Below are 49,995 nucleotides of genomic sequence, written 5' to 3'. Positions count from 1 at the left end.
CGTTGGGTCATTTTCACACCTTTGTTGTTGGACTAATTATCCTTCACAAAAGTGTGCGGTGCCATTAAATCAGATCAGTTGAAGGTGGCAGAACCATGAAGGGATTAGATTGCTGGGGTTTAACTCGCCTAGTTCTTCATCATATATATAACCTACCGCTTTTTACTTCTTTTGGTCATGTTCGCTCTGAACATAAAGCAGAGTTTACAGGTGCATATTCACTCTTAGTTGAAAAGTTCGAGGTATGTGCTGTAAAACCAGGTGCGGTGATATGCGGTTTTACAGGTACAAACCTCGTGCATATGGGTGTGTGTGTTGACGTAGATGGCGAAAATCATGTGCTACATACATGTAAAAAACATGGTGCATCGTTTGTTAGAGTGAGTGTTTTTAAAAGGCTTTTTAGTGAGGTTGAAGTGTATGAATACGCAGGTTGATATAAATGTATATCCTAACAAATTAGACCTTACTCTATTTGAGCCTTGTAAAGGTAATGAAGGTGAAACATTACATCAATGGCTTGTTTCAAACGTGCCTGATTATGTTGAGTCAGATACACCACTCTTTAGTGCTTTTATAAATAGTAGAGAAGTTCATCCTAGTGAATTTAAAACAACCACTTTAAATAGAGGTGATGATGTAAAGCTAATTGTTGAAGCTAAAGGTGCTGCAGCTATCGCTTATGCAATAATAGCTGTTGTAGCTGTGGGTGTAGCAATTTACGCGACTAACCAAATTCCTGATAATTACAACAGTACTACGCCTGATGGCAGTTCTATTTATGACGTCAATACTCAAGGAAACAAACCAAAGCTTATGGGAGTTATTCCTGAAAACGCTGGCCATCATAAGGTGTTTCCTGATTACTTAACTATGCCCCGCAAAGAATACATTAATAATGAACAATGGCTTTATTTAATGTTGTGCGTAGGTAAAGGCAGTTATGAGTTATTAGATGAGAATATCTTAATAGCAAATACTCCAGTTAGCCGTTATGTAGGCGATATCGACTATCAAGTTTTTGGTCCAGGAGAAGATGTTAGTGGTCATGAAGCACATAGAAATGTTTTTACATCAAGTGAAGTAGGTTCTACATCAGGTAGTGCTGGTATCGAGCTGAAAGGTAAAACAACAAATACAGGTGGTGAAAACGGTAGATATATTTACTCGTTTAAAGACGATAAGATTATTGTTCATTATGAAGAATTCGATGCTGAATTAAATAGGCCAATAAGGTTTAAGGTTACACCTCCTTTTGATGTTGACACGGTTCTTACAATATCGGACACATTTGAAGAGCAAAATGATGGTTATTTTCAATTACTCTCAAAAGACTCGTCTGGCAGTGTTGTTAATAAAGTCACAAACGGTTTTCCTGTTGATATACCAGAATGGACTTCTTTTGTAGAAGAAACTAACTCAACTGCAATTGTGAGCGTTGAGTATTTAGGTGGTGAAGGTGAGTTTAGCGGCCCATTTTTCGCGTGTCCCGCTGGTGAGAAAACAAATAAAATTTGGCTGGATTTTAAACTGCCTCAAGGCTTAGGCGAGTTAGATGACGATGGTAATATTTTAAACAAAGTTGTTGAGGTTTGGATCGAATATAGGAATGAAAATACCAGTGTCTGGACATCGATGATCCACATATTTTCTAACAGTACAAATGATGAGCTTGGCGAAACTATACCGATCAATTTACCTTCTAAGATGAGGCCTGAAGTTAGAGTTAAGCGTTTCACGGCAGCTACTGATGATACTCGTATTTTTGATGATGTTTTCTGGACAGGATTAAAGGCCGAGTTAGCTAGCGCTACCAGTTACCCTGGAGCTACTACAATTGCAGTTAAAATTCGTGGTACTAATGCATTGGCAGGTTCAGCTGAGAATAAATTTAATGTGATACCAACACGAATTTTGCCTGTCTATGAAAATGGTGTGTGGAGTGAGCCAAGGCCAACGACTGATATTGCTCCTTTCTTCGCACACGTGATTCAAAGCGCTGGACATAGCCAAGATAAAATAGGGTTAGATGAATTAGAGGCATTACATACGATTTGGAATAATCGCGGTGATGAGTTTAATGCCGTGTTCGATACAGGCAGTACATTATTTGCAGTTTTAAAAAGAGTTTTAGCACCTGGTTTTGCAAAACCGGTTTTAGATTTTGGAAAGATATTACCTGTACGTGACCAGCCTCGCACTATACATAAACATATGTATCAGCCTGATAATTACATTGGACTATTAGAAAGAGATATAAAACTAATAGATGATGATGAGCATGATGGTATTGAAGTTGAATACTTTAGCCCTATTACTTGGAAGTCTGAAACAGTGCTTTGTTTGTTACCAGGTGACTTGGGTATCAATCCAGATAAGATCCGCGCGTTTGGGATTACAAACAGAGATAAAGCATATCAATATGGTATGCGTGAGCGTCGTACTCGCCGATACCGTCGAACTACTTTTAACTTCACAACTGAAATGGATGCACTTAATTCGAGTTATCTTGATTACTGTGCACTAGCTGATGATATACCTGGTTACGAGCAGTCAGGAGTTGTTGAGTACATCATTGGAAACTCAGTATATGTAAATGTAGAACTAAAATGGCAAAGCGGTCAATCTCACGTATTGGCGCTCAGAAAGCCAGACGGTACATTATCTGGACCTTATACAGCATCAATAGGCTCAGTAAGCAATGAAGTTGTTATAAATGAAGCGTTAGACTTTGATCCTGTCTTTGATGGTTCAATAGAGCCTCCTTTATTTATGTTTGGCATTGCTAGCCGCTGGTGTAACAATGTATTAATAACAGATATTAAACCTTCATCAACTGATAGGGTAAAAGTGACAGCAGAGCGCTATGATGAAAGGGTTTATCTAGACGATAATAGTTTAGCGCCGACTTAACATAATAAGTTATACATTATATAGAGCAGCTTTTATTAGCTGCTTTTTTCTTTGGAATACTGAAAGAGTGTTCAAAATAGTGAAATGCTGAGTTTTCGCATTTTTCGCGATTTTCTACCGCGAGTTTTCGCGGCTTGCATCATGAACTGCGGGGTTGTTTAGTACAGAGACTCCCTCAGCACTCCCTGTTCATTCTCTAGGTAGGTTGGGTAGAGCACAGCGAAACCCAACACGAGTTAGCGAGTTGCAAGTTAGCAAGGGTAAAGTTGAACTGCGGGGTTGTTTAGTACAGAGCCTCCCTCAGCAACAACCCCCGTAGGAGGCACTTCAGTGTCGAATCTAGACCATAACAAAAACATTCATGGCTAAAGCCATTCCTACAAGTACACTTTGCCTAGAACCTTCGTTAGAGGAAGACGCAGCAACAAACACCCACACCGCGCGGCTGATCGCTGACTGCTGAAAGCTGATAGCTCGGTGTCACTCACACTGCTGTATTTCTCTCACATCGCCGCGGCCATCGCTTAGATAGCATTGTTCTAGTAACGAGCAATAGCAGATCTCGGTTTTGATATTAAAGCGTTGGTCATTTACCTTGTCCCACTGAGTTGCATTGAAGCCTGTTTTCTTAAAACCAAAAAGATTAAGTTCAGCGCCTGAGGCTAATAATCGGTTATTACTAACGCCGGTATACAACCAACCAAATTTTTCAAAGAAATTGATCTCTGGTGACTCATTTTGCAACTTATTTAATTGCTCTTGGTAAGCATAGATATCAAAGCAGCAGTCCTTTATTACTTCAAATATCTCTGTATACGACTTTTCATCGTGGAAGAATTTAACGTATTTAATAATGGCTGGGCCTGATCCTGAGTTTTTAATGTTGATAGTGATTTCTTCATAATTTTTTTCTTCATTGAAATTCCCCGTCATCACTTCGAGCCATGGCCAGGTTGCGGCTTTTTACTTGTCGTTCTGCGGCGCTGGCTTGCAAGTATGTGGCATAAAAGGAAGCAGCGGAGATAATAATGGCACAGAGTGCGAGAAATAGGTTTAGCCGCTCGTTGGTAAACCATGCCTTGCGCTGGTTGCTGGCTGGTTGAGTGTTTTGCTGGGTGGTCTTTGTTTGCTCTTCAACGTTAGTGTCTTGTTCTGATTTAACGGTTGAACAGCTTGCGTCCTGTTGCTGATTATCCATAATTTTTAATTGTTGTTTTTATAGACTAATAAAGATACAACTTTAATTGGATAGATAAAAGAGACAGGGAGTAAAACTCCCTGATTTGATATTAACTATTTGAGATAAACACGGTGAGCTTTTCACCCACTCTTAAATTATCTCTTGAAAGATTATTCCATTGTTTGAGTTTAGTAATACTGACTTTGTATTGCTTTGCTATCTTCCAAAGGCTATCGCCAGATTTCACCTTATACTCAATTTGTTGATCAGCCAATTGTGGCAATATCAGTTTTTGACCAATACGAATGGTGTTTGTTTTTAGGTTATTGAAGGTTTTTAGTTGGCTAACTGTTACTTTATAGTTCTTTGCAATCACACTTAAGCTATCACCGCGTTTAACGGAGTAATGTTGCCACTGGCTATAATCATTGCTCTTTTGATTAGCTAATAGAGCTTGATAACTTGCTTGCTGATTTTTGGGAACCACAATATGTGGCGCATCAATCACCGCTGGGTATCGGATAACACCATGGTTTAGCTCTTCAAGCTCTTGCCATTTCGCTTTATCTGCCAAGATCACAGCACCTGTCACTGGTAAGGTCGCAATTGCCTGCTCATTCTTAATTGCAGGGAATATCATTTTTTGGTGCTTTAATAATTGTGCTGCGGCCAGTAACTTAGGCACGTATTGTTTGGTTTGCGATGGTAGTTTTAAACTAAAGAAGTCCGTCGACTTACCTTGTTTTTTATTACGATCAATTGCCTGTAATACTCGCCCTTCACCAATATTGTAGGCAGCAATAGCGTGATACCAATCGCCATCAAAGCGTTTATAAAGGTATTCCATAAAATCCAAAGCTGCGCGGGTGCTGTCGATCACATCTTGGCGACCATCATACCAAGGGGTAATTTTTACTTTGAAGTATTTGGCGATTGAGGGGGTGAGTTGCCATAAACCCGATGCATGTTTGTGCGAATAGGCACTGGCATCAAAATCGCTCTCTATAAGCGGCATTAGAGCGAGTTCTATTGGTAAGTCACGGTTTTCTACTTCTGTAACGATATGATACAAATACGGCGCTGCACGGCGGCTTATTTCTTCCATGTAATTTGGATGAGTAAGGTACCAAGCAATGCGCTTTTGCACATCTGGATGACTTGAATCGCTAAACTGTAATTGAATGCGAATACGCTGCCATACGTCATCAAGTTCACTTGGTTTTAGCGGTGTCACCGCGTCTACTTGTTTTGTTTTAGCTTCTGCAACCACAGTGCCTGGATTTGCCTTAATTATTGGCTTCTTTTCAGGGAGAGACTCAGGGGCAGTCTGACAGCCTGTTACAATAAGAGAAACAACAACAAGGCCTAAAAATCGATTTAAAAACACGTATTAAAATACTCCGTTAACTTAGGTGCGGGTAAACTAAAGCGCCTAAGCTTAACATAGGGTGAGCTAAAAATGACCATTAGATTAACAGCTCGCTAACTCACTCACCCAATTGAAATTAAAACGAAATACTAACTTGTAACCCAGCGTAACCATGGTTTTGTGCTTCCCAATAGCGGCTGTCTATTTCTCGGGCTCTGGCATAGATCTCTATTCTGAATGGCTTTGAGTCTACGCCCATACCCACACCAACATAGCCATCAATATTATTGTGGTCGTCATCATAGCGGTCGCTATAATCATGATCTTTTCGGTCGTCGTAGAAAGCAAGCTCAATTAAATCTAAGCCCACTTCGCCATAGACAAAAAAGTCACTGAAATAGCCAAATTTGATGCCGCTATCTAAGGTAAGAAATGTCTCCCGATCACCTTTTTTAGTAAATACTTCTGCTGAGCCTAGTGCCGTTGTAAATGCTGCGCCAAAATTACTGTAGTTATTTTTAGCCATAAATTCGATGCCGGCTGAGGTGATTGAATCAGTACTATTATGCTCTGATTTAAAAAACAGGTTCATATCTGGGCTGTCATAAATACCAGCAAAGCTTTTTGTAGGAATAAAGGCAAGTGAAGAAAGCACTGCTAAGGCGAGATACTTCATATTGGTTAGTCCATTAAACTATAATGGGTACATAATACCAAACAGCGCCTTAGCAAATTGTAAGTAATTGTTCTAACTGTGTAAGCTAACCGAACACGCAGCGAAAGCAGGCTCCTTGTTGGCGTTTGATATATACCAGATCGCCGCCATGATTGAGCATGATCTGCCGCGATAAACTTAAGCCTATTCCTGAGCCTTGTTGCTTGGTAGTAAAAAATGGCACAAAAATCATCTCAATTACATGGTCGCTGATACCTGTACCATTGTCGCTGACCTCTAAATACAGTTGCTGATTAGCATTTTGTGCAATGCTTACTTCAATGCACTTTGCTGACTCTGGATTATTTAACTGCTTAAGGACATCAAGGGCATTTGTAAGCAGGTTTATTATTACTTGTTCAACTTGTCCTCTATCTATCATCACTAGCTGTTGGCTTTGCACCGATAAATTCAACGTAATATTAAGTTGCTTAGCTTGCTGTGAGTGCAGAGCGACAACTTGCTTAGCAAGATCTGCCAGAACATGTGGCTTTAGGTGTGGGGCGGGTAAGCTACTAACCTTTTTAAATTGTGCTATAAACTCGCCTAAATGCTCGGTTCGCGATGCGAGTGTTGATAAGGCGAGTTGCAAGTCTTGTTTATCTTCCTGATCATCAAAACTAAGCTCAGTTGGCAGCAGTGCCGTACAAGTTTGTGCTAAAGAAGAAAGTGGCGTAATCGAATTAGCAATTTCATGGGTTAGTACTTTGGTAAGGCGCTTATAAGCTTGTTGCTCTTTTAATTGCAGCTGATCATGAATAGATTGCAAACTGATCACTTTACGAACTTTACCTTGAATTTCGGCAATACTGATTTGCACAGAAAGCGTATCGTGCTGCTCGCCATTTTGCCATGGCACGGTATTACGGCTATTTTGTTTTGCGTCTTGGACTAGGTTGGCTATTACACCTAAATCATCGATGTGCTTTACAGCCTGCCCAAGCAAACGACTAACCGCCGGATTGCTTTCAATAATAGTGCCTTGTTCATCACATACTAATACCGCTAAATCGATATGAATTAATAGCGCTTGTAAGAACTGGGCTTGTTGCTCTGCATTAAAACGCGCAGCCTGAATTTGTTGTTTAACCTGCTCAAATTGCTGCTGCATAGGGTGTTGGTCGCCAAAGCCTAATGTGCTGTCTCCATTCGCTAAAGCGCGAAACACCATATCTGCACGCCTTGTTTGGCGTTTAAATAAATTAAAAATTTGCGCGGCACATACCAAGTTTAAAATAACTAAAAGTGCCGAAATTGCAGAAAACCCGCTTTGCTCTACTTGCCAAAACAAAGCAATTGATAAACCTATTAATGCGGCTAATAGGCTTGCTAAGCTAATAAAGTTTCGCATCGATTACAGTCCGTATTTTTCTAAACGACGATACATGGCTCCGCGTGTTAGGCCGAGCGCTTTTGCTGCATGACTCACGTTCCCTTGAAAATGCTTTAAAGCTGCACGAACGGTTCTTTGCTCGATGATTTCGAGATCAAAAGTGTCGTAGTCATTGGCGCTTGAAGAGAGCTCATTTGTACTAATAGCTGCACTTGGTGAGCTTATCACTGAGCTTATATCGAGCTCTGAGCCTTCCGACAGGATGACTGCTCGCTCAATTGCATGCGCAAGTTCACGGACATTGCCTGGCCAATGATACTGGCTTAAGCGTGTCATATCAGATGCTGCAATCGAGAGCTCACGTTTGTATTTATGTGCAAAGTGCTGCAAGTAGTAGTTACACAGTAATGGAATGTCTTCACTGCGCTCACGCAGGGCTGGTAAACGGATCTCTACGGTATTAACACGGTACAGTAAGTCTTGCCTAAATTTACCTTCAGTAACTGCTTGTTCGAGGTTTTCATTGGTTGCACAGATCAAACGAATATCAATATCGATGACTTTAGAACCACCAACCGGTGTTATTTGCCTATTTTGTAGTGCCGCAAGTAGCTTAACTTGTTGGTTAAGCGGTAAATTACCTAGCTCGTCTAAAAATAAACTGCCACCATGGGCAAGCTCAAATCGGCCAATGCGATCTTCTTTCGCGCCAGTAAACGCCCCTTTTTTATGGCCAAATAGTTCGCTTTCAAACAGGCTTTCGGCCAGTGAACCCATATCTAGACTAATGAAAGGCTGGTTTTGGCGCTGGCTTGCATTGTGGATTGCATGTGCAGTGAGCTCTTTACCTGTGCCACTTTCGCCACTGATCAATATGTTGGCATCGGTGTTGGCTGCTTTGTCGATCACCGAAAAAACCTGCTGCATGGCATCACTTTGACCTAAAAACTCAAATGGTTGATTGCCGATTGACTGCTGCAAGGCCTGCTTTTGTTTTGTGAGTTTACCAACTTGCTGTTTGTCTTTAGCGTGTGAAAATGCCGCCGCTACAGCACCGAGTAATTGCTCATTTTGCCAAGGCTTGGCAATAAAGTCAGAGGCACCAGCTTTAATTGCTTCGACCGCTAGCTGAATATCGCTGTAGGCCGTCATAAGCAGTACCGCAATGTTAGCGTCTTGGCTCATGATTTTTTTTAGCCAGTAGAATCCTTCTTTGCCACTAATTGAGTCTTGCGTGAAGTTCATATCGAGTAACACAACATCTATAGCCTGATCTGCTTCATGCTGTGCGTTAATGATAGCTTCGATATCAAAGGGGTTATCTGTGGTTTTTACAACCTGATAATGCTGCTTTAAAAGTAATCGTGCGGCGATAAGTACGTCGGGGTTATCATCGACAATAAGAATTGATCCTACTTGTTTCATAGCTATTTATTATTATTCCTTTATGGGAACACTAAGACTAATTGAAAATAGTAACAGTGTCCATTTATGGACGATATATGGATTTTGAAGTGTTCTATAAGCGGACACTTGATTATATGCACTCTTATTGTTTTTAATGTAAGTTACTGTAATTTAATAAAAATAAAAGTTGGCACAAGAGTTGTTTTATCTATAGGTAATTAGCACCTAGATAACTTAAAGGCGTCAACATGGATAAGAAAATTACACGCTCAACTAACAAAGCATTTTTTAAGAAATCACTCATTGCAGCGGCATGTTTAGCTGTTGCGGCAGCAGCTTATGGTTTCACGCAAACTGAGCAAACAGGTCGTAGTCAGCAAGTAAGCGCTACAAGCTTAACGATTAGCACAGTACAACAAGGTGAATTTGTTGATGCTTTAAGTCTTCGTGGTCAGGTTATGCCTCGCACTACTATTTACCTCGACACCATTGCCGGAGGCCAAGTTGAAGAGCGACTTGTTGAGCAAGGTGAGTTTGTTAAAAAAGGCCAACCACTTGTGCGTTTAAGCAATACCAATTTGCAGCTTGATGTAATGAGCCGTGAAGCACAGGTGACTGAGCAGCTTAACTTTTTACGCAACACGCAAATGAATATGGAAACCAGCCGTTTAAACTTACGCCGTGATTTGCTTGAAATCGATCTTAAAATCACACATTTATCGCGTCGCTTAAAACAAACTCAGCCGCTAGTGAAAACGGGTGTGTTAGCACAAGAACAATTATCTGAAATTCAAGAAGACTTAGCGTATTACAAAGCGCGTAAAGAACTAACCCTTGAGCGTCAAAAGCAAGAAAACAGCATTCGTGAAGTTCAGGTAGCTCAGTTAAAAGACAGTGCCGATATGCTAGAGAAAAACCTACAGTTTGCGCGTAAGAACCTTGAAAACCTACTCGTAACAGCACCTGCCGATGGCTATTTAAGTGAGCTTGATGTTGAAATTGGTGAATCAAAAGGCCGTGGTGCTCGCCTAGGGCAGATTGATATTCCTAATGAATACAAGCTAGTTGTGCGACTAGATGAGTTTTACCTGAGCCAAGTTCAAACAGGTATGCAAGTGCTTATTGAACACGAGCAAGGCGAAATTGCGGCCACGGTTAGCAAAATTGATAGCCGTGTTCAGCAATCACAGTTTCAGGTTGAAGTCGATTTACCAAACGGCACTAGCAACATAAAACGTGGGCAAAGCCTTGATGTACAGCTGATGCTAGGTGATAGCAAAGGCACTGCTTTATTACTTGAACGCGGCGCATTTTTTACTAGCTCAGGGGGTAACTGGGTTTATGTCATGGAAAAAGATGGCAATCGTGCAGTACGAAAAGACATTCGTCTTGGCAAAAAGAATCAAAACTATTATGAAGTGTTAAGTGGCCTAAGCGCCGGAGATCGCGTGATCACCTCTAGCTACAGCAACTTTGATAAAGCACAACAACTACAATTTTAAGGATAAAAACAATGATTAAATTAACTAACTTATCACGCGTATTCCGTACTCAAGATGTTGAAACAACAGCGCTTAATAGCATTAACTTACATGTAAACGAAGGCGAGTTTCTTGCCATTATGGGGCCATCTGGCTGTGGTAAATCAACATTACTCTCTATTTTAGGTATGTTGGATTCGCCATCAGCAGGCAGTTTTGAATTTTTAGGCCAAGACATCGCAGGGTTTGGTGAAAAGCAATTAGCGACACTTAGAAAAGCGTCGATTGGTTTTGTTTTCCAAAGCTTTAACTTAATTGATGAATTAACAGTATTTGAAAACGTTGAGCTGCCATTACAGTATCAAAATATCTCAAAAAGTGAACGTAAACAGCGAGTAGACGCAATCTTAAAACGTGTTGCAATCGACCATAGAGCAGATCACTTACCGCAGCAGCTATCGGGCGGTCAGCAGCAACGTGTAGCAGTAGCCCGAGCTCTTGTGATTAATCCAAAACTCATCTTAGCGGATGAGCCTACGGGTAACCTTGATTCAAAAAATGGTGATGAAGTCATGGCGATGCTGCGTGAGCTAAATCGTGAAGGTACCACGGTAATTGTGGTTACCCACTCAGAAAAAGAAGGCAATTATGCTGACCGTTTAGTTCGCTTACTTGATGGCCAAGTGATGGTAGATAAAGCTAACCGTGTTCAACAAACAGCAGAGGTGGCATAACATGATTTTAAGTTATTTGATCACCGCGCTGCGTGCGTTTAAAAACCAAAAACAGCACTTTATTTTAAATGTTCTGGGTTTAAGTGTGGGCTTAGCTGCGGCAATTCTAGTTGCTTTGTTTGCAAAAAATGAGCTTTCGTACGATAGCCAACAGCCTTATGCTGAGCGGGTTTATCGCGTTGGCCAAGACTTCTCAAAACTTGGTTTATCTGTGGTGCCTATTTTTAATTATGTGCAGTCAAAGCAGGCCGAAGATTACAGCCAAGTTGAAGAAGTGTTCGGATTAACTATGGTCGAGTTGACCCGTGAAGCCATGGTGGATGTGAGTTACCGCAACCAAGGCTATAAGTTAAATGCCTTATATGGTGCTACTGCAAATATTGAAAATTTCATTGCTATGGAGACGATTGCGGGTGACTTAACAACAGCAATGAGTACACCAGACAGCCTAGCTTTAAGTGAGTCAGAAGCACTGCGCATTTTTGGTCGCACCGATGTGATTGGTGAAACACTTACACATGAACAAGGACAGTACACAGTGCGTGCCGTGTTTGCTGACTTAGCAGATAACACTCACTTTGCCTTTAAAAATCTTGTTTATGTTAAGCATGATCCAAGCGAAATAGATATCAACAGTAGTTATGTTTATATGCGTGTCGCAGAGGGCACCGATACAGATGCATTAGCTAAAACCTTAACAGAGCGATTTTTTAGCGGTTCGATGCTGGAGCAAGTTAGTTTAGAGCTGCATCCATTACTTGATTTGCACCTAACGGCTAAATCACCGTTTGAGATGAAAGCGGGGGGTGCTAAACAAGTGGTGATGATCTGTGTTGGTTTAAGTGTGTTACTGATTCTTATTGCAGGTTTTAACTTCATCAATATGACCGTCGCTCAATCGACTAAACGTGCAAAAGAAGTGGGAGTGCGTAAAGCGCTTGGCGCAAGTAAAGGCCAATTAGTAACGCAGTTTTTATCTGAATCTGTGTTGGTATCAATGCTATCAATGGTGATTGCATGTGCTTTAGTGGAGCTATTTTTACCAAGCTTTAACCAATTAGTAGACCGCGAATTGGTCGTGAATTATGCCTCTGAATTTGGCATTGCCATTATTGTGGTCGCAATTGCTGTGGGCATATTAGCTGGGCTTTATCCTGCATTCTTTATTTCGTCATTCAGTGCAAAACGCGTTTTAAGTGGAGACTTACAACGTGGTAATACTGCAATATGGGTTCGTAAGAGCTTACTAACCTTACAGGCTTCACTAGCAATAGGTTTAATCATTGCCTCTATTACCTTGTTAAAGCAATTAACTTACTTACAAAGCTTACCTTTAGGCTATGAAACAACACAAAGATTGGTTATTTCAGAGCTACCTGTAGGCGAAGTATTCACAAAAGAAAAAAATGCTTTAGTTAACCGTATCAGTGCAATTCAAGGCGTACAGCAAACAACAGTGATTGATACCCGTTTAACTGTTTCAATCAATAATACACTTATGCCAACGTGGCCAAATGGTGAAGCGTCTGGCAGCCTAACGCCTGTTGTTGGCGCAAGCTACGATGTTGTAAAAACGCTAGGATTAAAACTGGTTGCTGGCCGTGACTTTAGTCGTGAATTTGCTGGTGATTGGGCAAGCCGCGAAAATGGAGTAACAAGTACGGGTACCATTGTGACTGAATCTGTCGCAAGGCAAGCGGGTTACACTAACATGAGTGACATTATTGGTAAGGTAATTAAAGACTCAGGTCGCGGCGTAGATATGCGTGTTGTGGGTGTGGTTGAAGATGTAAAAGTAGGTAATGCTAAAGATGCTAACTCAAATATTATGTTCTTATGTGGCTTTAACTTTTTATCACCTGTATCAGAATTAATTTTAACGATTGATCAGCAAAACTTGCCTTATATTAAAGCTCAGATCGCAGAAGTATTAGCAAGCACAGCCAATATCTAAGAGCCAAAAATTAACTTACTCGCAGACAACTACAAAACTCTGTTAAAAGGTGATGAGCGAATTTCGAATGTAGTTTTGATCTTTACCGGTCTTGCTGTGTTCTTAACTTGTTTAGGTACCTTTGGTTTGGCTTCGTTTGCAACAGTGCGTCGTCAAAAAGAAGTGGCCGTTCGAAAAGTGCTAGGTGCATCTCGCATCAGTATCGTAAATATCATCGCTAAAGAGTTCTTAGTGCTGGTGGCGCTCAGTATTGCTATTGCGTACCCAGTGACTTACTTGTTGGTAGGTGATTGGTTAGCAAACTTTAATGACCGCATTGAACAAGCTGTATGGGTGTATTTAGTTGCCGCCGCCGCGGTGGCCGCGATTACCTGGGTTACCGTTGCAAGCTTAGCTTTTAAGGCCGCAAGCACCAGACCATCACTTATCTTACGATATGAATAACAGTTAACTAACTCTCAACTATAAGCCCAGCAATACAGCTGGGCTTTTTTACTTTTAAATACGACGCCATAAATGACAAACTACGTAGGACGTGCTTTAGCGCGTTAATATGTATTCTTTGTCGCCATAAATGACGACCTACGGTAGGGCGTGCTTTAGTGCGTTAATCTACTATATTTAATGTTCTACAATTTTATGAAAAAGGATTTTTCATAAGCTGGAGCCATTTAAAGAAAGGACGAGTTTCAATTCAATCAGGTGAATATTTCATAACGTTCAACTGCCATAACAGAAAAGCACTGTTCAGTGATCATAACTTAGCAAAAGTATTTTGTAGGTGTATTGAAATAAATGAATTAATACATCAATGTTGCTGGTTAACTTGGGTTCTTATGCCTGATCATTTTCATGGTTTATTAAGGCTTAGCGATAGTAGCTTGGGTAAAACAGTTGGTCATCTAAAAGGTCTTTCTGCTAGAGAGATAAATAAGAGACGTAGTTTTTCGCAAACGTTGTGGCAACCTGCTTACTATGACCATGCACTACGTGAAGAAGAAAGTAGAATAGCTGTAGCCAGATATATCGCAGCAAACCCTTTGCGAAAAAAGCTAGTTGATAATTTAGGTAGTTATCCATATTGGAATTCTGTTTTCTTGTGATTGGTTGTCGCCATAAATGACGACCTACGTAGGACGTGCTTTAGCGCGTTATTATGTATTCTTTGTCGCCATAAATGGCGACCTACGTAGGACGTGCTTTAGCGCGTTAATATGTATTCTTTGTCGCCATAAATGGCGACCTACGTAGGACGTGCTTTAGCGCGTTATTATGTATTCTTTGCCACCATAAATGGCGACCTACGTAGGACGTGCTTTAGCGCGTAAATATGTATTCTTTGCCACCATAAATGACGACCTACGTAGGACGTGCTTTAGCGCGTTATTATGTATTCTTTGCCACCATAAATGATGACCTACGTAGGACGTGCTTTAGCGCGTAAATATGTATTCTTTGCCACCATAAATGACGACCTACGTAGGACGTGCTTTAGCGCGTTATTATGTATTCTTTGCCACCATAAATGATGACCTGCGTAGGACGTGCTTTAGCGTAAATATAGGGTTAAAGTTCTTTGACCTTCACCGCGGGGTTACCTGCTACTAGAGTATTTGCCGCGACATCTTTGGTAACTATTGCCCCTGCGCCAATCACTGAATTATCAGCAACTTTAATACCTGCAAGTATAATAGCGCCTGCACCAACCCATACATTGTTGCCAATGCTAATCGGCGCTGCAAAATTAGCTTTTGCTAAACGCTCGGTTGGGTTTACTGCATGCGATACCGCGAGTATTTGCACATTTGGGCCTATTAAGCAGTCATCGCCTATCGTAATTTGCGCATCAGATAGCGGCGCATCGAGCACAGTACAGTTAATATTTATGAAGGTTCGATCACCTATTTTAATACCACCGCCATAATCACAATGAAAACCCGCTTCTATAACAACCTGCTCGCCACAGTGAGCAAACATGCCTTTTAGTCGTTTTAAATTGCCTTTACTTGGGCTTTTGGCAAATAAACGGCAAATTTCATGGGCATTTTTTCGTTGTTCTAGTAAGGACTTATCGAGGCTATTAAACTCTTTCATGGGGCATGTTCATGGTTATATTTGCCAATAGCTTAGCGTGTTGGTGATGAAGATCAAAATTAAAGCTGTGTAGGTTAACGATCATTCACTTGCCATTTATATTGTTTCGTTTAAAATCTCAAAACTTTCGAAACGAAACTTATGTGGTTCACTTTATGACAAAACGAAACACTCAACAACGTCGCCATACTATCTTAAGCCAAGTGAATGAACTTGGTGAAGTTGCTGTTGAAGCGTTAGCTGAGCAGTTTCAAACTTCTGAAGTGACGATACGTAAAGATCTGACAGCCCTTGAAAAAAGTGGCTTGTTGCTACGCCGTTACGGTGGCGCTATTGCACTGCCGCAAGAAATCGTTGCAAATAGCAACGAGAAAAGCGACTCGCTTCGCAAAATGGCAATCGCACAGGCGGCTGCAAAGCTTATTAAAGATCATAACCGCATCATCATTGATAGCGGCCGCACTACAGCAGCGATGATCCCCGAGCTTGCGAGTAAGCGCGGTTTAGTGGTGATGACAAATGCTATAAATGTCGCTAACCGGCTGCTTTCATTAGAAAATGAGCCAACATTATTGATGACCGGGGGAACCTGGGATCCGCATTCAGAATCGTTTCAGGGTCAAGTTGCGGAGAATGTTCTTCGCTCTTACGACTTTGACCAACTCTTTATTGGTGCCGATGGCATTGATGTTGATAGAGGTACTACAACCTTCAATGAATTAGTTGGGCTTAGCCAAGTGATGGCTGAAGCTGCTCGTGAGGTTGTGGTGCTGGTAGAGTCAGAAAAAATTGGCCGAAGAATTCCTAATTTAGAACTGCCTTGGCAGCGTGTGACCACAGTTATCACAGACAACAACCTAAGCGAAGATAAACGCGAGGCGATAAAAGCGTGTGGTGTACAGCTGATCTGTGCAGAAATTGAATAACCCGTAATAAGACCGACAACACCTTATTACATTAAATTTATGACAACACATACCGCCCAAAGTAAAACGCTTTGGCATGTGCAAAAGGAGAGATTATGTGTGGAATCGTTGGGGCTGTTGCAGAACGCCCAGTAAATAAAATTCTTGTTGAAGGCCTAAAACGCCTTGAATACCGCGGCTATGACTCGGCAGGCGTGGCTTTACTTAAAGGTAATGAGCTTAACACGGTTAAAGCTGTGGGTAAGGTTGCAAATCTTGAAGCGGCACTTAACGATGCAGCTGTTAATGGCACTACCGGTATTGCACATACGCGTTGGGCAACTCATGGTGGTGTAACCGAAGCCAATGCTCACCCACATATTTCGAACAGCGAAATTGCTCTTGTTCATAACGGTATTATCGAAAACCATGCCAGCCTTCGTGATGCATTAAAAGGCGACGGTTATGAGTTTTTATCAGAAACAGATACAGAAGTAATGGTGCACCTTATTCACCAACTTCGCCAACAGCACGATACGCTATTAGCATCAGTACAAGCAGCTGTTAAGCAGTTTGAAGGCGCATTTGGCACCGTTGTTTTTGATAAAGCGAACGACAACGAAATCATCGTAGCGCGCTCCGGTAGCCCACTGGTGATTGGTTTAGGTCTTGGCGAAAACTTTATTGCCTCTGACCAGCTTGCTTTATTACCTGTTACTCGCAGTTTTATTTACCTTGAAGAAGGTGATGTTGCTCGTATTACCCGTGACAGTGTTGAAATCTTTGATGCAAACGGTGATGCAGTCGAGCGCGAAGTGATTGAATCAAACATTACGCAAGATGCATCAGGTAAAGGCGAATATCGTCACTACATGCTGAAAGAAATCTACGAGCAGCCACTTGCTGTACGTAACACCCTTGATGGCCGCCTAGTTAATGACACTGTCGCGATTGATGCCTTTGGCGAAAGCGCTCAGCAAATCTTTAAAGACGTAAAACACGTGCAAATTATTGCCTGTGGTACTTCATACCACTCAGGTATGGTTGCGCGTTATTGGCTTGAACAATTTGCTGGTGTGAGCTGTAACGTAGAGATTGCCTCTGAGTTCCGTTACCGCGAATCATTTGTACATGACAACAGCTTACTTGTGACAATTTCACAGTCTGGTGAAACAGCCGATACGCTTGCTGCACTTCGTCTTGCAAAACAGCAAGGTTACATGGCTTCAATGACCATTTGTAACGTACCTGGTTCATCATTAGTACGTGAATCTGATTTAGCCTTTATGACTAAAGCGGGTGCTGAAATTGGTGTTGCATCAACGAAAGCCTTCACCACACAACTTGTTGGCTTACTAATGCTAACGGCTTCGATTGCGCAAGAAAAAGGCTTAGATCAAAGTGCGATTGTAAATGCAATCAAAACACTTCCTAACAAGTTAGAAGAAGCATTATTGCTTGCTGAGGGTATTGAAGATTTAGCTGAAGAATTCGCTGACAAGCACCACTCACTATTCTTAGGTCGTGGTTCACAATACCCAATCGCGATGGAAGGTGCACTTAAGCTGAAAGAGATTTCATACATTCATGCCGAAGCATACGCAGCGGGTGAGCTTAAGCATGGCCCTCTTGCGTTGATTGATGCCGACATGCCAATCATTGTTGTAGCACCAAACAACGAACTACTTGAAAAGCTTAAATCAAACGTAGAAGAAGTACGTGCCCGTGGCGGTATTATCTATGTATTCGCAGACAAAGACTCAGCGTTTGAATCTGACGAAACAATGCGTGTAATCAACGTAAACCATGTAGATGACGTGATTGCTCCAGTTGTATATACAATTCCGTTACAGCTGCTTTCATACTATGTTGCGGTTATTAAAGGCACCGACGTAGACCAACCTCGAAACCTAGCAAAATCGGTAACGGTTGAGTAAGTTTAGAGTTTATATTTATTAAGGCGCACTATGCGCCTTTTTTTGTACCAGTAATTCTGTTAGCTTAAAAAATTACCAATATTTCTTAAGGATAAGTCGTGCGACTATTTAAGTTACTCTGTATTAGTGGTTTTTTACTCTGTACTAGTCTTGTAATGGCTCAACCAGCTGCAGATGATGCGGTTACAAATTACAGCCAACATACGCATACTATCGAATCAAGTAATCTTAATGAACAGCGTACTGTCGTTGTGCAATTACCAAAAAGCTATCAAACACAACCAAACAAAAGATATCCCGTTATTTTCCGTTTAGATGGGGCCGGTAATTTACCATTGATTAATGCTGTGCTTGAGCGCTTACAAGAAAATGATCAAGCGCCAGAGGTGATTGTAGTTGCAATTGAAAGCACTAATCGACTTAGAGATTTTTATCCTACAGTGAACAAAGAACCACAAGGGCCAGTTGGCGAAGGCGGTGGTGCAGCAAAGTTTTTAGCTTTCGTAGAGCAAGAACTGATGCCTTTGGTTAATAAACAGTATCGTACTCATGATTATAGAGTTATCGCAGGAGCCTCTGCTGCGGGTGTATTTACTCTTTACGCAATGCAAGCTGACCCTGAGTTATTTCAAGCGCACATTGCTTATAGCCCTGCGGTATGGTGGAACTATGGCGCTCCGGCTAAGAGCCTAAATACCTTTGTTACCAAAGCTAAAAGTATTAACAGCTATGTATATATGAATATCGGCGAAGAAGCCGGCATTATGCGCGAAAGATACGATGATATGCAGCAAACGATGCAAAATAGTAAGGTGCAAAATCTGCGCTTTAAGAGCGATGCCTTTGCAGGTGTTTCGCATAACCTAACCTCAGCTGCTGGGGCATTTAATGCGTACCATGGCTTATTTTTATCTAAACATATGCCTTTGAGTGCACTAGGCGATGATGTTTCATCAATTGATGCCTATTATCAACGTTTATCTCAGCAGTGGGGCGAGCAAATAGCGCCACCTGACCGCGCTGTTAGGATGCTGGGTTACAGCTTAACGGATAACCAGCTATTTGAGCGGGCTATTGAGGTGTTTAAGTACAATATCAAAAACTACCCTAAATCAGCGTATGCACTGTCAGCTTTGTCATATGGCTATGAAATGCAAGGTAATATTCGCCAAGCATTAGTTCAAATCGAGGCTGCAATAGCCGTAGCTGATGACTCGTATCCTTACCTAGATTACTTAAAAGAAACAAAAACGAGGCTACAAGCACAGTTGAGTAAGGTTTAATAATATGGCCAACTTAGCTGTTGGCTTTTTAAGCGCCCCTTTAATATTGAGCAAATATCATAAACCAGTGACTGTTATCTAAAAGGTATTTAACTCACTAATTCCTACTTACCGGGCAATAAATGCGCTAAAATCGCAGGCTATTTTAGTTATGAGCCCACACCTTTTATGACCTCAACCGTAAACCCTAGCAATTTCAACGAGCTTGGTCTTATTCCTGAGCTACTTGCTCGATTATCTGATCTTGAATACACGCAACCGACACACATTCAGGCAAAAGCAATTCCGAGTATTTTGGCGGGCAGTGACTTAATTGCAGGAGCGAATACCGGTTCAGGTAAAACAGCGACATTTGCTTTGCCTATGTTGCAAAAGTGTTTTTTAGGTAAGGCTGTTAAAAAAACACAAGGCAAAGGTAACTTTGTTTCAGGGCTTATTTTAGTGCCAACGCGAGAGCTAGCTGTACAAGTAGCTGATAGCGTTAAATCATATTCTGCAAACTTTAATGGTGCGATTAAAACCGTTGCTGTATTTGGTGGTGTGTCGGTTAATACGCAAATGCAAGCATTGCGAGGCGGTGCAGATATTATCGTTTCAACTCCTGGTCGTTTACTTGATTTGATTTCAAGCAATGCCATTAAGCTTGATAAAGTAAACACCTTAGTGCTTGATGAAGCAGACCGCATGCTGAGCCTAGGTTTTACCGAAGAGCTTGCTGAGCTATTAGCGCTTATGCCCGCTAAAAAACAAACTATGCTGTTTTCTGCAACGTTCCCAGAGCAAGTTACACTATTAACCCAAAAATTGTTAAATGAGCCTGTTGAAATACAAGTTCAAAGTAAAGATGAAAGCACCCTAGTACAGCGCGTATTTATGGTAAATAAAGGTGAGAAGACCACGGTTTTAGCGCACTTGATAAAAACCCATAAATGGCGCCAAACGCTGATTTTTGTGAATGCAAAAAAAGATTGTGAGCATTTAGCAAATAAGCTTGAAAAGCGTGGCATCAATGCACAAGTATTTCACGGTGATAAAGGCCAAAGTGAGCGTACTCGCGTAATCGAAAAGTTTAAAAATGGCGAAATCGAGGTATTAATTGCCACTGATATTGCAGCCCGAGGTTTAGATATTGCTAAATTGCCTGTAGTGATTAATTTCAATTTACCGCGCAGTCCTGCCGATTACATGCACCGTATTGGCCGAAGTGGTCGCGCCGGAGAAGTAGGGTTAGCGTTATCATTGATTGATTATGAAGACTTTCATCATTTTAAAATCATCGAAAAGAAAAATAAATTTCGTTTAGAGCGTGAAGAAGTGCCTGGTTATACATTAAATAAAGCGAACCTTGATGCCGCACAAGCACTTAAAAACGACAAGCCCGTAGCGAAACCTGCGGGAACAGGTAAGAAAAAGAAAAAAAATAAAGCTAACCAACAAGACGATGTTTGGAGTGGCTGGAAGAAACCTTAATAGCCTTAAAAGAAACCCCGCATTACTGCGGGGTTTTTTACTTTTTAACAACCAGTTAAGTATTAAAAGTCAGTCGGTGCTGGTGGCACGATGAGTGGCTTTTTCGGGTTGTCTTTTAGCTCTTTTAATAGCTCTTCTACGGCACGTTCTATCGATGGATCTTTACCTTGGTAGATTAGCTCTGGGCGGTCAACCACCTTGATGTCTGGGGTGACACCTTCGTTTTCGATGATCCAGTTGCCATCGTTATCTAAAATGCGGAATGTTGCCGCGATAACTTGGCCGCCATCTACTAGGCTTGGGTTACCCGAAATACCAATTAATCCACCCCAAGTGCGGGTACCAATGAGCTTACCTAACCCTGCTTGGCGGAAGTAGTAAGGAATAGCGTCACCGCCTGAACTTGAGTAACCATTGATCAGCATGGCTTTTGGACCATCATGAGCAAATTGTGGTGTTTTCGTTGGCTCAACACCACGGCGCTTCCAATAATTAAGCGGTTTACGGGCAAGCCAGGTGATCATGTGCTCAGGAATAAAGCCACCGCCATTGTATCGGTCATCAATAATCATGGCGTCTTTGGTGGTTTGCGGCATGTAGTTTTTGAACATGGCGCGGTTACCTTCGTAGGCTGTATTTGGTAAGTGAACATAACCAATACGACCATTTGATAGCTTATCAACGTAGGCTGCACGAGAGTTAACCCAGTCTAAATAACGCAGACCTTGCTCGCTGGCTACAGGCTTAACGGTAACTTGCCATGCACCTTTGCTGCGCGGTTTACTGTTAAGGACTAGCTCAACTTGCTCGCCTTGAGTGTTCTCTAGTAATTCGTAGAAGTTAGCTACGTCTTTTACTGAGCGGCCATTTACGGCAATGATGTAGTCGCCGTTATGTGCTTTTACTCCTGTTGTACCAAGTGGTGAGCGGAAGTCTTCATGCCAGTTTTCACCTTGGAAGATTTGCTCAATTTTTACGTATCCAGATGGATCGCTGGCAAGTTTTGCACCTAATAAGCCGTGCTTTTTACGCTCTGCTTTAGGCATATCACCCGACTGCACATAAATGTGGCCTGAGTTAATTTCACCTGCGATTTCACTGAGAATGTAATCTAAGTCACTACGGTGTGAGATAGCATCAGCCATAGGTTGATACTTGGCTAAAATTGCGTCCCAATCTTGGCCGTGATGGTTTTCGTCGTAGAACCAATCACGTAATGTACGCCAGCCTTCAACATACATTTGCTGCCATTCGATTTGTGGCTCAATTTTTAAGTTCATGTTACTAAGATCTAGCTTATTCGCTGCTAGGTCTTGTTTTGCTTTTGGTTCAATTAAGCTGTAATCGTTACCCGCATGCACTAACAGGTGTTCACCGTTGCTCGAAATAGTATAGCTGCTTACCCCTTTAGCCACAGTTTCAAGCTCGCTGTCGTGAGCTGTGCCTATTAATTGTAGGCCGCCATTAGCCAGTGTTAGCACACCATCTTTTACAGCCGTTAAACTGCGATAATCCCCAGCCGGTGCATTTAAAGCGGTTACACGCTGCATAAAGTCGCTGCTTTGCAGGGTATTACTGTTTTTCTTATCGTCATCTTTTTGTTTATCGCTGACGATCGCTGTTTCATCACTTTGTATTGCGATAAGTGGTTTGATACTGTCATTTACGGCAGCGGCATAAATACGCGTTGCACGATTAAACATGTAGTCAAACTCGTAGCTGCTAAAGGCTAAGTTAAAGTCGCGCTCAGAGCTGAAGTACAGGTATTGACCATCAGGAGAGAAAGTTGGGTTTTGCTCATTGGTCATTTCATCCGTTAAGCGAGTCACTTTCTTTTTATCAATATTGTAGTGCCACAGCGAGGCATAGCGGTTTTCATTGTTTTTTACATACACAATGTCTTCGCTATTTGGCGACCAAGTATACTGGCGAATACCTTCTTCATCGTAGATGCTGGTATCAATTTTGTGCTGTTTACCCGATTTTGCGTCTATCCACCAGAGTGTGTGGTTCTTATCTGCAAATAACAGTTTTGAGCTATCAGGTGACCAAATTGGTGTAAAGCGCCAAATAGTGCCGTTGCTGGTTAGCTGCTTAGTGGCATTGTTGTCGCTGCGATCTTTTAAGTAAATTTCGTATTCGCCGCTTTCATCGCTCATATAAGCAATATAACGACCATTTGGCGACCAGCTTGCGTCAATCTCGCGGCCTTTGGCTGTGTAAGATAAGTTACGTGTTGGACCTTGTTTAACTGGCACGCTAAATAGCTCACCGCGGGCAGTAAAGAGTGCACGCTTACCATCATGAGAAATCGACATTGAATCGATAAAGTCACTCACATTTTTTGTGTACGGCATTGCGTATTGACGCACACCAGCAATGTTAATGCTCAGCTTAGTGCTTTTTTGAGTTTTTGGGTCAAAGCGATAAAGGTAACCACCATTTTCATAAACAACAGCATTTGGGCCAGCCGATGGCCACAGTACGTCAAAGTCTTTATGGTTGGTTAGCTTCTTAGGCTCAGCACCTTTTTGGTATTGATACAGGTTAAGGGTGTAATCACGGTCAGACACAAAGTAAATGTTGTCGCCAACCCAGGTTGGTTGCTGATCGGTTGCGCGGTTACTAGTTAGCTGCTCTGAGGTATTGTTTTTTAGATCGTAAACCCAGACATCTTGTGCACGACCGCCACGGGTACGCTTCCAAGTACGAAACTCTCGGTCAATTGGCGTGTAAACATATTTACTACCATCTGGCGAAAGCATACCGCCGCCGGTTTCTGGAATAGCCAGAGGCTGCTCAAGGCCTCCGTCAGCAGGCACCATGTATGGACGACCCATACGTTTACCCCACGGTGTGCGGTTAGCACGAAATACCACATTTTTGCCATCAGGTGTCCAATCGAGAACACGATAATCAAAACCACCGCGTGGTGGCATTGGGCCAACATCGTTGTAGTAAGTGAGTTGTTTTAAGCCAGAACCATCGCTGTTAATTACATAAATTTGACGGCTGCCATTGTATTCGGCTGCAAACGCAATGCGTTTACCGTCAGGTGAAAACTTCGGGAAGGTTTCAAAGCCAATATGGTCGGTTAAGCGTTTGCTATCGCCTGTTTGCGTATTAGCAATGTAAATATCACCACCGTACACAAAGGTAACATTTTGATTATGAATATCTGGAAAGCGCAATAAGCGCGTGTCTTTTGTTTCGTAAGCTGATGCCCAAGGTGCCAGTGTCGCAGCCATGGCCAGTGCCAACGTTGTTAGTTTTTTCATGGGATTACATCCTATTCTGGGAACTGTTACATCATAACAATTCAGTTTTAAATAGCGATGCAGTTGCGATGAACGCAGTGTTACAAAATGTGTCGAAAAATCAAATGATGGAATGGGGCTATGTATTTAGGGGAGTGTCGGCTAAAGCAGGCTTTAGCCGACAAATCATTACTTGTAGAATACTTCTACAGTGCCTTTTACTTTTAATAGTAAAGGTTGGCCGCGGCGATCTAGCGCTTTTGGAGAAGCGATTTTGATCCAGCCTTCGCTGATATTATATTCTTCAACGTCAAAACGCTCTTTGCCGTTAAGTTTTACACCAATTTCATGCTCGAAAACTTCTTCCACATAAAATTTACTACGTGGGTTGATAGAAAGTTGGTTTGGTAATTCTGGTTTTTGTGTATCAGTCATAGTTGCGATCTGCATTGAATAAATTGTGCGCCATTGTAGGCAATACCTGGCATTGGCTCAAGTATCTAAATGGCAAATTTATTGTTTACTCGCAGGCTTGTTCTGAATGTTCAACACACATGGCTACGGCTTCACTCTTTTTATCGAAGTCGTGTGTTAAGCAGTAGTCAAAACGCATGGTTAACTCAATCACCTGTTCATCGGTGCGCTCAGGCCAATGCCAGTCTCTCACTATTTGTCTTGCTGCCTTTCTAACCTCTTTACTAAAACGCTTAGGTGCTGAGTTTTCGATATTAAGGTTTTTTACGTTGCCTTCTGGTGTTACCTGAAAGTTGACAATTGCACAGCCACTGCCTTGTCGATTTAGCAGTCCCGTTGGGTACTGTACATGAGTCATTGGTGGCAGCCGTTGCCAACTAGGCGTATTCGTAGTGGTATCGAGAACTTGCGCTTGAATATCTACAAATGGAAATTTACGAGATAAGTCTGGGTTTGCAAACGTGCTTGCTGATAAACAGATAAGTGAGAATGAAAAAATAATTTTATTCATAGTTTTCCCTAACTTGATTGTTTTTTATTCATTTTTGATACTAGAGGTGAACTTGCATTATGTAAACAAAAAAAGATAGGTAAAAATTCGGAACAAAGTGATTTGTTATACTATATCAATCTATTCATTTGTGTTATTTTATAACAAAACATATCTATCAATTTCTACAATTAAGCCTTATGAAGTACTCAACTCTTAGTTTAGCCTTAGCTGCGGCGTTTGCAGCGAATACATATGCAGCTGATAACAGCGATATAGAAACGATCACCATTGAGCATAAACAAGCGTTCCGTGGTGATATTCCAGCAAAAGATTTACCACAGTCGATCACCACATTAAGTAAAGACATGCTCACCGATAACGGTATCACTAAGTTTCGTGACGCACTGGATTTTTCTGCCAGTATCAGCCGTAAAAATAATGGCGGGGCGCTGTGGGATAGCTACTCAATACGTGGTTTGTCGGGTAACGAAAATATGCCGTCTGGATATTTAGTTAATGGCTTTAGTGGTGGTCGCGGTTTTGCAGGCCCGCGTGATGTATCAAATATTGAATACATCGAAGTATTAAAAGGGCCGGGCTCAGCTCTTTATGGTCGCTCGGAGCCGGGTGGCACAGTAAACATTATTACTAAAAAGCCACAGTTTTATCAGCAAGGGCAACTTCAAGCCGAGTTAGGTAGCGATGATCACAAGCGTATTCAAGGTGATTACACTAATGGTCTAAGCGATGATTTAGCATTTAGAATCAATGGTGCATGGCAAGATAGCGACAGCTTTAGAGATTATGTGCACCACGACAAATTCGTGATTACGCCTTCGCTTTATTATCAAATCAACGATAACTCATCGCTGACCTATGAGTTTGAGTATGTTGACCAACAGCAAATGTATGACCGCGGTATTGTGGTGTTAAATGGTGATTTTGATACCGTACCTGAGTCACGCTTTTTAGGTAACCCAAATGATGCACCAACCAAAGTGCACTCACGCGGCCATCAATTAAATTACAGCAACGACCTTAACCAAGATTGGAGCTTGTTATTAGGTGCTAGTTACCGTACTGCAACGTTAACGGGTTATTCGTCAGATGCTGAGCTTTCACCATCGCGTCAGTCATTATTTGATGATGGCAGAACTTTAACTCGCCAGCACAGATACCGTGACTATGAGTCTGATGATTTATCGCTGCGTTTTGAATTAAGCGGTCACTTTGATGTTGCCGGTATTACTAACCATGTATTGATTGGTGTTGACGGTTACGACTATGAGCTGCGCACTGGGCTTTATCGCTACCGTGGTGGTAATGGCACTTACACCATTGATATTTATGATCCAGAGTACAGCACTACTGAAGGCCCTGAAGTGGGCATGCAGTACGAAAATAACGAACAGCAAAATGCGTACGGTATTTACCTGCAAGACCAACTAGATCTAACCGATAACTTAAAAGTGATGTTAGGTCTGCGTTTTGATGAAATTGAACAAGATATTTTTGAAACTAAGTCTGGTGTGGCATCAAACAGCAAAGAAAACCGCATTAGTCCACGTTTTGGTGTGGTTTACGCACTTAATGACGACATTAACCTTTACTCAAGCTATTCAGAAGGCTTTTTACCACTGAGTGGCACCGATGCCGAAGGTAAGCCATTTGGTTTTGAAGAAAATGACTCGTTTGAAGTGGGTGTTAAGTTTAGTTACGCCAATATCAGCGGTACGCTTGCTTATTTTGATGCAAGCAAGAGCAACATGCTGGTGGCAGATCCAGTAAATGTGGGTTACTCAACACCTGTAGGTAAAGCAAATAGCACAGGTTTTGAGTTAGATTTAACAGGTTCATTGGGTGACAATACCGAGTACAACCTATCTTATGCCTATGTTGATGCCGAGACTGCAACAGACAGTCTAAATGTTGACTGGTTAGTGCCAATTCCTAAAGGTAGCCCACTTGTGAACGTACCAAAGAATAATCTTTCGATTGGCTTAAACCATGATCTAAATTTATTCGCACAAGACATAAAGATTGGCGGTCATTATCAATATGTGTCTGACCGTTTAGGCGACCCAGCTGATTTAACCTTCCGATTACCTAGCTATCAAACCGTTGGTTTATTTGCTAAATGGCGAGCGACTGAACGTGCAACGGTGTCACTGAATGTTGATAACGTGTTTGATGAGCAGTATATCGCCAGCTCTTACAATGCATTGTGGGCCTACCCGGGTGCGCCAACACAATTCAAATTAGGTTTAAGCTATGACTTCTGAGCAAGTTAAAAGCCGTATTCACAGTATCGACATCATGCGTGGTGTCGTTATTCTGCTGATGTTACTTGATCACGTGCGAGAGCGGTTTTTCTTGCACATGCAGGTGGCCGATCCCATGGTAGTTGATACAACTACGCCGGGGCTTTTTTGGAGCCGCTTTGCTGCGCACTTTTGTGCGCCAACCTTTATCTTTTTAACCGGTTTGTCGGCGTGGCTTTATAGCCACCCAGCAAGTGGTGTGGCGCGCTCGGCTCGAAGCTTTTTAATCAAGCGAGGGCTATTTTTAATCGCCCTCGAAGTGACCCTGATTTGCTTTTCGTGGATGGGTTACTACCACACAATATGGCTGCAAGTGATGTGGGCGATTGGCCTTTGTATGCTGGTGTTAGCAGCATTGATTAAGCTGCCACGCAACCTATTGCTGGTGCTTGGTTTAGTTATTGTATTTGGTCACAACTTACTGACTCCAATCAGCTTTACGCCCGATGAGTTTGGCTACTCGCTGTGGACGATTTTGCATGACCGAGGCTATCTATCACAAGGCGGTTTAATCGACGTCAAAATTAGCTACCCAGTGCTGCCTTGGATTGGCGTAATTTTATTGGGTTACTGTGCAGGCCCTTTATATGCGCACACTCAAGCGGCAGATTCGCGTAAACGAGCATTGCTGCTGTTAGCGCTGTTATGTGTGGGGTTATTTGCGCTGCTGCGTGGTTTTAATATTTATGGTGAAACCTTGCCGTGGCAAACGTTTAGCACCACAACCGAAACCATGATGTCGGTGTTTAACGTGACTAAGTACCCACCGTCACTGAGCTTTTTGCTGATCACGTTAGCAGGCATGTTTGTTGGCTTATGGTTATTTGAAAGACCACTTAACCGCTTTACGAATGCGCTGAGAGTGTATGGCTCTGTGCCTATGTTCTTTTATATTTTCCACCTGTATGTACTGCTATTTATGTATCAAATAGGCATGCTGATCTGGGGGGCAAATCAAGGGCAATACTTAGGAGTCAGTGATATATCAGGTATTTGGTTTATTACTTTGTTGTTGGCAGTAGGGCTTTATTGGCCAACCAAGAAGTTTAGTGAATACAAGCGTAAGGCTAATAAGCCTTGGTTAAAGTATTTATAATTAACAAATAATAGGTTGCTAGCTCCCGTTTATACGGGGGCTGGCGGTTTATTAAGTTGCTATTTGGGTGAGTTTTTGCGATATTAATTATATTATAATATTAACAGGAAACTAATAAGATGACTCTGCCTAGTTCTCAATCTGCAAATGCTATTCGCATACTTGCTGTCGATGCCGTTCAACAAGCTAACTCTGGCCACCCAGGTGCGCCTATGGGTATGGCTGATATTGCAGCGGTATTGTGGCAAAACTTTCACCGCCATAACCCATTAAACCCAGACTGGTCTAACCGTGACCGCTTTGTGTTATCAAATGGCCATGGTTCAATGCTTCAATATGCATTGTTACACCTAAGCGGTTATGACGTAAGCATCGAAGATATTAAGCAATTCCGTCAGCTTCACTCAAAAACACCGGGTCACCCAGAATATGGTTATACTCCGGGTGTTGAAACAACTACGGGCCCATTAGGTTCTGGTATTGCTAACGCAGTGGGTATGGCAATCGCTGAAAAAACCTTAGCAGCGCAATTCAATAAGCCAAAGTTTGATATTGTTGATCACTTCACTTACTGCTTCATGGGTGATGGCTGTTTAATGGAAGGTATCTCGCACGAAGCATGTTCGCTGGCAGGCACGTTAGGTCTAGGCAAGCTAATCGCATTTTGGGATGACAATGGCATCTCTATCGATGGTGAAGTAGAAGGTTGGTTCACCGACGATACACCTGCACGTTTTGAAGCTTACGGTTGGCAAGTTATCCGTGATGTTGATGGTCACGATATGAATGCAATTGCGGGTGCAATCGAAGCGGCACAAAGCAACACGACGCAACCAACACTAATCTGTTGTAAAACAGTGATTGGTTTTGGCTCACCAAACAAATCAGGCAGCCACGACTGTCACGGTGCACCACTGGGTCACGACGAAATCGTTGCAGTACGTGAGCAGCTAAACTGGCCGCACCCTGCATTTGAAGTTCCACAAGAAGTTTATAACGAGTGGAATAATCAAGCGAAAGGCCAAGAGCTTGAAGTTGCATGGCAGCAAAAATTTGCAGCTTATAGCAAAGCACACCCTGAACTTGCAAAAGAATATACACGTCGTGTTCTTGAAAAAGCATTACCAGCTAACTTCGCTGAATTAGCTGATGAGTACATTGCTAAATGCCAAGCCGACATGCAAAACATTGCGACACGTAAAGCATCACAAAATGCGATCACCTTCTTTGCTAACCAGCTTCCAGAATTGATGGGTGGCTCTGCTGACCTTGCCGGTTCTAACTTAACCTTATGGCCAGAAGCAAAAGGTTTACAAGATGCAGCTGATGGTAACTACGTATTCTATGGCGTACGTGAGTTTGGTATGAGCGCAATCATGAATGGTATTGCATTACATGGTGGCTTCATTCCATTTGGCGCAACTTTCTTAATGTTTATGGAATACGCACGTAATGCAGTACGTATGGCAGCATTAATGAAAGCGCAAAGCATTTTTGTGTATACCCATGACTCAATCGGTCAAGGTGAAGATGGTCCTACTCACCAACCAATCGAGCAAATCGCTAACCTTCGTATGACACCAAATATGACTGCATGGCGTCCGTGTGATGAAACTGAAACAGCAGTAGCTTGGCGTCAATCGTTATTAAAAGAGACAGGCCCAAGTTCACTTATCTTCAGCCGTCAGGGTACCAAAGCAATGGCACGTGATGCACAGCAAGTTGCTGACATTGCAAAAGGGGGTTATGTACTTGTTGATAGCGAACAAGCTGCAGAGCTTATCCTTATTGCAACGGGTTCTGAGGTAGAGTTAGCTGTGAATGCTGCTGCTGAGCTAAAAGCACAAGGCAAGCAAGTTCGCGTGGTATCTATGCCATCAACGAATCAGTTTGATAGCCAAGATAAAGCATATCGTCAAAGCGTGCTACCAGCGGGTACACCAAAGATTGCTGTTGAAGCTGCACACCGTGACTTCTGGTTCAAGTATGTTGGCCAAGATGGTGATGTACTAGGCATGGACACATTTGGTGAGTCAGCGCCAGGCGCGGTATTGCTTGAGCATTTTGGTTTCACAGTGGCAAATCTAGTTGCAAAAGCAAACGCATTACTTGCTGAATAATGTGACTGGTAAAAAATTATCGTAATCGCAACACGATAAGCCTGCTTTTACTAAAAGGCAGGCAATAAAAAAGCCCGCAAACTTTGGTTTGCGGGCTTTTTGCTGCTTAAACAATCGGTTTAAACTAATTCGCTTAAGATTGACTCTAGTTTTTCTTGGTCAATTGCGAACTGACGAATACCTTGGCTTAGCTTTTCAGTAGCCATGGCATCTTCATTCATTTCCCAGCGGAAAGCTTGCTCAGTCATTGCTGCTGGCGCTTCTGCTTTTTCTGTTGCTGGTAATAGTTTTTGAGTTAATGGTGCGTCAGTTGCAGCTAGTTCAGCAAGTAACTTAGGGCTTATAGTTAAACGGTCACAACCTGCTAATTCTTGGATTTCACCGATGTTACGGAAGCTTGCGCCCATTACAATCGTGTCGTAGCCGTGCTTTTTGAAGTAGTTGTAGATATGCGTTACTGACTTAACGCCCGGATCGTTAGCACCGTCGAAATCAGCGCTTGCATCTTGTGCTTTGTACCAGTCAAGAATACGACCAACGAATGGTGAAATTAGGTAAGCACCTACTTCGGCACAAGCGCGTGCTTGAGCAAATGCAAATACCAGCGTTAGGTTACAACGGATACCTTGCGCTTCAAGTACCTTAGCTGCTTGAATACCTTCCCATGTTGAAGCAATTTTGATTAACACGCGCGATGTGTCGATACCTTGCTCTTTATATAAAGCAACAAGCTCAAGTGCTTTATCAACAGTTGCTTGAGTATCAAATGATAAACGCGCATCCACTTCTGTTGAAACTAAACCTGGCACTTGCTCCATTAATTTAGAGCCAATTAATACCGCTAGCTTGTCGGCTGCTTTTGTTACAACTTCAGCTGCGTCACTGCTTTGTGCTTTTGCCCATGATACGGCTTCGGCAGCAAGTGGGCGATATTTCTCAATTTGAATCGCGTTTAAGATTAGTGATGGGTTTGTTGTTGCATCTTGCGGTTTATATTCGTTGATTGCTTCAAAATCACCCGTGTCAGCAACAACGGTTGTCACTGCTTTAAGTTGTTCTAATTGACTAGACATAGCTATCCCATTCTTATCATACAAAAGTTAATGTAGTGGCTTTAACCTATTATTTGTGCTGAAAAAACAATCTAATCATCCAGAAAAACTGCGCAATAAATCGCCCGTCAGCAGCAAATAATCCTGTTAATAATATTTTTATAATACCTTTACAATCTGGTATTGTTGATATTATCATATAAATAAAGATAATGACTAACAATGTTAGTAAGCAATTAGTGAAAGGTAATTATGTCTCGTTATACGTTGGGATTAGACTACGGGTCAGACTCGGTAAGAGCATTACTCGTTGATGTTGCGACTGGTGAAGAACTTGCCAGCCATTTAGTAAACTACCCGCGCTGGGCACAAGGCTTATATTGTGACCCAAGTAAGGATCAGTTTCGTCAGCATCCACAAGACTATATTGATAGCCTTGTAGAAGTAGTAAATGGTCTTTGGTCACAAGTTCCAGCAGGTACTGCAGACAAAGTAGTGGGTATGAGCTTTGATACGACAGGCTCAACACCTGTAGCAATTAATAGCCAAGGTACACCACTGGCATTAACTGAAGAATTTGCAGAAAACCCAAATGCGATGTTCATTTTGTGGAAAGACCACACGTCTATTAAAGAAGCAAATGAAATCACTGAAGCTGCAACTAACAACGATGTGAACTACCTTTCACACATGGGCGGTATCTACTCTTCTGAGTGGTACTGGGCCAAAGCATTACATATTTTCCGCGTTGATAGCAGTGTTAAAGCAGCCACTTATTCATGGGTTGAGCACTGCGATTGGATGACCGCGCTAATGTGCGGCACAACACACCCTGAAGCATTAAAGCTAGGTCGTTGTGCAACGGGCCACAAACAAATGTGGAACGAGCAGTGGGGCGGTTTCCCACCAAATAGTTTCTTCAGCAATATCGATCCACTATTAGATGGTGTTGTTGATACGTTAAATGCAACTACAGAGCCAAGCGACCAAGTTGCTGGCAACTTAACTGCTGAGTGGGCCGAGAAGCTAGGTTTACCACAAGGTATCGTGATTGGTTACGGTGCATTTGACTGTCACATGGGCGCAGTAGCAGCCAATGTTCGTCCTGGCGTTCTAACTAAAGTAATGGGTACTTCAACCTGTGACATCACAGTAACGTCTAAAGAACAACTAGGTGATACTTGCGTTAAAGGTATTTGTGGTCAAGTTGATGGCTCAGTAATCCCTGGGTTAATTGGCTTAGAAGCCGGTCAATCTGCGTTTGGTGATTTATACGCATGGTTCAAAAACCTAGTACTTTGGCCAACTCGCCAACTTACAAATCTATCTGACGCTGAACAAGCGTTAGTTAACAAGTTAGAAGATTCAATCTTAGTTGATCTATCAAAAGCTGCGGCAGCACTGCCTGTAACAAGCAACGATGTAACGGCGCTTGATTGGGTAAATGGTCGTCGTACGCCAGATGCTGACCAAAGCGTTGCCATGGCATTAACAGGCTTAAAAATGGGCACTGATGCACCTAAGTTCTTCAAAGCACTTGTTGAAGCAACTGCCTTTGGCGCACGTGCTATCACTGAGCGTTTCCGTAGCGAAGGCGTACCAATCGAGTCAGTGGTTGTTATCGGCGGTATCTCTAAAAAATCAGACTACGTAATGCAAACCTGCGCTGATGTTTGGAACTGCCCAATCGACGTTTTAGAAAGTGAGCAAAGCTGTGCATTGGGTGCGGCAATTATGGCTGCGGTTGCTGCGGGTGAGCACGCAACAGTGGCAGATGCTCAAAAAGTTATGGCGTCGTCTGTATGTCATCAGTATTTACCAAACCCTGAGCGCGTTGCTGTGTATGACGAGCTTTATGCCAACTACCAAGCACTTGCAAGCTATGTAAACGGAGACAAAGCATGAGTTTTACTGAACTAAAACGTGAAGTCTATGAAGCGAACATGGAGCTGCAACGTCGTGGCTTAGTAATTTATACCTTTGGTAATGTATCGCAAATCGACCGCGACAGAGGTGTGATTGCGATTAAACCAAGTGGTGTATCGTACGACCAAATGAAAGCCGACGACATGGTGATCGTTGACCTTGAAAACAACATTGTTGAAGGGTCTATGCGTCCGTCTTCTGACACAAAAACACATGTTCATTTATATCGCCACTTTGATTCAATTGGCGGTGTAACACACACGCATTCGACCTATGCAACTGCATGGGCGCAAGCAAAACAAAGCATTCCTTGCCTTGGCACAACTCACGCTGACTATGTACACGGTGACATCACCTGTACTCGTGAGCTAACCGATGAGCAAGTGAATGGCGATTATGAATTAGAAACCGGTATTCAAATTACTGATGCGTATCAAGACCGCGATCCGAAAGCTGCACCTATGGTGATTGTTGCGGGTCATGCGCCTTTCACGTGGGGTAAAGATGCCGCTCAGTCTGTATACCATGCCGCGCTACTCGAAGAGATTGCACGCATGGCGTATTTAACACGCACTTTAGATCCACACGCAGCTGAACTTAAAAAAGCAGTGATGGATAAACATTATCTACGTAAGCACGGTAAAAACGCGTATTACGGTCAGAGCAAATAGCAAGAATTTAGAGGATTATTAACATGACGACGATGACGAAAGAAGTCTGGTTTGTTACCGGCTCACAACATCTTTATGGTCCTAAGGTGTTAGAAACGGTTGCCAAAGACAGCGAAGCAATTGTAGCGGGCTTAAACAGCGAAGCTAATCTACCAGTAAACTTGGTATGTAAGCCTACCGTTAAGTCACCTGAAGAAATTCACGCTGTTTGCCAAGCGGCAAATACGGATCCTAACTGTGTTGGTTTAGTTTTATGGATGCACACTTTCTCACCTGCGAAAATGTGGATTGCTGGCCTAAGCGAATTACGTAAGCCTTGGTTACACCTTCATACTCAGTTCAATGCAGCCCTTCCTTGGTCTGACATCAACATGAACTACATGAATACGCACCAAAGTGCACATGGTGACCGTGAGTTCGGTTTCATCGGTACTGTAATGCGTAAAGAGCGTAAAGTTGTTGCAGGTCACTGGCAACGCGCTGACGTACAACAGCAGTTAGATGACTGGTGTCGTGCGGCAAAAGGTTGGGCAGAAAGCCAAACACTTAAAGTTGCGCGTTTTGGCGACAATATGCGTCAAGTTGCGGTTACTGAAGGTAACAAAGTTTCAGCGCAAATTACTTTTGGTTATGAAGTACATGCGTTTGGTGTCGCTGAGCTTGTAAAAGTGGTTGATACAATCACAGAAGACGAAATCGATGCACAATTAGAGCTTTATAAGCAAGACTACGTAATTGCTGACGAAACTCTACAAGACGATTACGCAGTGAAAATGCTACGCAACGAAGCACGTTTAGAGCTTGGTATGGAGCGCTTCTTAGAGAAAGGCGGCTTTAAAGCATTCACTAACTGTTTTGAAGACTTATCAGGTCTTTCTGGTCTTCCAGGTCTTGCTACACAGCGCCTAATGTCGAAAGGCTATGGTTACGGTGGTGAGGGTGACTGGAAAACAGCTGCTATGGTTCGCATCATGAAAGTAATGGGTGAAGGCCGTGAGGGCGGTTGTTCATTCATGGAAGATTACACTTACAACATGGGTGAGACTGACCAAGTACTTGGCGCGCACATGTTAGAAGTGTGTCCTTCAATTGCAGCACAAAAACCACGTCTTGAAGTTCACCAGCACACTATCGGTGTTAAATGTGATGTAGGTCGTTTATTGTTTACTGCAAAACCGGGTGCTGCAATCAACGTATCACCAATTGATATGGGTAACCGTTTCCGTATTCTAATTAACGAAGTAGACACAGTGGCTCCGCCAGCTGATTTACCTCACTTACCTGTTGCTTCAGCGCTTTGGGAACCAAAACCAAATCTATCTGTAGCATCAGCTGCATGGATCCACGCCGGTGGTGCACACCACACTGCATACAGCCAAGCAGTAACAACCGATATGATTATCGATTTTGCTGAAATGGCTGGCGTTGAAACGATGATCATCGATAACGATACGACGATCCGTGGTTTCAAAACAGAGCTTCGTCATAACGCAGCTTACTACATGCTAAAACGTGGCCTGTAAGAATTAGTACTTTATGTACTAGAACGTGCTGTGTGTGAGCACGTTCACCCCAAATTTTGTTGTCGATTAAGCCAGTGATGAGCCACGCTCTTCGCTGGCTTATGCTATTGTGAAGCTAAACTTTTTAGGAATAGATATGATCGATTTAAGCGCCTACCAAGGCATTATTTTTGATATGGATGGCACCTTAATTGACTCAATGGGCAGTCACTTACAGGCATGGCAGAAAGCTTGCGAAGCCTATGGGTATCCATTCGATTACGACTACATGTATAGCTTAGGCGGCATTCCGACCGTTAAAACAATTGAAATGCTTAACGAAAAATTTGGTTTAGATCATGACCCTTTGGTTGTGGCAAAAGATAAACACCAGTTTTGGGTTGATTTACAGCACCATCCACAGGTGATTGACGAAACCGTTGCTGTACTTGAGAAATACCATGGTGTATTACCTATGGGCGTGGGCACAGGCGCTGACCGCGAACATGCAATTGCTCATCTAACAGATACTAATTTAATTAATAAAATTGGCGCGTTAGTGACTGCAAGTGATGTAAGTAAAGGTAAGCCAAATCCTGAAACATTCTTAAAAGTAGCAGAGCTTTTAGGTGTTGAACCAAGTAAATGCGTAGTGTTCGAAGACACGCAAATTGGTTACCAAGCGGCCAAAAGTGCGGGGATGGATTGCATCATGGTGAAAGACGGCAAAATCCAACTTTAGCGATTAAATTTGCAATGACACCTGTATTTGTATTATAAAACTATAAATACAATTACAAAAAGGTTATTCATATGTCATTGCAATGTGTTTTCCAAGGTTTAAAAACAACTCATCAAACAGCCAGTTCGAACACGAAAAAGTCGCGCGGGCTTTATGCATTGTTGGTGACATGTGGAATTGCCCTTACACCAGCTTGTGCTCATCAAGGAGACAATATGACTACTTCCCCTTCAGCATCAATGACGGCCTATGGCGTACTTGCTGATCAGACCCCAGTTAATCAAGTAACGCTGACTAACAGCAATGGTATTAGCGTTGATGTGATCAACTACGGCGGCATTATCACGCGTATTGAAACGCCAGATGCAAAAGGCGAAATGGGTAATATTGTACTGGGTTTAGATAACCTAGAAGCGTACACAAAAGCGACAACTTACTACGGTGCAATCATCGGGCGTTTTGGTAACCGTATCGCAAACGGTAAATTCACCTTAAATGGCACTGAATACCAATTAGCAACTAACGATGGTGACAACCACTTACATGGTGGTGTGCAAGGTTTCGATAAGAAAGTATGGAACATGACACCGTTCACGACGCAAAACAGTGCTGGTGTTACCTTAAGCTTAGTGAGCCCTGATGGTGACCAAGGTTACCCGGGTGAAGTGACGACTGAAGTAACTTACACGCTAACCAATAACAACACGTTAGATATGCAGTTTATTGCTACAACAAGTAAGCCTACCATCATCAATATGACGCAACACAGCTACTTCAACCTAGCAGGTAAAGGCGACATTCTTGATCACCAAATGCAAATTAACTCAAAAGCAATTACCCCTGTGGATGGCGGCTTGATCCCAACGGGTGAGTTGATGGATGTTGCAGGCACACCGTTTGACTTCCGTACTGCTAAAGCAATTGGTCAAGACATCAAAGCTAGCAACGAACAACTGAAACTAGGTAAAGGTTATGACCATAACTTTGTGCTTAAAGACACGCCAAGTAATGAACTTATTGAAGCGGCGACGGTTTACGAAGCAAACTCTGGCCGTACGTTAACAGTTTACACAGAAGAGCCTGCAGTACAGTTTTATTCAGGTAACTTCTTAGACGGTAGTACTCAGCAAGCGTCTGGCTTAGTGCATAATTTCAGAAGTGGTTTTTGTTTAGAACCACAGCATTTCCCTGATGCACCAAATCAGCCAACGTTCCCAAGCACAACATTATTACCGGGTGACGTGTATTCAACACGCATCGTGTACGAATTTGGTACAAAATAAAGGAACACAATCGTGAAAACAACAAAGCTTAAAAGCGCAATGCAAAAGGCTGGCTTAGCCAGCGTATTTGCCTTGTCGTTTGGTGCACTGACTGGTTGTCAGGCTACAGCTGAAGACAACACAGCTAAAACAACTGACGTGGCAGCCACAGAAAAAGCGCCAATCCAAGATAATGGTATTTTTACCAACCCACTTTTTCCTAATGGCGCCGATCCATGGCTTGAATACTGGGATGGTAACTATTACCTAACCACAACAACATGGACATCTGAGTTAGTGATGCGTAAATCACCAACGCTAGCAGGCCTTGCTGATGCAACACCTGTTAATGTTTGGTCTGATTCAAACCCTGAGCGCTGTTGTAACTTTTGGGCGTTTGAATTCCACCGCCTAAAAGGACCAAACGGCTACCGTTGGTACATGATGTACACAGCTGGTACTGACGGCACTTTAGATAACCAACACTTAAATGTATTAGAAAGTGCCGGTGACGATCCTATGGGTCCATACGAATACAAGGGCGCATTAATGCCTAACGTATGGAACATCGACGGTAACTACCTAACATACAAAGATAAGCTGTACGTGATTTACTCTCAATGGCAGGGCGATCAGCAATTAAATATTATTGCTGAAATGGAAAACCCGTGGACTCTGAAGAAAAACTCACCGCATACGGTGATCACGCGTCCTGAGCTAGATTGGGAAATCAGTGGTCGTAAAGTAACCGAAGGCGCTGAAATTTTACAGCATAATGGTCGTACGTTTATGACGTACTCAGCAAGCTTCTGTAATACCCCAGATTACAAACTAGGTATGCTTGAGCTTGTTGGTGACGACCCACTTAAAGCTAGCAGCTGGAAAAAATACGACAAGCCAGTATTTGAGCGTACAGAGGAAGTGTTTGGTCCAGGTCACAACGGCTTTTTCACATCGCCAGACGGCACCGAAGATTGGTTAGTTTATCATGGTAATGATTCGGTAGAGCACGGTTGTAGTGCGACTCGTTCATTACGTGCGCAAAAATTTACTTGGAATGACGACGGCACGCCAAGCTTTGGTAAACCATTAACACCAGGCGTTGAAGTAGCTCCGCCATCAGGTGAATACGGCCCACTAGTAACGCGAGTGCAAGGTCAGCGCTACCAATTAGTGAATGCAACAAGCGGCTTATGTTTAGACATAGCAGCTGATCCACAAGATGCACGTGCAGTACAACGTCAGTGCGCAAGCACCAATGGTCAATGGGTTATTGATGCAACAACAGATGGCTTTGTTCGTTTAGCTAACCGTGAAGACAGCAAGTTCTTAGAGCTTGAAAGCTGTAATGACGCTGATAACGCTAAAGTGCAATCTGCAGCATGGCGCAATAACTTCTGCCAGCAATGGAAAGTAGCACCAAGCACAGATGGTAATGTCTCTATTACTAACCGTTACACAGGCAAGCCATTAGCGGTTGCAGGTTGTTCTGCTGCACAAAACCAAGCGGTTTTACAGCAAAGCGACGCAACAGCGTGTGGCGACTGGCAATTACGCCCAATGGGTAGTGTTGTCGTATTAAGTCAACAAAGTGGTAAAGCACTTAGCGTGGCAGGTACGGTTAAAGCAGGTACCAATGTTGAGCAACAAGCTTTTACGCATAAAGATGCACAGCAATGGTTCTTCACACCAACAGATACAGGCTATGTAAGCCTTAAACAAAGCGCTGATAGCGAGTTCTGTGCTGCGGTAGCTGATAACGCCTTAGTACCAGGTGCCAACGTAGAAATGGCGTCTTGTGCAGCGAAAACAGCACAGTGGCGTATTGCTCCGGTAGAAGGCGGTGGTGTTATGCTGATCAACCGCTACACAAAACAAGCGCTTGGTTTAAGTAACTGTGGTTTAGCTGAAAACACTAACTTCGCACAACAACCTGATTTAGGTAACAAGTGCCAAGTGTTCCATCTGCGTGAACCAAATTAAGTTATAAGTAAAAAATCGACTCAACCAAAGCCACTTCAATTATGAGTGGCTTTTTTTGTGGCTGAAGACTGTAAGTTAGCGAGAGTAAAGTTCCAAGCTGAGCGGTGGGGTTGTTATGTGTGGCGTACCTCTCAGCACTTGCTCTGTTCATTTTTGGGTAGGTTGGGTAGAGCGAAGCGAAACCCAACATAACCTCTACACCTTCATAACCCCTAATTAATTAAATAACCTAAAGGCTGCCATTGGCCACTATTTTTACTCAGGCTCAGAGTTTCTAAGGCATGCTCCTTATTGGTGAAGCTTGTTTGAAATTGAACCACTAAATATTCGCCATTAGGCATTCCGGGTAGTGATGAATATTCTTGTACATCAAAATAAGTACGAGACATTACGCGACCAAGAGGAATACGAAGTTGCTCTAATGCCAAGCGCCATTTTGGCTCTGGTGTGGCTGTCTGAAATATGTGATCTGTTTGCTGCCAACTCTGCAAGTATTCGCCGCTATCAACAAGCTTAAGCCATGCTCTTGCTGTTTCAATTGAAGTTGAATCTTTTGCTTGAGCAAAAAAGCTCATCCATAAACATGTAATCAATAAACATGCTTTAAACGTAAATCCATTTACTGAAACTAATAAGATGTTACGCATAGAATGACCTTACTTAATTCATGGGATGCAGCCATCTTACGTTTGGGTTGGTTAAATTCTATACTAAAAAAGTGCTATGAGAGGGTTTTTGAAGTGATGTATTAATGCTTATTTCTTATTTTGTGTTTTTGCTCGTTTTAACTGAGAGTGAAGTGTTTAGGTTTATTTTAAATTATATGCTTTTGTTTTTTAAATATAAAAACTATGTTTCTTCACTGCTTATTTTTTAAAGTAGGCGCTTAAAATATTGTGTTTTTAATGGTTAAGGAAGTTTCGTATTTGCTTGATCGATAATTCAGAGCCCGCATTTTCACTGTATTTTGCCCCTTTTTAGGGAGGTAAGAGGGAGTTAGCGATGGGAGAGTTACAAGAGTAAAGTTGGCTTTGGCCAGAAATATACTACCCAAATGTTGGGCCTTAGCTATTTGCCGTCACTTGAAAACCCTGATAATGCAAACTACCCTCAACGATGAACCAGCAAGGGTAAACTTTATATGGATAGTTCGCTTAATTCGTTACGAAAAAAAAGCTGAAAAAGACCTGAGTAAAGCAACGCTTGATAGCAATGTTGTTTTGGTTGAAGACAGCAATCTTGATTTTACTATTATCAACAAAGTGTTATCACCTCAATATAATGTTAGCCGCTTCTCAACAGCTGAAGCATTGTTAGAGCAATTAGGTGATCTAAAAGTATCACTTTTCTTATTTGATTATCGGTTGCCCGGTATGGACGGTATCGACCTATGTCAAACCATTCGTAGTGTTCCTGCGTTTGAGCATACGCCCGTAATCATGTTGACGGGCGAAAATTATACAAGCTTTGAATATAAGTTTTGGGACGCAGGATGTAATGATTTTATTGCTAAACCCTACAGTGCCGTAACTCTTCAAAAACGTGTAGAAAAAGAGCTGAAATACAGTGCCTTGCTTGAGCAACATAAAGAAGCATCAATGATTGACTCGCTCACGAAAGTTTTTAATCGACGCTATTTAGAAGTGGTGATGAATCAACTGAGTGCAAGGCATGAGTCACCCGAAGTCTCTGTGTTATTACTGGATATTGATTACTTTAAAAAATATAACGACCGTTATGGCCATTTGGCAGGTGATGCAGCGCTTGTATCAGTTACTAACACTGTGAAAAGAGCATTAGCACGCGACACTGATTTTATTTCACGTTGGGGTGGTGAGGAGTTTGCCATAGTTCTTCCACACACTAACTATGAAGGCTGTCAGTTGGTGGCAAAACGAATAATAGACCTATTGCACGAAGAGCATTTACCCCATGAAGATTCACCCTGTGGCTACTTAACTATTTCAATTGGCGGGGTGACTGTTCCTGAATCTCCAAGAGATTGGAAGACACTTTTCTTAAAGGCCGACGAAAACCTGTACGAAGCTAAAAAGAGCGGTCGTAATCAATACTGTTTAAAGCCAGAGGTCTGAACTTTATACCAACACACTCATCAATACACCGGGATCGCTTATACCTGCTTCTTTTAGCGCGTCGCTAATTGACTGGCTAAGAGACATTATTTGCGTATGGATTTCCATAACCATTTTGGTCTGTGTTTCAACTTGCACTTTAACCGCTTCATCTTCTTGGTTTTTTAGTGCTTGCAGTTTGGCTAATTGCTCTTTGGCAAGTTCAAGCTGTTCTTTGAGCTTTTCTAGTTGTTCAACCATTTTGCGGATATGCTCAGGGAGTTCGCTAGATACTTCTTCTTTTTGTGTGGGCTCTACTTCACGACCAGAGAGTTTATTCATCTCTTGGCTGCTGAGTTTGTAGCCGACTTTGGAGTTGGTATTACTGCTTGCTTTATCTGCATTTGAGATAGTTAACGCACTTGATAATGAGTTAATAGCCATAATAATTGAGTTAAAAGGTAAAGATAGCTATGTATCGGCAAAAGGTACTAAAGCTTTAGAAAAAAGCCGGGTTTTCACCCGGCCTTTCCAGACAACAAATAGTTGAGGTGAGGCAGCTCACCTCACTTTGTTACTCTTGTGCAGCTGCTGCATCAAAGAGTGCTTTTATTTCTTCAGCGCTAATCGCACCGTTGAAAATTTTCAGTTCATCGATAGCACCGTTATAAGGTGTATCCCAGTAGTTAACACCGAGTGCAAACTCATTTGTTTCACCAGGAACCGTGAATACACGCGGGAAGCCATCGGTTTCTAGCTGTAATTCGCCGTTAACATACATCTTCAACACATCACCGTTCGTACCATCAACAGTGAAAGCAACATGTGTCCATTCTTTTGCTGGAATACGGCTATCTAGTTCTGCATTATCGAAGAAGGCACCGTTATTTGCCCATAAACGCGTTAGCGCTGAGCCTGCCATCGATGGTACATAACTTAACCATGCGTTTGCACTTGCACCGGCAAAGAATGCTGTTGTGTAATCTGTGAAGCTTTCTGGTTTAAGCCACATAGACACAGAGTAGTCATTAGTGGTGATTAAGTTATCCGGTAGACGAACACCTGAACCTTCCAGGAATACTGCTTGACCAATTACACCGTCAACATAGCTTACGCTACCGCCAGTATTGTTGATGAAACCACCCGTTGGTTTACCCGCTGCATACGCACCGTTTAATGCACTTAGGTCACCTTCGAAGCTGTATTCAGCAGGTGCAAGTGATTTTAAGGTTACATCGAATGACTTAGTATCAGTAAAGTCTTTGTACTTAATAGTTGCAGTTAATGTCACTACTTGGTCGCCAGCAGAGGCGCTAGGTTGAGTAACAACAGCTGTGCCATTAACCGGTTTTAAGTACTCTTCGTTGTTTGACGTCCAGCTAATACCAGATACAAATGGACCTACACGCGGTAACTCAAAGCTTTCACGTACTGCCGATACATCACCTAAATCAAGCGCATCAGTAATGAAGCTCTCAAATTTAGTCGGATCTGTCAGGTTATTGATAGCCGCACCATTAATATCTAGGCCGTTTAGCGCGTAGTCATAAACGATGAATTCATCAATTTGACCTTGGAAAGGTAAGTCCCAACCGTAGTTCACACCAAGGGCAAAGTTACCTGTTTGTTCGCTAAAGAAGTCAGGGCGAGGCATCGAACCTGCACGTACACCATCACGATAAAGTGTTGCAGTGCCATTAGCATAAGTGATGGCAATATGATTCCAATCCATTACTGCTGGTGAGTCAGAAATGATTTGGTTCCACATATCAGTGCCATCATCAGCTAAATAACGGCTCCATAGCATTGGTGTTGACGTAAAGTGTGTACTACCTGGGATCAAGCTCATCCAACGTGCATCAGACGTTGATGCGAAGAATGTAGGCGTAAAGTTAGTTAGTACAGTTGGCTTAAACCAATACGAAATAGTGTACTCATCGCCTGTTATTAACTCATCAGGTAAACGTACGCCCGTTGCACCGTCAAAGTTAAATGCTTTACCTGTTTGACCTTCTGCGTATGCAGCTGTACCAGCACCCACATTTAACATGTTATTATCTGTTACGCCCGCATCATCAAGGTTACCTAAACCATCACTTAGCGAATCTTCGAATGCATAGTGTGCAATCGCATTTTTAAACTCTGGTCGCGCTTCTAAATTTACATTAAATGTCTTGGTTGCGCTCTCGCCGTTTAAAGAGATATTAGCAGTTAAAGTAACCGCTTTATCACCGCGATCTGGCGTTGGAATGAATACTGAGCCTTCACTGGTGATGTAGTATTCATCACTGCTTTCCCAGTTAATTGCAGCACCGTCTTTACCTTTGGTTGGTAATGAGTAGCCTTCGTCAGCAATTGATAATTCAGTTTTGATATCAAGTGCTTCTTGAACAGTGCCCAGCACGTTTGCAGTATCCGTAATTTCATCACGTTTACTTGCCCAAATGGTAGCGCCTTCGCTTGATGTAGCTGATACAGTGACAGCCATTGCTTTAGTTGCATCATCCCATTGCCATTTAGCCACGCCAAAGTAAGTACCAGAATCTAACTCAAGTTTAATATTTGAGTCATCAATCATGTACCAGATACCTGGATCATCACCGGTTACTGAGTGATCTTCGTTTAAAGCAATATGCATTGAGCGAATAGCATCTGTATTTACATCATTGCCATGGTTGATAAATTTGTAATAGCCGTAAAGCTCATCTGCCACAACCATGTTGTCGCCTTCAAGCGGCACATAACGTTGTGGAGAAGCCATAGGCCAACCTAATGAGTTAATGAACATTTCATGTACGCGAACTTGGTGCGCTTCTGAAATGGTTGGGAACTCAGTCGATGTTTGTGGAAAACGCGTATGCGTAATTAAGATATGACGACCAGTCGCTTCATCGTAGTAAGCAGAGTTATGGCCCGGTGATTGGTAGCCCCATGCTGGTGCTGTTTCGCCAAGTTCTTGCGTGTACTCAAAGCCGCCCATTAGTTTTTCGCCGACCTCCAGACCGCCGATAGCTGCAATGTCATTACCTGCGTTATCTAGATAAGGGCCATCCGGTGCTTTTGAGCGAGCAACACGGATGTTGTAGCCACCATTAAGATCAAAACCAGCAACAGAGAAGAATAGGTAGTAGTATTCACTTTCTGGGCTGTACATGACAAATGCACCTTCCATCGCACGGAAGTCACCGCCAACTAGCTTTTTACCATAGCCTTGACCTGCTTCTGGCATACCTGTTTCTTCGTCCATTGCTAGCACGAAAATACCGCCAGAGTATGAGCCGTAAACCATCCAAAGTTTGCCATCAGCATCATAGAAAGCTGCAGGGTCAATGGCGTTAGGATCAACGGCACCATTCCATGTTGTCTGGCCATTATCAAGTGGGTAAGCTGCAAACTCAGCTTCTGTACGATAACCGCTGCGTAAGAAAATACCTTTGTTTGTATACGGACCTTCGATATTGTCAGCTTCAGCTAAACCAAGGTAAGAGCGGTTCCAGCATACTTCATCAACAACACCTGGTGTATCAGGGTTATCTTGTGCACAATGATTATAGTAGAACCAGAACTTGCCATTTGGCGCCTGAATAACATCAGCAGCCCAGTTTCCTGTGAAACCGTCTGTCCATTCAATGCCTTCGGCAATTTCACCTGTGTAGTTGTAATCAAATAATGGGCTTTCATTAACGGCTTCGTTAGCTGAAAGACTCGAAATCATTTCCCAGTTCAAGAGATCAGTCGATTTAGCGGCAGCAAGGTGTGACCCGAAAATATAATATGTGTCGTCGACTTTAACGACAGAAGGATCGTGCACGCTTACATTGGTAACCATTACACTACCTGATTCAGTGTATTCAACACTGCTGCTTACAGTCGGTTTTGCACTTTGCGGGTCGGCAACCGCTGGTGCTGTGTCAAGCTTAGTACCATCTTCTTTGCCACAACCTGTCACAGCCAAAGAGCAGGCTATGACCATGGCTAATTTATTTAATTTCATTTTATGTGTCCTCTTGAAACTGGGATTCATTTTTTTATTCGATTGTTGTCAATAAAATTGCCGCGCGCCTATATCAAACTAATAAGAACGTAGTATTGTAATTTTATAGTACGATTTAAAATGTGCAAATACTTTTGCAAAGGTAATTGATATGTAAACATGAAGTATCAATGTTTACAATATGTACAGCGTGATTTTAATTTTTTCAAGTTGCCATTTTTGGCGTTTTTTTCGCTGTTTTTGCGTTATTAGGGAAGTTTTTTGCTTATCTGAAAGTGGGGATTTTCCGTTAAATTTGCTTATTTGTATTACATTTGAGCATTAAAAAGGGCTCTTAAAGAGCCCTTTTTGATATTACTTGTCTTGTTTACTCAGACCTTCAGTGGTCATGATAATGCGCTTAAGTGTGCCATCTTCGTTGTAGTAAAGTGGCTCAATCGCCACTGAACGACGAAAACGCCCGCCACTTGGTTTGCCATCAATCGGTGGTACAGCACCCGTATGGTAAATAAAGTAGTCTTTACCTTTGTATTCGATAATTGATTGGTGGTTGGTTTCGCTGTTACCGGCTATCTCATTCAAGATACCTTTATATTCCCACGGTCCATGAATGCTTTTGCTCATGGCATAACAGATCTTCTCTGGGAACTCACACGCGTACGAAACATAGTAATTGTCGTTTTTCTTATGAACCCATAGCGCTTCGGTAAAGTTTGGTAAATCAAGCGTTTTAATTTCACCATCAAGAGACAGTAAGTCGTCGCTCAGCTTTACGTATTTTGGCATTAAGTTACCAAAGAACATGTAAGTATCGCCGTTTTCTTCAGTAAAAATTGCAGGGTCGATGTCGTCCCAATCATTTGGCGTGTGCTTGGTCATATCATCGGTAACCAATGCATGGCCAATGGCGTCTTTAAAAGGGCCTGTTGGTGATTTAGAAGTCGCAACACCAATTGCAAAACCTGGTTTTGTATCGTTGTGACGAACTGTGGTAAAGAAATAGAAAGTGCTATCACGCTCAATCATGTGTGAAGCCCATGCTTCACCTTTAGCCCACTTAAAGTCTGTTGCTTTCATGATTGGGCCGTGTTTTTTCCAGTTCACCATATCTGTTGATGAAAAGGCTAACCAGTCGTGCATTTCAAAAAACACGTCATTATTAGGGGCTTCATCATGGCCTGTATAAAGGTATACGGTGTCATTGTGAACAAGTGCCGCAGGGTCTGCAGTAAATACATCGGTAAATAATGGGTTTTGTGCAACAGCTAAGCTGCTCGAAAAAAGTAATGGTAGCGCCAACGCTTTCAATTTCTTCATGAGTGTCCTCTGTGACTAATAATTGTTGTTCGAACTGCAGCTTTTGTACTTAGAGCTCGTTCTAAATGACCAGATAATACACAGTGTATGCCTGATTATACTGAGTAACTGATTGTTTACATCGAAACAAACCAGTAAAAGTGCAGCAAAAAATAACTTTATATTGTATTATTGTATTTTTATCATAGTAGCATCAAAATACGCCGGGTAAATAACTTGTTAGCCCTTTTTTGTCGCTCTGGATGAACTAAAGACAAATTAAACAAGCAAATAAATAAACGCTAAGTGACTGATAATAATGGGTCTATATAAATTCCCAAAATAAAAACGCAGCCCTTTTTGAGTTTGTAACGTGTTATAATTACAACGTTTTTTGTAAACATAATGGCACTAATTTTAATTTGGCTTTTTGAGTTGACTGTTAAATAATCATACAATATGATTAAAGTTAAGGCAGCAATGTATTAACAATAAAAATATAGACACACTCGCGCACCGTTTTGACAACACACGATGCACAATGCAGTGGTCACTCTTCGGTAACTGAATGGGGAAAGTTCAGCGGACCGATATAACTATAATTTGGAGAACACCGCTTATGTTTAAAAGAACACACATAGCCAGTGCTGTAGTTATGGCATTTACCTGTCAATTTGCTTTTGCACAGGAGGAAGCACCAAACACTCCTGAGAATAACGTCGATGAGATGGAGGTTATTCAAGTATCAGGTATTCGCGGCAGTTTAAACAAAGCGCTAGATGAAAAACGTGCAAGCGTTCAAATCGTGGATGCAATTGTTGCTGAAGATATTGGTAAATTCCCTGATAACAATGTAGTTGAAGCACTACAACGTGTGACAGGTGTACAAACAACAGGCCGTGGTGCTGGTGAAGTAAGTGCGGTTTCAATCCGTGGTCTTACTGATGTTAATACCACAGTTAATGGCCGCGCTATCTTTACAGGTGCGGGTCGTGATGTGGCGCTGCAAGACATTCCTGCAAGTTTACTTTCAGGCGTAACAGTTTATAAAACCCGTTCGGCGGATCAAATTGAACGTGGTATCGCAGGTGCGATTGATATTAAAACCCACCGTCCTTTCAACTTCGAAGGTGAAAAAGTTGTTTTAGCGGCACGTGCGATTTACTCAGATCAACCAGATGAAGTTGATCCAAATATCAGTGCATTACTTTCTAATCGTTGGGAAATCGACGGTGCTGGTGAGTTTGGTGCACTTTTCAATATTTCTTATGCTGAAACACATTACCGCGATGACACCATCACAGCGGGTGCAGCGTTCCCATTCTTTACTGATAAACCACAGTACAACTACTCACCGTACTCACGTGTACCAAATGAATTTTGGACTCAAGGCACTGAGTTAGGTCTACCGACTGCGGCAGGTTCTACTTTAGACGTAAATGGTGAGCCAACTGAATACCTACTTGCACGTGATGCTATTTTTGGTACTTCATTCACTGGTCTTCGTAAGCGTCCAGCTGCGTCTGTCTCTTTACAGTGGGCACCAGATGAAACCCTAGAAATCACAGCTGAGGGTTTCTACACAGGTTACGAAAACGAATCGCAAAACGCGATGTGGTTCTCAAATACGTTTGAAAACGGTAACGGTTTCATTGAAACACCAACTGTGTTTGATGGCACTAATGTGGTTAAAGAAAAGCAAGCGATTGGCGCTGGCGGTTTCCAAAGTGGTGACTTTTCATATGGTAAAACAGATAGCTACTTATATGCGCTAGGTGCAGAGTGGCAAGCAAGCGATTACCTAACCATTAATACAGAAGTTGTTTACCAAGACAGTGAGTACGAAACAGATTTCTTCGCAATGCGTTTTGATCGTGTAGCGACGGGTCTTGACGTTGATTTTAATGATAAAGACGGCGTACCAGGCATCGCGTTTTGGGATAACCCAAACACAGCGGTAAACGAAGCAGATATGGCTGCTATCGAAAACTGGAATGCTGGCACTATTTATGACAATGGCGGCGGTAACGCGGGTGATGCATTAACTTTCACATTTGATGCTGAATACCTAATTGGTGGTACTTATTTTGATAAAGTGAAATTCGGTGGCCGTTACGAAAAACGTACTGCGCAAGAGTACACGCGTGGTCAAGATACTGGCATTGCAAACACATCTGTAGCTAGCTTAATTGAGCAATTAGCTGCAGCTGGGGCATCTGGTGATGGTTCTGGTATTGTGTTCCAAGTTGATGATTATTTCGATGGCCGTGCTGACGTCTTCGACAGCTTTGTAACTGCTGACGGTGGTTACATGCTAGATAACGGTGATGCTGTTCGTAGCGTATACGGCCTTGAAGCTGAAGACGTATACAAAACTTTTGATATCGAAGAAAACTCATACGCGCTATATGCCACAACTAACTTCTTCTTAACTGAAGATATCAGCGGTGAGTTTGGTTTACGTTATGTAAGCTACGAGCAAGATATGGACTTTATTGCTGAATCTGGCGGCATGAACTCAAATGTATTTGAAGAAAGCTCAGCAAGTGCTGATAGCAGCGCATTACTACCAAGCTTAGTACTTAACTGGAATATCACTGATGATGTAGTGGGCCGTGTAGCGTACACAGAAACATTACGTATGCCTAACTTTGCTGACTTAAACGCGCTGCAATACTGGTACGATCCATTAACAGAAGGTGCTACATACGGTACTGGTACGGGTGGTAACCCAGAGCTTAAACCAACAGAATCAAAGAACTATGACGTATCACTTGAATGGTACTTCGCAGATACAAGTTCACTTTACGCAGCTTACTTTTACCGTGAAATTGAAGGCTTAGTTGTTGCGGGTCGTAAGCAAGTAGTGCGCGAAGGCGATGATGGCGTAACACGCCCATATGTATTAAGTGCACCAGTGAATGCTTCAAACGGTGAACTGTCTGGTTTAGAAGTTGGT

37 protein-coding genes (1 of these 37 running past the window's edge) are annotated in these 49,995 nt (G+C 42.4%); 22 read left to right on the top strand and 15 right to left on the bottom strand.

Annotated elements, in window-relative coordinates; all coding sequences use genetic code 11:
• The first annotated feature begins 95 nt into the window (after positions 1–95).
• Positions 96–437, top strand: a complete 342-nt coding sequence (locus tag ACSFVZ_RS09820) for a hypothetical protein (protein ID WP_435558726.1) — start codon at positions 96–98, stop codon at positions 435–437.
• Positions 421–2,913 (top strand): host specificity factor TipJ family phage tail protein, encoded by a 2,493-nt coding sequence (locus ACSFVZ_RS09815; RefSeq protein ID WP_435558725.1) that lies wholly within the window; start codon positions 421–423, stop codon positions 2,911–2,913. The genes ACSFVZ_RS09820 and ACSFVZ_RS09815 overlap by 17 nt, the downstream gene beginning before the upstream one ends.
• A 480-nt stretch (positions 2,914–3,393) precedes the next feature.
• Here the strand turns inward: ACSFVZ_RS09815 and ACSFVZ_RS09810 are convergent, their stop codons facing one another.
• The 6 genes from ACSFVZ_RS09810 to ACSFVZ_RS09785 form a co-directional block, all read right to left on the bottom strand.
• Entirely contained in the window at positions 3,394–3,846 is a 453-nt protein-coding gene (locus tag ACSFVZ_RS09810; protein WP_435558724.1) for a hypothetical protein, read from the bottom strand.
• On the bottom strand, positions 3,827–4,111 hold the full coding sequence (locus ACSFVZ_RS09805; RefSeq protein ID WP_435558723.1) for a hypothetical protein: 285 nt from the start codon (positions 4,109–4,111) through the stop codon (positions 3,827–3,829). The genes ACSFVZ_RS09810 and ACSFVZ_RS09805 overlap by 20 nt, the downstream gene beginning before the upstream one ends.
• 91 nt (positions 4,112–4,202) lie before the next feature.
• Entirely contained in the window at positions 4,203–5,480 is a 1,278-nt protein-coding gene (locus ACSFVZ_RS09800; protein WP_435558722.1) for a LysM peptidoglycan-binding domain-containing protein, read from the bottom strand.
• 118 nt (positions 5,481–5,598) lie between these two features.
• Entirely contained in the window at positions 5,599–6,138 is a 540-nt protein-coding gene (locus tag ACSFVZ_RS09795) for a hypothetical protein (protein ID WP_435558720.1), read from the bottom strand.
• A gap of 85 nt (positions 6,139–6,223) precedes the next feature.
• Entirely contained in the window at positions 6,224–7,528 is a 1,305-nt protein-coding gene (locus ACSFVZ_RS09790; RefSeq protein WP_435558719.1) for a sensor histidine kinase, read from the bottom strand.
• Between the two features lie 3 nt (positions 7,529–7,531).
• Entirely contained in the window at positions 7,532–8,935 is a 1,404-nt protein-coding gene (locus tag ACSFVZ_RS09785) for a sigma-54-dependent transcriptional regulator (RefSeq protein ID WP_435558718.1), read from the bottom strand.
• A 230-nt stretch (positions 8,936–9,165) separates the two neighbouring features.
• Between ACSFVZ_RS09785 and ACSFVZ_RS09780 the strand changes: the two genes are divergently transcribed.
• The 5 genes from ACSFVZ_RS09780 to ACSFVZ_RS09760 all read left to right on the top strand — a co-directional run bounded on the left by ACSFVZ_RS09780 (position 9,166) and on the right by ACSFVZ_RS09760 (position 14,189).
• On the top strand, positions 9,166–10,419 hold the full coding sequence (locus ACSFVZ_RS09780; RefSeq protein WP_435558717.1) for an efflux RND transporter periplasmic adaptor subunit: 1,254 nt from the start codon (positions 9,166–9,168) through the stop codon (positions 10,417–10,419).
• A gap of 11 nt (positions 10,420–10,430) precedes the next feature.
• A complete protein-coding gene (locus ACSFVZ_RS09775) occupies positions 10,431–11,132 on the top strand; it encodes an ABC transporter ATP-binding protein (protein WP_295511777.1) in 702 nt (233 codons plus the stop codon).
• A gap of 1 nt (position 11,133) precedes the next feature.
• Positions 11,134–13,086: an ABC transporter permease gene (locus tag ACSFVZ_RS09770; protein ID WP_435558716.1), complete on the top strand. Its 1,953-nt coding sequence runs from the start codon at positions 11,134–11,136 to the stop codon at positions 13,084–13,086.
• Between the two features lie 75 nt (positions 13,087–13,161).
• Positions 13,162–13,530, top strand: a complete 369-nt coding sequence (locus ACSFVZ_RS09765) for an ABC transporter permease (RefSeq protein WP_435558715.1) — start codon at positions 13,162–13,164, stop codon at positions 13,528–13,530.
• Between the two features lie 173 nt (positions 13,531–13,703).
• The gene (locus ACSFVZ_RS09760; RefSeq protein ID WP_435558729.1) at positions 13,704–14,189 is read left to right on the top strand and encodes an REP-associated tyrosine transposase; all 486 of its coding nucleotides are present in this window, start codon (positions 13,704–13,706) and stop codon (positions 14,187–14,189) included.
• 463 nt (positions 14,190–14,652) lie between these two features.
• On the opposite strand, the gene ACSFVZ_RS09755 is transcribed toward ACSFVZ_RS09760, so the two are convergent.
• A complete protein-coding gene (locus ACSFVZ_RS09755) occupies positions 14,653–15,180 on the bottom strand; it encodes a sugar O-acetyltransferase (protein WP_435558714.1) in 528 nt (175 codons plus the stop codon).
• Positions 15,181–15,335: 155 nt separating this feature from the next.
• Between ACSFVZ_RS09755 and ACSFVZ_RS09750 the strand changes: the two genes are divergently transcribed.
• The 4 genes from ACSFVZ_RS09750 to ACSFVZ_RS09735 all read left to right on the top strand — a co-directional run bounded on the left by ACSFVZ_RS09750 (position 15,336) and on the right by ACSFVZ_RS09735 (position 20,775).
• Positions 15,336–16,106, top strand: coding sequence for a DeoR/GlpR family DNA-binding transcription regulator (locus ACSFVZ_RS09750; RefSeq protein WP_235383080.1), 771 nt, complete (start codon positions 15,336–15,338; stop codon positions 16,104–16,106).
• A 95-nt stretch (positions 16,107–16,201) separates the two neighbouring features.
• Entirely contained in the window at positions 16,202–18,022 is a 1,821-nt protein-coding gene (glmS, locus tag ACSFVZ_RS09745; protein ID WP_435558713.1) for a glutamine--fructose-6-phosphate transaminase (isomerizing), read from the top strand.
• A 155-nt stretch (positions 18,023–18,177) separates the two neighbouring features.
• Positions 18,178–19,305: an alpha/beta hydrolase-fold protein gene (locus tag ACSFVZ_RS09740; RefSeq protein ID WP_435558712.1), complete on the top strand. Its 1,128-nt coding sequence runs from the start codon at positions 18,178–18,180 to the stop codon at positions 19,303–19,305.
• Between the two features lie 168 nt (positions 19,306–19,473).
• Positions 19,474–20,775 carry a DEAD/DEAH box helicase gene (locus ACSFVZ_RS09735; RefSeq protein ID WP_435558711.1) on the top strand — a complete coding sequence of 434 codons (1,302 nt, stop codon included), beginning with the start codon at positions 19,474–19,476 and terminating at the stop codon, positions 20,773–20,775.
• Between the two features lie 62 nt (positions 20,776–20,837).
• On the opposite strand, the gene ACSFVZ_RS09730 is transcribed toward ACSFVZ_RS09735, so the two are convergent.
• From ACSFVZ_RS09730 to ACSFVZ_RS09720, 3 genes are all read right to left on the bottom strand, one after another.
• Positions 20,838–24,053 carry a S41 family peptidase gene (locus ACSFVZ_RS09730; protein ID WP_435558710.1) on the bottom strand — a complete coding sequence of 1,072 codons (3,216 nt, stop codon included), beginning with the start codon at positions 24,051–24,053 and terminating at the stop codon, positions 20,838–20,840.
• Positions 24,054–24,221: 168 nt separating this feature from the next.
• Positions 24,222–24,467 (bottom strand): DUF3297 family protein, encoded by a 246-nt coding sequence (locus ACSFVZ_RS09725; protein ID WP_171040424.1) that lies wholly within the window; start codon positions 24,465–24,467, stop codon positions 24,222–24,224.
• Between the two features lie 85 nt (positions 24,468–24,552).
• Positions 24,553–25,017, bottom strand: a complete 465-nt coding sequence (locus ACSFVZ_RS09720; RefSeq protein ID WP_435558708.1) for an energy transducer TonB family protein — start codon at positions 25,015–25,017, stop codon at positions 24,553–24,555.
• Positions 25,018–25,196: 179 nt separating this feature from the next.
• Between ACSFVZ_RS09720 and ACSFVZ_RS09715 the strand changes: the two genes are divergently transcribed.
• From ACSFVZ_RS09715 to tkt, 3 genes are all read left to right on the top strand, one after another.
• A complete protein-coding gene (locus ACSFVZ_RS09715; RefSeq protein WP_435558707.1) occupies positions 25,197–27,281 on the top strand; it encodes a TonB-dependent siderophore receptor in 2,085 nt (694 codons plus the stop codon).
• Positions 27,271–28,416, top strand: coding sequence for an acetyltransferase domain-containing protein (locus ACSFVZ_RS09710; protein WP_435558706.1), 1,146 nt, complete (start codon positions 27,271–27,273; stop codon positions 28,414–28,416). Before ACSFVZ_RS09715 ends, ACSFVZ_RS09710 begins: the two co-directional genes overlap by 11 nt.
• Before the next feature lie 119 nt (positions 28,417–28,535).
• Positions 28,536–30,536: a transketolase gene (gene tkt / locus ACSFVZ_RS09705; protein WP_435558705.1), complete on the top strand. Its 2,001-nt coding sequence runs from the start codon at positions 28,536–28,538 to the stop codon at positions 30,534–30,536.
• 119 nt (positions 30,537–30,655) lie between these two features.
• On the opposite strand, the gene tal is transcribed toward tkt, so the two are convergent.
• Positions 30,656–31,609, bottom strand: a complete 954-nt coding sequence (gene tal, locus ACSFVZ_RS09700) for a transaldolase (RefSeq protein WP_193988025.1) — start codon at positions 31,607–31,609, stop codon at positions 30,656–30,658.
• 231 nt (positions 31,610–31,840) lie between these two features.
• Between tal and ACSFVZ_RS09695 the strand changes: the two genes are divergently transcribed.
• From ACSFVZ_RS09695 to ACSFVZ_RS09670, 6 genes are all read left to right on the top strand, one after another.
• The gene (locus tag ACSFVZ_RS09695; protein ID WP_054562996.1) at positions 31,841–33,493 is read left to right on the top strand and encodes a ribulokinase; all 1,653 of its coding nucleotides are present in this window, start codon (positions 31,841–31,843) and stop codon (positions 33,491–33,493) included.
• Entirely contained in the window at positions 33,490–34,185 is a 696-nt protein-coding gene (locus ACSFVZ_RS09690; protein WP_235383090.1) for an L-ribulose-5-phosphate 4-epimerase, read from the top strand. The genes ACSFVZ_RS09695 and ACSFVZ_RS09690 overlap by 4 nt, the downstream gene beginning before the upstream one ends.
• Positions 34,186–34,208: 23 nt before the next feature.
• Positions 34,209–35,708 carry an L-arabinose isomerase gene (gene araA / locus ACSFVZ_RS09685; protein ID WP_054552271.1) on the top strand — a complete coding sequence of 500 codons (1,500 nt, stop codon included), beginning with the start codon at positions 34,209–34,211 and terminating at the stop codon, positions 35,706–35,708.
• Between the two features lie 136 nt (positions 35,709–35,844).
• Positions 35,845–36,429, top strand: coding sequence for an HAD family hydrolase (locus ACSFVZ_RS09680; RefSeq protein ID WP_435558704.1), 585 nt, complete (start codon positions 35,845–35,847; stop codon positions 36,427–36,429).
• A 71-nt stretch (positions 36,430–36,500) separates the two neighbouring features.
• Complete coding sequence (locus tag ACSFVZ_RS09675; RefSeq protein WP_055198524.1) at positions 36,501–37,712, top strand: aldose epimerase family protein; 1,212 nt, start codon at positions 36,501–36,503, stop codon at positions 37,710–37,712.
• A 12-nt stretch (positions 37,713–37,724) separates the two neighbouring features.
• Positions 37,725–39,674, top strand: coding sequence for a family 43 glycosylhydrolase (locus tag ACSFVZ_RS09670; protein WP_435558703.1), 1,950 nt, complete (start codon positions 37,725–37,727; stop codon positions 39,672–39,674).
• Between the two features lie 212 nt (positions 39,675–39,886).
• On the opposite strand, the gene ACSFVZ_RS09665 is transcribed toward ACSFVZ_RS09670, so the two are convergent.
• Positions 39,887–40,321, bottom strand: coding sequence for a DUF4019 domain-containing protein (locus tag ACSFVZ_RS09665; RefSeq protein ID WP_281546716.1), 435 nt, complete (start codon positions 40,319–40,321; stop codon positions 39,887–39,889).
• 450 nt (positions 40,322–40,771) lie between these two features.
• Here ACSFVZ_RS09665 and ACSFVZ_RS09660 point away from each other — a divergent pair, with 450 nt between their 5' ends.
• Positions 40,772–41,767, top strand: a complete 996-nt coding sequence (locus tag ACSFVZ_RS09660) for a GGDEF domain-containing response regulator (protein WP_435558702.1) — start codon at positions 40,772–40,774, stop codon at positions 41,765–41,767.
• Between the two features lie 3 nt (positions 41,768–41,770).
• On the opposite strand, the gene ACSFVZ_RS09655 is transcribed toward ACSFVZ_RS09660, so the two are convergent.
• From ACSFVZ_RS09655 to ACSFVZ_RS09645, 3 genes are all read right to left on the bottom strand, one after another.
• Entirely contained in the window at positions 41,771–42,190 is a 420-nt protein-coding gene (locus ACSFVZ_RS09655; RefSeq protein WP_199527177.1) for a hypothetical protein, read from the bottom strand.
• Positions 42,191–42,320: 130 nt separating this feature from the next.
• Positions 42,321–45,740, bottom strand: a complete 3,420-nt coding sequence (locus ACSFVZ_RS09650; protein WP_435558701.1) for a LamG-like jellyroll fold domain-containing protein — start codon at positions 45,738–45,740, stop codon at positions 42,321–42,323.
• 354 nt (positions 45,741–46,094) lie between these two features.
• A complete protein-coding gene (locus ACSFVZ_RS09645; RefSeq protein WP_435558700.1) occupies positions 46,095–47,057 on the bottom strand; it encodes a glycoside hydrolase family 43 protein in 963 nt (320 codons plus the stop codon).
• Between the two features lie 598 nt (positions 47,058–47,655).
• Here ACSFVZ_RS09645 and ACSFVZ_RS09640 point away from each other — a divergent pair.
• A protein-coding gene (locus tag ACSFVZ_RS09640) for a TonB-dependent receptor (RefSeq protein WP_235383099.1) crosses the window boundary here: on the top strand, positions 47,656–49,995 show its 5' portion. Its footprint extends 477 nt past the window's final position; the window shows 2,340 of its 2,817 coding nt (coding positions 1–2,340); it begins with the start codon at positions 47,656–47,658; the stop codon falls past the right edge of the window.

Source organism: Pseudoalteromonas nanhaiensis (assembly GCF_051235485.1).
GTDB lineage: Bacteria > Pseudomonadota > Gammaproteobacteria > Enterobacterales > Alteromonadaceae > Pseudoalteromonas > Pseudoalteromonas lipolytica_C.
Note: the sequence above shows the minus strand (reverse complement) of the source record. Positions and strands in the feature narration are given on the sequence as shown.

What these genes read in the sequence shown, in the direction of transcription:
- ACSFVZ_RS09820 (WP_435558726.1), top strand. Translation starts at nt 96, where the DNA reads ATGAAGGGATTAGATTGCTGGGGTTTAACTCGCCTAGTTCTTCATCAT.
- ACSFVZ_RS09815 (WP_435558725.1), top strand. Translation starts at nt 421, where the DNA reads ATGAATACGCAGGTTGATATAAATGTATATCCTAACAAATTAGACCTT.
- ACSFVZ_RS09810 (WP_435558724.1), bottom strand. Translation starts at nt 3,846, where the DNA reads ATGACGGGGAATTTCAATGAAGAAAAAAATTATGAAGAAATCACTATC.
- ACSFVZ_RS09805 (WP_435558723.1), bottom strand. Translation starts at nt 4,111, where the DNA reads ATGGATAATCAGCAACAGGACGCAAGCTGTTCAACCGTTAAATCAGAA.
- ACSFVZ_RS09795 (WP_435558720.1), bottom strand. Translation starts at nt 6,138, where the DNA reads ATGAAGTATCTCGCCTTAGCAGTGCTTTCTTCACTTGCCTTTATTCCT.
- ACSFVZ_RS09790 (WP_435558719.1), bottom strand. Translation starts at nt 7,528, where the DNA reads ATGCGAAACTTTATTAGCTTAGCAAGCCTATTAGCCGCATTAATAGGT.
- ACSFVZ_RS09785 (WP_435558718.1), bottom strand. Translation starts at nt 8,935, where the DNA reads ATGAAACAAGTAGGATCAATTCTTATTGTCGATGATAACCCCGACGTA.
- ACSFVZ_RS09780 (WP_435558717.1), top strand. Translation starts at nt 9,166, where the DNA reads ATGGATAAGAAAATTACACGCTCAACTAACAAAGCATTTTTTAAGAAA.
- ACSFVZ_RS09775 (WP_295511777.1), top strand. Translation starts at nt 10,431, where the DNA reads ATGATTAAATTAACTAACTTATCACGCGTATTCCGTACTCAAGATGTT.
- ACSFVZ_RS09770 (WP_435558716.1), top strand. Translation starts at nt 11,134, where the DNA reads ATGATTTTAAGTTATTTGATCACCGCGCTGCGTGCGTTTAAAAACCAA.
- ACSFVZ_RS09755 (WP_435558714.1), bottom strand. Translation starts at nt 15,180, where the DNA reads ATGAAAGAGTTTAATAGCCTCGATAAGTCCTTACTAGAACAACGAAAA.
- ACSFVZ_RS09750 (WP_235383080.1), top strand. Translation starts at nt 15,336, where the DNA reads ATGACAAAACGAAACACTCAACAACGTCGCCATACTATCTTAAGCCAA.
- glmS (WP_435558713.1), top strand. Translation starts at nt 16,202, where the DNA reads ATGTGTGGAATCGTTGGGGCTGTTGCAGAACGCCCAGTAAATAAAATT.
- ACSFVZ_RS09740 (WP_435558712.1), top strand. Translation starts at nt 18,178, where the DNA reads ATGGCTCAACCAGCTGCAGATGATGCGGTTACAAATTACAGCCAACAT.
- ACSFVZ_RS09735 (WP_435558711.1), top strand. Translation starts at nt 19,474, where the DNA reads ATGACCTCAACCGTAAACCCTAGCAATTTCAACGAGCTTGGTCTTATT.
- ACSFVZ_RS09730 (WP_435558710.1), bottom strand. Translation starts at nt 24,053, where the DNA reads ATGAAAAAACTAACAACGTTGGCACTGGCCATGGCTGCGACACTGGCA.
- ACSFVZ_RS09725 (WP_171040424.1), bottom strand. Translation starts at nt 24,467, where the DNA reads ATGACTGATACACAAAAACCAGAATTACCAAACCAACTTTCTATCAAC.
- ACSFVZ_RS09720 (WP_435558708.1), bottom strand. Translation starts at nt 25,017, where the DNA reads ATGAATAAAATTATTTTTTCATTCTCACTTATCTGTTTATCAGCAAGC.
- ACSFVZ_RS09715 (WP_435558707.1), top strand. Translation starts at nt 25,197, where the DNA reads ATGAAGTACTCAACTCTTAGTTTAGCCTTAGCTGCGGCGTTTGCAGCG.
- ACSFVZ_RS09710 (WP_435558706.1), top strand. Translation starts at nt 27,271, where the DNA reads ATGACTTCTGAGCAAGTTAAAAGCCGTATTCACAGTATCGACATCATG.
- tkt (WP_435558705.1), top strand. Translation starts at nt 28,536, where the DNA reads ATGACTCTGCCTAGTTCTCAATCTGCAAATGCTATTCGCATACTTGCT.
- tal (WP_193988025.1), bottom strand. Translation starts at nt 31,609, where the DNA reads ATGTCTAGTCAATTAGAACAACTTAAAGCAGTGACAACCGTTGTTGCT.
- ACSFVZ_RS09695 (WP_054562996.1), top strand. Translation starts at nt 31,841, where the DNA reads ATGTCTCGTTATACGTTGGGATTAGACTACGGGTCAGACTCGGTAAGA.
- ACSFVZ_RS09690 (WP_235383090.1), top strand. Translation starts at nt 33,490, where the DNA reads ATGAGTTTTACTGAACTAAAACGTGAAGTCTATGAAGCGAACATGGAG.
- araA (WP_054552271.1), top strand. Translation starts at nt 34,209, where the DNA reads ATGACGACGATGACGAAAGAAGTCTGGTTTGTTACCGGCTCACAACAT.
- ACSFVZ_RS09680 (WP_435558704.1), top strand. Translation starts at nt 35,845, where the DNA reads ATGATCGATTTAAGCGCCTACCAAGGCATTATTTTTGATATGGATGGC.
- ACSFVZ_RS09675 (WP_055198524.1), top strand. Translation starts at nt 36,501, where the DNA reads ATGTCATTGCAATGTGTTTTCCAAGGTTTAAAAACAACTCATCAAACA.
- ACSFVZ_RS09665 (WP_281546716.1), bottom strand. Translation starts at nt 40,321, where the DNA reads ATGCGTAACATCTTATTAGTTTCAGTAAATGGATTTACGTTTAAAGCA.
- ACSFVZ_RS09660 (WP_435558702.1), top strand. Translation starts at nt 40,772, where the DNA reads ATGCAAACTACCCTCAACGATGAACCAGCAAGGGTAAACTTTATATGG.
- ACSFVZ_RS09655 (WP_199527177.1), bottom strand. Translation starts at nt 42,190, where the DNA reads ATGGCTATTAACTCATTATCAAGTGCGTTAACTATCTCAAATGCAGAT.
- ACSFVZ_RS09650 (WP_435558701.1), bottom strand. Translation starts at nt 45,740, where the DNA reads ATGAAATTAAATAAATTAGCCATGGTCATAGCCTGCTCTTTGGCTGTG.
- ACSFVZ_RS09645 (WP_435558700.1), bottom strand. Translation starts at nt 47,057, where the DNA reads ATGAAGAAATTGAAAGCGTTGGCGCTACCATTACTTTTTTCGAGCAGC.